Annotated in this window: 51 protein-coding genes and 1 pseudogene (1 of these 52 running past the window's edge); 32 read left to right on the top strand and 20 right to left on the bottom strand. The window is 61.9% G+C overall.

Annotation, left to right across the window (positions count from 1 at the left end):
• Positions 1–708: the 5' portion of a LysR family transcriptional regulator gene (locus tag FJ949_RS26850; protein ID WP_140500688.1), read on the bottom strand. Its footprint begins 87 nt before the window's first position; 708 of the gene's 795 nt are visible here — the first part of the coding sequence; its start codon is at positions 706–708; its stop codon lies beyond the left edge, outside the window.
• Positions 709–834: 126 nt separating this feature from the next.
• On the opposite strand from FJ949_RS26850, the gene FJ949_RS26845 reads away from it, so the two are divergent.
• From FJ949_RS26845 to FJ949_RS26825, 5 genes are all read left to right on the top strand, one after another.
• Complete coding sequence (locus tag FJ949_RS26845; protein ID WP_140500737.1) at positions 835–1,917, top strand: amidohydrolase family protein; 1,083 nt, start codon at positions 835–837, stop codon at positions 1,915–1,917.
• Positions 1,918–1,926: 9 nt separating this feature from the next.
• Complete coding sequence (locus FJ949_RS26840) at positions 1,927–2,280, top strand: Rieske (2Fe-2S) protein (RefSeq protein ID WP_140500687.1); 354 nt, start codon at positions 1,927–1,929, stop codon at positions 2,278–2,280.
• 120 nt (positions 2,281–2,400) lie between these two features.
• Positions 2,401–3,414: a glycine betaine ABC transporter substrate-binding protein gene (locus FJ949_RS26835; protein WP_140500686.1), complete on the top strand. Its 1,014-nt coding sequence runs from the start codon at positions 2,401–2,403 to the stop codon at positions 3,412–3,414.
• A 125-nt stretch (positions 3,415–3,539) separates the two neighbouring features.
• Positions 3,540–4,631 carry a betaine/proline/choline family ABC transporter ATP-binding protein gene (locus tag FJ949_RS26830; protein WP_140500736.1) on the top strand — a complete coding sequence of 364 codons (1,092 nt, stop codon included), beginning with the start codon at positions 3,540–3,542 and terminating at the stop codon, positions 4,629–4,631.
• Positions 4,618–6,144, top strand: coding sequence for an ABC transporter permease subunit (locus tag FJ949_RS26825; RefSeq protein WP_210241501.1), 1,527 nt, complete (start codon positions 4,618–4,620; stop codon positions 6,142–6,144). The genes FJ949_RS26830 and FJ949_RS26825 overlap by 14 nt, the downstream gene beginning before the upstream one ends.
• An 80-nt stretch (positions 6,145–6,224) precedes the next feature.
• Here FJ949_RS26825 and FJ949_RS26820 read toward each other — a convergent pair whose 3' ends face one another.
• Genes FJ949_RS26820 through FJ949_RS26810 form a run of 3 tightly spaced genes read right to left on the bottom strand, consistent with a single transcriptional unit; the run spans position 6,225 to position 12,705 of the window.
• Complete coding sequence (locus FJ949_RS26820; RefSeq protein WP_224618847.1) at positions 6,225–7,781, bottom strand: trimethylamine methyltransferase family protein; 1,557 nt, start codon at positions 7,779–7,781, stop codon at positions 6,225–6,227.
• Between the two features lie 14 nt (positions 7,782–7,795).
• Entirely contained in the window at positions 7,796–10,261 is a 2,466-nt protein-coding gene (locus tag FJ949_RS26815) for an FAD-dependent oxidoreductase (protein ID WP_140500685.1), read from the bottom strand.
• Complete coding sequence (locus FJ949_RS26810; RefSeq protein WP_140500684.1) at positions 10,258–12,705, bottom strand: FAD-dependent oxidoreductase; 2,448 nt, start codon at positions 12,703–12,705, stop codon at positions 10,258–10,260. Before FJ949_RS26810 ends, FJ949_RS26815 begins: the two co-directional genes overlap by 4 nt.
• 119 nt (positions 12,706–12,824) lie before the next feature.
• Here FJ949_RS26810 and FJ949_RS26805 point away from each other — a divergent pair, with 119 nt between their 5' ends.
• From FJ949_RS26805 to FJ949_RS26695, 24 genes and pseudogenes are all read left to right on the top strand, one after another.
• Positions 12,825–13,802 carry a LysR family transcriptional regulator gene (locus FJ949_RS26805; RefSeq protein ID WP_140500683.1) on the top strand — a complete coding sequence of 326 codons (978 nt, stop codon included), beginning with the start codon at positions 12,825–12,827 and terminating at the stop codon, positions 13,800–13,802.
• Positions 13,803–13,899: 97 nt separating this feature from the next.
• Positions 13,900–15,231 carry an aspartate aminotransferase family protein gene (locus FJ949_RS26800; protein ID WP_140500682.1) on the top strand — a complete coding sequence of 444 codons (1,332 nt, stop codon included), beginning with the start codon at positions 13,900–13,902 and terminating at the stop codon, positions 15,229–15,231.
• A gap of 154 nt (positions 15,232–15,385) precedes the next feature.
• Positions 15,386–15,496: pseudogene (locus FJ949_RS30910) on the top strand (integrase); the annotation flags it as partial.
• Between the two features lie 223 nt (positions 15,497–15,719).
• Positions 15,720–17,201, top strand: coding sequence for a PLP-dependent aminotransferase family protein (locus FJ949_RS26795; RefSeq protein ID WP_140500681.1), 1,482 nt, complete (start codon positions 15,720–15,722; stop codon positions 17,199–17,201).
• Between the two features lie 129 nt (positions 17,202–17,330).
• On the top strand, positions 17,331–18,095 hold the full coding sequence (locus tag FJ949_RS26790) for an ATP-binding cassette domain-containing protein (RefSeq protein ID WP_140500680.1): 765 nt from the start codon (positions 17,331–17,333) through the stop codon (positions 18,093–18,095).
• Between the two features lie 25 nt (positions 18,096–18,120).
• Positions 18,121–18,912, top strand: a complete 792-nt coding sequence (locus FJ949_RS26785; protein ID WP_181172169.1) for a transporter substrate-binding domain-containing protein — start codon at positions 18,121–18,123, stop codon at positions 18,910–18,912.
• 77 nt (positions 18,913–18,989) lie between these two features.
• Positions 18,990–19,688, top strand: a complete 699-nt coding sequence (locus FJ949_RS26780) for an ABC transporter permease subunit (protein WP_140500678.1) — start codon at positions 18,990–18,992, stop codon at positions 19,686–19,688.
• Entirely contained in the window at positions 19,685–20,419 is a 735-nt protein-coding gene (locus tag FJ949_RS26775) for an ABC transporter permease (protein ID WP_140500677.1), read from the top strand. The genes FJ949_RS26780 and FJ949_RS26775 overlap by 4 nt, the downstream gene beginning before the upstream one ends.
• Positions 20,406–21,215 (top strand): histidinol-phosphatase, encoded by an 810-nt coding sequence (gene hisN / locus FJ949_RS26770; protein WP_140500676.1) that lies wholly within the window; start codon positions 20,406–20,408, stop codon positions 21,213–21,215. Before FJ949_RS26775 ends, hisN begins: the two co-directional genes overlap by 14 nt.
• Before the next feature lie 20 nt (positions 21,216–21,235).
• A complete protein-coding gene (locus FJ949_RS26765) occupies positions 21,236–22,360 on the top strand; it encodes an aminotransferase class I/II-fold pyridoxal phosphate-dependent enzyme (protein ID WP_140500675.1) in 1,125 nt (374 codons plus the stop codon).
• Positions 22,361–22,371: 11 nt separating this feature from the next.
• Entirely contained in the window at positions 22,372–23,358 is a 987-nt protein-coding gene (locus tag FJ949_RS26760) for an ornithine cyclodeaminase family protein (RefSeq protein ID WP_140500674.1), read from the top strand.
• A gap of 14 nt (positions 23,359–23,372) precedes the next feature.
• Entirely contained in the window at positions 23,373–24,362 is a 990-nt protein-coding gene (locus FJ949_RS26755; RefSeq protein WP_140500673.1) for a pyridoxal-phosphate dependent enzyme, read from the top strand.
• 11 nt (positions 24,363–24,373) lie between these two features.
• Complete coding sequence (locus FJ949_RS26750; protein ID WP_140500672.1) at positions 24,374–25,633, top strand: cysteine desulfurase-like protein; 1,260 nt, start codon at positions 24,374–24,376, stop codon at positions 25,631–25,633.
• An 11-nt stretch (positions 25,634–25,644) separates the two neighbouring features.
• Positions 25,645–26,766 (top strand): aminotransferase class I/II-fold pyridoxal phosphate-dependent enzyme, encoded by a 1,122-nt coding sequence (locus tag FJ949_RS26745; RefSeq protein ID WP_140500671.1) that lies wholly within the window; start codon positions 25,645–25,647, stop codon positions 26,764–26,766.
• A gap of 76 nt (positions 26,767–26,842) precedes the next feature.
• The gene (locus FJ949_RS30905) at positions 26,843–27,142 is read left to right on the top strand and encodes a hypothetical protein (protein WP_181172171.1); all 300 of its coding nucleotides are present in this window, start codon (positions 26,843–26,845) and stop codon (positions 27,140–27,142) included.
• 597 nt (positions 27,143–27,739) lie between these two features.
• Entirely contained in the window at positions 27,740–28,885 is a 1,146-nt protein-coding gene (locus tag FJ949_RS26735; RefSeq protein ID WP_181173163.1) for a glycosyltransferase family A protein, read from the top strand.
• On the top strand, positions 28,882–29,898 hold the full coding sequence (locus FJ949_RS26730; RefSeq protein ID WP_140500669.1) for a glycosyltransferase: 1,017 nt from the start codon (positions 28,882–28,884) through the stop codon (positions 29,896–29,898). Before FJ949_RS26735 ends, FJ949_RS26730 begins: the two co-directional genes overlap by 4 nt.
• On the top strand, positions 29,895–30,887 hold the full coding sequence (locus tag FJ949_RS26725) for a glycosyltransferase (RefSeq protein ID WP_140500668.1): 993 nt from the start codon (positions 29,895–29,897) through the stop codon (positions 30,885–30,887). Before FJ949_RS26730 ends, FJ949_RS26725 begins: the two co-directional genes overlap by 4 nt.
• The gene (locus FJ949_RS26720; RefSeq protein ID WP_181167229.1) at positions 30,871–31,974 is read left to right on the top strand and encodes a Gfo/Idh/MocA family oxidoreductase; all 1,104 of its coding nucleotides are present in this window, start codon (positions 30,871–30,873) and stop codon (positions 31,972–31,974) included. The genes FJ949_RS26725 and FJ949_RS26720 overlap by 17 nt, the downstream gene beginning before the upstream one ends.
• Positions 31,971–33,065, top strand: coding sequence for an NAD-dependent epimerase/dehydratase family protein (locus tag FJ949_RS26715; protein ID WP_181173161.1), 1,095 nt, complete (start codon positions 31,971–31,973; stop codon positions 33,063–33,065). Before FJ949_RS26720 ends, FJ949_RS26715 begins: the two co-directional genes overlap by 4 nt.
• Entirely contained in the window at positions 33,062–34,633 is a 1,572-nt protein-coding gene (locus FJ949_RS26710; protein WP_140500665.1) for a glycosyltransferase, read from the top strand. The genes FJ949_RS26715 and FJ949_RS26710 overlap by 4 nt, the downstream gene beginning before the upstream one ends.
• A gap of 41 nt (positions 34,634–34,674) precedes the next feature.
• Entirely contained in the window at positions 34,675–35,619 is a 945-nt protein-coding gene (locus FJ949_RS26705; protein WP_181165251.1) for a polysaccharide deacetylase family protein, read from the top strand.
• Complete coding sequence (locus FJ949_RS26700) at positions 35,612–36,490, top strand: glycosyltransferase (protein WP_140500663.1); 879 nt, start codon at positions 35,612–35,614, stop codon at positions 36,488–36,490. The genes FJ949_RS26705 and FJ949_RS26700 overlap by 8 nt, the downstream gene beginning before the upstream one ends.
• A complete protein-coding gene (locus FJ949_RS26695) occupies positions 36,487–37,425 on the top strand; it encodes a glycosyltransferase (RefSeq protein WP_181172167.1) in 939 nt (312 codons plus the stop codon). The genes FJ949_RS26700 and FJ949_RS26695 overlap by 4 nt, the downstream gene beginning before the upstream one ends.
• Before the next feature lie 9 nt (positions 37,426–37,434).
• On the opposite strand, the gene FJ949_RS26690 is transcribed toward FJ949_RS26695, so the two are convergent.
• Positions 37,435–38,664 (bottom strand): ABC transporter ATP-binding protein, encoded by a 1,230-nt coding sequence (locus tag FJ949_RS26690; protein ID WP_140500661.1) that lies wholly within the window; start codon positions 38,662–38,664, stop codon positions 37,435–37,437.
• 3 nt (positions 38,665–38,667) lie between these two features.
• Positions 38,668–39,510 carry an ABC transporter permease gene (locus FJ949_RS26685; protein ID WP_181172166.1) on the bottom strand — a complete coding sequence of 281 codons (843 nt, stop codon included), beginning with the start codon at positions 39,508–39,510 and terminating at the stop codon, positions 38,668–38,670.
• A 605-nt stretch (positions 39,511–40,115) separates the two neighbouring features.
• Between FJ949_RS26685 and FJ949_RS26680 the strand changes: the two genes are divergently transcribed.
• Complete coding sequence (locus FJ949_RS26680; RefSeq protein ID WP_140500659.1) at positions 40,116–41,105, top strand: NAD-dependent epimerase/dehydratase family protein; 990 nt, start codon at positions 40,116–40,118, stop codon at positions 41,103–41,105.
• 696 nt (positions 41,106–41,801) lie between these two features.
• Here FJ949_RS26680 and FJ949_RS26675 read toward each other — a convergent pair.
• The 14 genes from FJ949_RS26675 to cyoA form a co-directional block, all read right to left on the bottom strand.
• Positions 41,802–42,188: a c-type cytochrome gene (locus FJ949_RS26675; RefSeq protein WP_224618831.1), complete on the bottom strand. Its 387-nt coding sequence runs from the start codon at positions 42,186–42,188 to the stop codon at positions 41,802–41,804.
• A gap of 1 nt (position 42,189) precedes the next feature.
• Positions 42,190–43,068, bottom strand: coding sequence for a cytochrome c oxidase assembly protein (locus tag FJ949_RS26670; RefSeq protein ID WP_140500657.1), 879 nt, complete (start codon positions 43,066–43,068; stop codon positions 42,190–42,192).
• Entirely contained in the window at positions 43,065–43,406 is a 342-nt protein-coding gene (locus FJ949_RS26665) for a hypothetical protein (protein WP_140500656.1), read from the bottom strand. The genes FJ949_RS26670 and FJ949_RS26665 overlap by 4 nt, the downstream gene beginning before the upstream one ends.
• A gap of 1 nt (position 43,407) precedes the next feature.
• Positions 43,408–44,013: a cytochrome c oxidase subunit 3 gene (locus tag FJ949_RS26660; protein WP_140500655.1), complete on the bottom strand. Its 606-nt coding sequence runs from the start codon at positions 44,011–44,013 to the stop codon at positions 43,408–43,410.
• A complete protein-coding gene (gene ctaD / locus FJ949_RS26655; protein WP_140500654.1) occupies positions 44,010–45,980 on the bottom strand; it encodes a cytochrome c oxidase subunit I in 1,971 nt (656 codons plus the stop codon). The genes FJ949_RS26660 and ctaD overlap by 4 nt, the downstream gene beginning before the upstream one ends.
• A complete protein-coding gene (coxB, locus tag FJ949_RS26650; protein ID WP_140500653.1) occupies positions 45,977–46,990 on the bottom strand; it encodes a cytochrome c oxidase subunit II in 1,014 nt (337 codons plus the stop codon). The genes ctaD and coxB overlap by 4 nt, the downstream gene beginning before the upstream one ends.
• Positions 46,987–47,520: a c-type cytochrome gene (locus FJ949_RS26645; RefSeq protein WP_140500652.1), complete on the bottom strand. Its 534-nt coding sequence runs from the start codon at positions 47,518–47,520 to the stop codon at positions 46,987–46,989. Before FJ949_RS26645 ends, coxB begins: the two co-directional genes overlap by 4 nt.
• Positions 47,517–48,308 (bottom strand): substrate-binding domain-containing protein, encoded by a 792-nt coding sequence (locus tag FJ949_RS26640; RefSeq protein WP_224647515.1) that lies wholly within the window; start codon positions 48,306–48,308, stop codon positions 47,517–47,519. The genes FJ949_RS26645 and FJ949_RS26640 overlap by 4 nt, the downstream gene beginning before the upstream one ends.
• A gap of 58 nt (positions 48,309–48,366) precedes the next feature.
• Positions 48,367–50,127 carry a methanol/ethanol family PQQ-dependent dehydrogenase gene (locus FJ949_RS26635; protein ID WP_224647516.1) on the bottom strand — a complete coding sequence of 587 codons (1,761 nt, stop codon included), beginning with the start codon at positions 50,125–50,127 and terminating at the stop codon, positions 48,367–48,369.
• 122 nt (positions 50,128–50,249) lie between these two features.
• Positions 50,250–50,972 carry a heme-binding protein gene (locus FJ949_RS26630; RefSeq protein ID WP_224618825.1) on the bottom strand — a complete coding sequence of 241 codons (723 nt, stop codon included), beginning with the start codon at positions 50,970–50,972 and terminating at the stop codon, positions 50,250–50,252.
• A gap of 429 nt (positions 50,973–51,401) precedes the next feature.
• Entirely contained in the window at positions 51,402–51,812 is a 411-nt protein-coding gene (gene cyoD / locus FJ949_RS26625; protein WP_140500648.1) for a cytochrome o ubiquinol oxidase subunit IV, read from the bottom strand.
• Positions 51,809–52,483 carry a cytochrome o ubiquinol oxidase subunit III gene (cyoC, locus tag FJ949_RS26620; RefSeq protein ID WP_140500647.1) on the bottom strand — a complete coding sequence of 225 codons (675 nt, stop codon included), beginning with the start codon at positions 52,481–52,483 and terminating at the stop codon, positions 51,809–51,811. The genes cyoD and cyoC overlap by 4 nt, the downstream gene beginning before the upstream one ends.
• On the bottom strand, positions 52,480–54,483 hold the full coding sequence (gene cyoB, locus FJ949_RS26615) for a cytochrome o ubiquinol oxidase subunit I (protein ID WP_181167678.1): 2,004 nt from the start codon (positions 54,481–54,483) through the stop codon (positions 52,480–52,482). The genes cyoC and cyoB overlap by 4 nt, the downstream gene beginning before the upstream one ends.
• A 2-nt stretch (positions 54,484–54,485) precedes the next feature.
• Entirely contained in the window at positions 54,486–55,433 is a 948-nt protein-coding gene (gene cyoA, locus FJ949_RS26610; RefSeq protein WP_140500645.1) for a ubiquinol oxidase subunit II, read from the bottom strand.
• 520 nt (positions 55,434–55,953) lie between these two features.
• Here cyoA and FJ949_RS26605 point away from each other — a divergent pair.
• Together FJ949_RS26605 and FJ949_RS26600 are read left to right on the top strand one after the other, a co-directional pair.
• Positions 55,954–56,259 (top strand): preprotein translocase subunit YajC, encoded by a 306-nt coding sequence (locus FJ949_RS26605; protein WP_140500644.1) that lies wholly within the window; start codon positions 55,954–55,956, stop codon positions 56,257–56,259.
• 227 nt (positions 56,260–56,486) lie between these two features.
• Entirely contained in the window at positions 56,487–57,482 is a 996-nt protein-coding gene (locus FJ949_RS26600) for a YihY/virulence factor BrkB family protein (protein WP_140500643.1), read from the top strand.
• Positions 57,483–57,671 lie beyond the last annotated feature (189 nt).

Here is a 57,671-nt window from a genome sequence, read left to right as displayed (position 1 = left end):
CGAAGCGACGCGCATCGTCGGCGCGCATGTAGCAGGTGCCGCCTGCGCCCTCAGCATATTGTCGGCCAGCGTTTCGGAGCCCATCGAAAGCCGGCACGCAGTCAGATTTGGCAACGCCTCGGCATGAGCCTTCTCGAGCGCAACGGTGTAACCCGGCCGGATGTAATTGTCCGGGCTTACATCGCTAAGCCGGCGTGCCTTGGTCGAGACCATTGTATATTCCTCGACCATCAGTTGGTCATATGTGATCTCGGGCAGGTAGCGTGGAGCATAAACAACAGCAATATCGAGGTTTCCCAGGCTCAGATCAGATATCATCTGCGGCGAGTAGTCGGATTCGACATGGATCGAGGACCGCGGCAAGACTTGCAGCAGCATTTCCAACCAACCAGGCAGGATCGAGCGGGTCATTCCAACCTGGGCAGCGACCCGAAGGCTGCCTTCGAATCTGTTAAAGGCGCGCACGTCGTGACGGGCCTGGGACCAGGTCGACAGCATTGACCGCGCGTAAACCTCAAACCGCCGCCCTGCCGCGGTCGGCTCGGCACCGGCGCGGCCGCGATGGAAGAGTTCGGACCCCACGGCGGCCTCCAGGTTCTTGACACGGGTGCTGACCGTCGATTGCGTCAGTCCGAGGCGCTCCGCCGACCGGTTGAAGTTTCGCGATTCAATGATGTCGAGAAACGTTTCTATTTGTTCCAACTGCATAGGCGAGCCATCGATTTTTGCGATCGTATCTAGCTGTTCATACGCTTGATCCGTGCACTATCAAAGCGGAAGTTCGGTGCAGAAGCCACGGCGTCAGTGACGGCCGCATCAAAGGAAGAGGGAAAAATGTTCATAGTCGATTGCGATTGCCACAACTATTGGTCCAACGCGACGGTGCTGGAGCCCTACCTGTCCGGTGTCTGGAAAGACATGTTCATCGAGGGCGAGAAGACCGGCCCGGTCGGCGCTTTTCCGCACGGCCATCGCCCCTGGTTTCATCCGCAGGATTTCTCCCGCAAGGATGTGCGACCGAAGGTGGAGGCGGACAACTACCTGATCATGAAGGAGAAGCACCTCGATAAATACAATGTCGGAGTGGCAATCCTAACTGGCGACGAGCCCATCGAAGCGTCGACACTGGCAAATCCCTATTACGCTAGCGCGCTGGTAAGCGCCTACAACGACTACCAGATCAATGAATGGCTGCCGAAAGACAGCCGCTTCATGGGCTCCATCATCATCGCACCGCAAGACCCGCGCCTTGCGGCGGCGGAGATCCGGCGCCTCGGCGAGCATCCCCGGATGGCGCAAGTTCTGGCCTCCCAAGGCTCTGTGCGGCCGTATGGCGACCCGTTCTATCACCCGATCTTCGAGGCCTGTGCCGAGGTCGGTTTGCCGTTCGCCATACATCTTGGTGGACATGGCGGCATCAACTGGAACGCTGTCGCGCCAGCGCCCACCACTTTCTTCTGGGAGACCCATGCGATCCTGCACATGTCGGCCATGTCGCATGTGGCAAGCATGATTGCGCATGGCGTTTTTGAGAAATGGCCGGACCTCTACTTCGTGATCATCGAGTGCGGCGTCGCCTGGGTCCCGTCGGTCCTGTGGCGCCTGGATGCCGACTACAAAGCACTGCGAAAAGAGACGCCATGGCTGAAAATGCTGCCGTCGGAATATTGCCGGCGCAACATCCGCTTTTCCACCCAACCGCTGGAGCAGCCTTCGAATGTCAACCACCTCTGGGCGATCCTGGAGGCCATGGACGGGGAGAACACGCTGCTTTTTGCGTCCGACTACCCCCATTGGGACTACGATGACGTCAACACTTTGCACATCCCGCCGGAATGGCGCCGCAAGGTGCTCGGCCAGAATGCGCTGGACGTTTACAAGCGCATTCCCCGCCCGCAAGCCGCTGCTGCAGCGTGACGACCTGACATGGCTGAGAAGACTTATATTTGTCGCGCCGACGAGATCCAGGTCGGAACGCCGTTCATCGCCAAGGTGCGCAGCCTGTCGATCGGCGTGTTCCGGATCGGCGATAGTTTCCATGCGCTGCTGAATGTATGCCCGCATCGAGGGGCCCCCCTTTGTGAGGGACCGCAATGCGGAACGACTGCTCCCGTCGAGCGAGCCGAATTCATCTATCACCGTGAGAATGAAATCGTTCGCTGTGCCTGGCATGGGTGGGAATTCGACATCAGGTCGGGCGCAGCATTGGTCAACCCGTCCGTTCGCGCGAGGACGTTCCCAGTCTCCGTCGAGGCAGGGAGCATATACGTGACGGCCTGAGCATGGAGACACCCTCTGCCTACAGAGCGGGTATCGGAATCTCAACGACCGCCTTATGCGCTTCATCGTTTTTGCTAATGCGGCACAATTTGGGATGGATTGCCTGCACGTTTCGCTAACTTGACCAATAAGCTGAGAAAAATCAGCGCAACTCAACTGGGGAACGATATGAAAAACCGACTTCTTGCACCATCTCTCGGCGTTCTATTGTTGGCGCCGGTATCGTCGGCGTTCGGTGCAGACGTGACTATGCCGGATCCAAACTATGCTACCGCAACGGCGGTCATGAACGTCATCAAGAACGCGGCCGAACAGGAGCTTGGGCTCGACGTTTCCACCGTCACCACCACCGCAGTCCCAGTCATTTGGGAAGCCATGGATCGCAACAAAGGGGAGGTCGACATCTGGCCAGATGTCTGGCTGCCGAACCAGCAGGGCCTGGTAGACAAATATGTCAAAAGCGCCGGCACGGTGAAACTCGCGCAGAACGGCTACGAAGCCAAGCAAGGCTACTGCGTCACCCAGGTCACGATCGACAAATATGGCATCAAGGATGTCGCGGATCTCACCAATCCGGACAACGCCAAGATCTTCGACACCAATGGCGACGGCAAGGGCGAAATCTGGATCGGCGCGTCAGGCTGGCAGTCGACAAACATCGAAAAGGTGCGGGCCCGCGACTATGGATTCGCCGATTTCTTCGATCTCCAGGTGACCGACGAAGCGGTGGCCGCGGCATCGCTCGACCGGGCCGCGAAGGCAGACAAGCCATGGGTCGGCTACTGCTACGGCCCACACCAGAATTTCGCCCGCTACAAGCTTGCCTTTCTCACAGAACCGAAACACGACCCAGCTAAGTTCGTGATGCTGCAGCCGAGCGAGAATCCTCAATGGTTCGAAAAATCGAAAGTGTCGTCGGCATATGCTGACACCACCGTGCACATCGCCTATGCTGCTTCGCTGGCCCAGCGGCAACCGGAACTGACCGCCGCCCTGGATCGGATTACTTTCAATCCGGACGACATCAGCAAATGGGCCTATGCAATCATCGTCGACAAAAAGCCGGCAGGCGATGTGGCGAAGGAATGGATCAAAGCCCACCCCGACGACGTGGCGAAGTGGTTCGGTCATTGAAGTCCAGGGCCGGCATTGCAGGCTCTGAACCGGCCTGCACTGTTGCCCGGCCGCTCAAATCCGTGATCGGACGGGAGCGGTAGACGGTGGACACCGCACCGATCATTGCGCCGGGAGGACCCGGCCTGGCGGACCGCGGAGACGCGGCAAGCCACGGTGCCGCCATCATTTTGAAGGGCGTCTGGAAAATCTTTGGCGCCCGCGCGCCAGAGGCGATTGTGGCGGTTTTGCGCGACGGCCTCGACAAGGACGAAGTGGCCAGGCGCTTCGGATGTGTCGTGGGCGTCGCCAACGTCAACATTTCGGTTCGGCCGGGTGAAATCTTCTGCGTCATGGGCCTGTCGGGCAGTGGCAAATCGACATTGATCCGCCATATAAACCGCCTGCTCGAGCCGTCCGCCGGCGAGATTTTCGTCGACGGTGAAAACGTCATGGCCAAGTCGCCCGCTGAGTTGAGGGCATTGCGGTCTCGCAGGATCGCCATGGTGTTCCAGAGCTTCGGTCTGCTTCCGCATCGCACCGTACGCGACAACGTCGCGCTCCCGCTGGAGATCCAAGCCGCGACCAAGCAGCGGAGATTTGACGCGGCCGAGGCGGCACTTGCCAAGGTGAACCTGTCGGGCTGGGGGGATCGCTACTGCCATGAGCTCTCAGGCGGCATGCAGCAGCGCGTCGGCCTCGCCCGCGCTTTGGCTGCCGATCCAGCGATCCTGCTCATGGACGAGCCATTCAGCGCGCTCGATCCCTTGATAAGGCGGCAACTTCAAGACGAGTTCCTGGCCCTCTCGCGCTCGATGGGAAAGACAGTGATCTTCATCACCCATGACCTCGACGAGGCGATCCGGATCGGCGATCGCATCGCGATCATGAAAGATGGCGTCATCGTCCAGACCGACACGCCCGAGGAGATCGTCACATCTCCGAAGCACGACTATGTCGCGAAATTCGTCGCCGACATCTCGCGCCTGAAGGTGATCACCGCCGGGCGCATCATGGAGTCGGTCGAGAGTTTCAAGAGCCGGTCTCATCCGGAATTGGACGTCGAGCGGTTGCGCAGGGTGGATTCTCGAGAATCCCTGGCCGAACTCGTCGAACTCGCGGCACGGGATGCCGCACCGCTTGCTGTGACAGATCCCGGTAGGTCTGTCGTCGGCATCGTCGACAGGCAGATCCTGCTCGACGGTCTGCGAAAGGGCGAAATCCGTGAACGCCCATGATCCTGTCGCTGTGCAATCGATAGAGCACGCCCAACCGGTAGAGGAAGGACTCGTACGAGAATTCGTCCTCCGCAACCCCGATTACTATATCGATGTGTTCGCCCGCATCCGGCGGGCTTCCGGTGCCGTCTGGCCGTTCAACCTGGCGGCCGCGCTGCTTGGACCGGTGTGGGCCGCTGCCCGAGGCATCACACTTCTGTTCTGGCTCATCTTCTTCCTGGAGACGCTTGCGGTGGTTCAGATCGGCGTCGGCGCGGCTGGCAACCTCGGCGCCGGGGAGCAAGCGCGCGCCGAACGCGTCACCAAGCAGGCACAGGTGCGCGCGGAACAGGCAAAGGCCGCCGAGGCAGCGGGGGCGGACAATGCAGCTGGCCTGAAATCATCAGCGGCCGCTCTGGAGAAAGCTGCCAACACGGCCAGAATGCGGGCCGACGCCGCAAAAGCGAAGGCGCCGGTTGTAATTGGGTCCGGCATTGTCACTTTGCTCTTCGCCAGGTTGATCGCCGGTTTCCTCGCCAACCGGATGCTGGAGCGGCGCTTCGCGCGCTGGCGTTCGAACCCGACGCTTCAGCGCGGGCTCAATCATCCGCTGGCGCTATGCGCCCTTGCCTTCTGCATCGCAGCCTATGGGCTTTCGGTCTATCGCTTCGCCGCGCCGACACCAGCCGTCTGGCTGACTGCCGCGCCCTCGAATCGCGAGTGGCAGGCCGCGTTGTCATCGGGTCTGGACAGCCTGATGGGAGCGGTGTCGCATCTCGGGGAGGGCTTTTTCGGCGGCATCACAGGCGCAATATCGTTGGTGCTCGATGCCTTGGCCTATGGACTGACGGGCATGCCCTGGCCAGTGACGATGGCGATCATTCTAGCCCTGGCCTGGCAACTGGCGGGGCCGCGCGTAGCCATCTTCACCGCGGCTGCGCTCGCCTATCTTGCCGTGCTTGGCTTTTGGGAAAAGAGCCTGGAAACAGTCGCCCTGTTGGGCACATCGGCCATTATCTGCCTCGCGATAGGAATTCCGCTTGGGATATGGTGCGGACGCCGACCGCGCGTCTATGCCGCCGTGCGGCCGGTGCTCGACTTCATGCAGACCATGCCGGCATTCGTCTATTTGATCCCGGTGATCGCATTATTCGGCATCGGCAAGCCGCCCGGCGTCATCGCCACGTTGATTTTCGGTACGCCGCCAGTGGTGCGCCTGACCGCGCTCGGCTTGCAGGGCGTCCCGCCGGCCATTAGAGAGGCCGCGCAAGCCTATGGTGCAACAAGATGGTTTCTCCTGACCCGGGTCGATCTCCCGCTAGCGATGCCTTCCATCATGGCCGGCATAAACCAGACCATTTTGATGTGCCTTTCAATGGTGGTCATCGCTTCCCTGATCGGCGCCAAAGGGTTGGGAGAAGATGTCCTCAATGCGCTTCAATACGCAGCTGTCGGGCAGGGACTGCTTGCGGGCTTCGCCATACTTCTCTGCGCCATGATCATCGACCGTATCGTGCAAGGACGAACCAGATAAAGCCGTTTGGGAACGATCTTCTCGCGGAGCTCGGCCGGTCAACATTCCACGAACGGGCCATCAAAGATGCGGTACCGGCTCTAGAAATAAGCCTGGTCCGGCTCGCTGGCCTTGCGGTTGGCGATGAAGGCCTGGAGCGCTTCGTCGATCGCCGGATCGAGCCCCGGATCCTGGTAGTCGTCGAGCAGCCTCTTCCATTGCCGGTTGGCGCGTTGCGCGGCGTCGAGCCGGCCGTCCTCGTTCCATTGCTCGAAGGAATTGTTGTCGCTGCTGGTGGAGCGATAGAAGGCCGAGAGGAAATTGGACTGCGTATGCGCACTGCCCAGGAAATGCGATCCCGGCCCGACCGCTTCGATCGCCTCCATCGCCTGCGCATTGAGCGACAGATCGATGCCTTCGAACAGGCTGGCGACCTTGCCGCAGAGATCGGCGTCGATGACCGTCTTTTCGAAACCGGTGACCAGTCCGCCCTCGAGCCAGCCGGTGGCGTGGTTGATCACGTTGGCGCCGGCAAACATCGACATCAATATGCCCCATGTCGCTTCCTGCTCGGCCTGTGCGTCGGGAAGCTTTGAGGCCGACAGCGAACCGACGGTGTGGAACGGAACGCCGACGCGACGCGCCAACTGCCCGCAGGCGAGCACCATCTTGCCCGCTTCCGGCGTCCCGAAGGTCGGCGCTCCACTCTGCATCGAGATCGTGCTGGCAAAGCTTCCCATCAGGCAGGGCGCGCCGGGGTTGATCAGCTGTACGAGGCTGAGACAGGCGAGCGCCTCGGCCAGCACCTGCGCCAGCGTGCCGGCGACCGTGCACGGGCTCATCGCGCCGGCCAGCGTCCATGGCGTGCAGGCGACCGGCTGGTTGTTGCGGGCGCAGACCTTCAGCGAACCCGACATGTTGGCGTCGAGCACCAGCGGCGCATTGGTGTTGGAGACGTTGTAGAGCACAGCGTTGTTGGCGACGAACTCCTCGCCGAAGACGATCTTGGCCATGTCAACCGCGTCCTGTGCTCGCCTCGAACCGATGAACGCGCCCATGAAGGCACGGTCCGAATGGCGGATGTGGGTGTAGAGCATGTCGAGATGACGCTTGTTGGCCGGCAGGTCGACAGGCTCGCAAACGACGCCGCCCGAATGATGCAGATGCGGGATCATCTGATGGATCTTCACCAGATCGCGGAAGTCCGCGATCGTGGCGTAGCGCCGTCCGCGATCGAGATCGTGGACGAAGGGCGGCCCCCACGACGGACACAGCACGGTGTTGTCGCCGCCGATCACCACCGTGTTGGCCGGGTTGCGGGCGTGCTGCTTGAATTGCGAAGGCGCGGTGGCGCGGACGATCTTGCGGCACATGCCGGGCTCGAAGCGAACCCTGGTGCCCTGCACGTCGGCGCCTGCATCGCGAAAGATGTCGAGGATCTCGGGATCGTCATGGAACTCCATGCCGACCTCCTTGAGCAGCCGGTCGGCATTCGCCTCGATCAGGCTCAGGCCTTCCTCGTCGAGGATATTGAACGTGCCGATCCGCCGGCTGATGTAGGGACGCCGCGGCGCCTGCTGGGCCAGGCGCTGGCCTTGCCTTCCCGCTCGGCCCCCGCTTCGTGGCGCTGGAGCGTCGATCATCGCGTCCTTGTCCATTGTCGTCTCCGTGATCAGGCAGGCATGAAGGCGGCCGGCGCATCGGCCTGAAGGCCGCGCAGCCGCAGATTGTCCGGATCGTAAGGCGCTTTCTTCAGCTCCCGCGCCGTCAGTTCCCTGCCGAGGATCGAGACGGTCAGGCCTTCAGCCGCAACACCGGGTCGCAGATAGGCGAGCGCAACGGTCTTGCCGGTCCGGAAGCCGTGGCTGCCGGAGGAAACGATCCCGACCGGGCGCCCCGCCTGCATCACGGCATGGGCGTAAAACGGCAGTCGCTCGCCGTCGTCGTCGATTTCGAGCAGCACCATGGACCAGGCGTTTTCGCCGATGCGCTCCAGCATCGCCTCACGGCCGACGAACGTCCGGTTGTCAGTCTTGACCAGCGCACCCAGCCCAGCCTCCAGCGGCGTACGTTCGGTGGTCAGGTCGGCGCCCCAAGCACGATAACCTTTTTCCAACCGCATCGCGTTGAGCGCGTAGATGCCGAACGGACGCAGGTCGAACTGCGTTCCGACCTTGGTGATCGCTTCGTAGAGCTTGCCGAACTGCGCCAACTGAACGTGCAGTTCCCATCCGATCTCACCGGCATAAGAGACCCGGAGCGCTGCCGTCTTGATGCCGGCCACGCGGATGATCTGCGCGGAAAGCCAGGGGAATGCAGCATTCGATAGATCGGCTTCGCAGATCTTTCCCAAGAGGTCACGGGCACGCGGCCCCATCACGCCGAGCACGCCGCGCCTCTCGGTGACGTTGTCGATCGTCACACCTGGAAACGCTGCGGCGCGTGAGCGTAGCAGACCTTCGTCATGTCGCTCCGCAAGTGCTGCGCTGGTCAAGTAGAACCCATCGTCGCCGAGTCGGGTCACGGTAAATTCCGACGCCACGCCGCCCTTTGCCGCCAGCGCGTGAATGAGCCCGATGCGGCCGTGACGTTCCGGTGGTCGGTTGGCGCCGAGCGAAGCCATGAAGGCGCTGGCGCCTGGTCCGCCGATCTCGAATTTGGAGAAGGCCGAAAGGTCGATGGCGCCGACGCTGGCCTGCACGTCACGGCACTCGCCGCGCACCGCGTCGAACCAGCCGGGCTTGCGGAAGGTCAGTGGCGGGTCACGGTCGGCGCCGTTGGCAGCGAACCAGTTCGGCCGCTCCCAGCCATAGGCGGCGCCCAGCACTGCCCCCTGGCTTCTCTGAAGTTCGAGCGCCGGCGTCGTGCGGCGCGGGCGGCCGGCCTCGCGTTCCTCGTTGGGATAGTGGATGCCGAATTGCAGGCCGAACCCTTCCACCGCCTTGTCGATGCGATAGTCGCGGTCGGCATAATTGCCGAAGCGGCGTGGGTCGATGGCAAGCGCATCCATTGGCGGTGATCCGTCGACGATCCAGTCGGCGAGAAAGCGACCGGCGCCGCCGCCTTCCATCACGCCCATGCTTGAGCCGGTGAGCAGCCAGGCATTGCCGAGGCCGAATGCCGGACCGACCAGCGGATTGGCATCCGGCGTGAAGGTGATCGGCCCGTTGACCACCGTCTTGATGCCGGCATTGGCGAGTGCCGGGACACGCTCCATCGCCAGCGCGATGATGTGCTCGACCCGATCCAGGTCGGGCGGCAGCAAGTCCATGCCGAATTCTGGTGGCACGCCATCGACCGCCCAGGGGTGAGCCGACTTTTCATAGGGGCCGACGATAAAGCCGTCGCGCTCCTGGCGCAGATACCAGCTTTCTTCCGGATCGCGGATGATCGGCAGTTCCTTGGCGCCGGCGGCGATCCGGTCGGCAATCTCGGGGACGGTATCGGTCACGACATATTGGTGCAGCATCGGCACCACGGGCAGGTCGAGCCCCATCATGGCGCCAATCTCGCGGCACCATGTGCCGGCCGCGTTCACCACATGCTCCGCGACAATGTCACCCTGTTGTGTGCGGACCAGCCACTCGCCCGATGGCTTGCGCTCGATTGCCAGGACCGGATTGTGGCGCACGATCTCGGCGCCGCGCGAGCGCGCGCCGCTGGCCATTGCGTTGGTCGCCAGCGTCGGATCGACATGACCGTCATTGGGCTCGTAGATCGCGCCTATGATGCCGTCGGTATGGCAGAGCGGATAGATCTGCTTGAGCTCATCGGGACTGAGAATGTGGAAGTCATGGCCGACGAACCGGCCAAGCCCCTGCACATGGCGGAATTCGTCCATGCGCTCCGGCGAGCGCGTAATGCGCAATGCGCCGCTTGGGTGGAAACCTGTCGGCAACCCGGTCTCGGCGGTCAGGATTTCGCGATAGAGCCGCACCGAATGCGCGCGCATCTCCATGATCGTCGCATTGTGGGCGAAATGCGTGCAGAGCCCGGCGGCGTGCCAGGTCGAGCCTGCTGTCAGCTCCTGCCTCTCGACGAGCATGACATCGCTCCAGCCGCGCTTGGCCAGGTGATAGAGCAGCGACACGCCCATGGCGCCGCCGCCGATAACGACCACGCGGGCCTGTTGTCTCATGAATTTTCCTCCGCGCTTACGCGCATGCGCGATCCGGTTGGGTCATAGGGTGGCTTGTCGAGTGGGCGCAGCCTGTAGCGCGCACCGGCCACCGCGATCTGGTAGTCGCAGGCAAGCAGCTGCGTTTTCGTCTCGCCTGGATCACAGGCAACGTAGCCCAGGCAAAGGCTGAGCCCCGTGCGAACGCCGAGGCCACCTGACGTCGTCAACCCGGCAAGTTTGCCGTCGCGATAGATCGGTTCGTCATGCAGCAGAAGCGGATTGTCGCCGTCGACGGCGAAATGCATGAGCCGGCGCTTCAGGCCATCGGCCTTCTGCTTCAGCAGGGCATCGCGGCCGATGAAATCATCCCTCTTCCAGGACACCGCGAAGGACAGGCCCGCCTCCAGCGGCGTGTCCTTCGGCCCGATATCATGGCCCCAATGGCGATAGCCCTTTTCCAACCGGCAGCCATCCAGCGCGTAGTGGCCACAAAAGGTCAGGCCATGGGCGCCGCCCGCTGAGACGATCATGGCAAGCAGGCTCTCGCCGTGTTCGACCGGCACATAAAGCTCGAAGCCGAGCTCGCCGACAAAGCTGACTCGGGTCGCCCGCACATTCGCGGTGCCGATGTCGATGCGGCGCGAAGTCGAGAACGGGAAGGCTGCGTCCGAAAGATCGACGTCGGTCAGGCTCTGCAGCAGCGCCCGCGAATTCGGCCCCATGACCCCGAGAACGGCCTCTGCGGACGTGGCGTCGAAGACCGAGACGTTGAGACCAAGATCCTCAGCATGGCGCGCGATCCAGTCAAAATCTTTCTGTCTGGTCGCGGCACCTGAAATAACCCGGAAGCCGTGCTCGTCGACTCGCGTGACCGTCACATCGGCCTCGATGCCGCCGCGTGCGTTGAGCATCTGCGTATAGACGGCGCGGCCTTCGGGCCTGTCGACGTCCCCCGCGCACAGGCTTTGCATCAGCTGGATCGCGTCGCGTCCACGCACATCGATCTTGGTGAAGGGCGAAAGCTCGAACAGGCCAACGCCTTGCGCCATTCGCTCGGCTTCGGCCCTGGCCGGGCTCCACCATTTCTGAGCGCCGACGGAATAGCCGCGCGTCTCCGTGCCGCCGAACCAGAGCGGTCGCTCCCAGCCGGTCGGCGCGCCGAACACAGCACCCGCTTCGGCGAACGTACGGTGAAAGGCGGAACGCCGCACGTCGCGCCCGGCGGCGGCCTGCTTGTAAGGCCAATGCATGCGGAAGAGGTCGGCAACCGCTTCCTCCATCCTGGCGCCGACGAAAGAGCGCGCCGCGGCGGCGCGGTCGAAGCGGGCGATGTCAAGCGCCCACAGATCGAGGCTGGGCTCGCCGTCGACGATCCATTCGGCCATGGCCTTGCCGGCGCCGGCCGACGACATCATGCCTGTCGAGTTGAAGCCGGCGGCGACATAGAAGCCGCGCAGATAGGGCGACTCGCCCATCAGCGGCCGCGTGTCGGGGGTAAAACTCTCCGGGCCATTCATGAAGTGCCTGATGCCGGTCTGCGACAGCGCCGGCAGGAGTTTCAGTCCGGCCGACATGAAAGGCTCGAACTGCTCCCAATCCTCGGGCAGTTCGAGGAATGGCCTGTCGCCAGCCGGTCCGCGAACATCGAAGAGCTTGGCGTTCGGCTCGAAGCCGCCCAACACCAGCTTGCCGGAATCGCCCTTGATGTAGATGCCTTCGTCGAGGTCGCGCAGGATGGGAAACGGATCCTGCAGACCGGCGATCGGCTCCGTCACGACATACATGTGCTCGACGGCCTGCAGCGGCACAGGAACGCCGGCGTGCGCGCCGATATCGCGCGCCCAGGCGCCGGCACAGTTGACGACGGTCTCGCAATCGATGGTGACGCCGGAGGCCAGCTTGACGCCAGCGACCCGGCCGTTGCGGGTCACGATGCCCGAACAGGCTAACCCCTCGAGGATGCGGATACCGGCGGCGCGGGCCCGTTTTGCATAGGCCGCACAGATATCAACTGGATTGGCCTGGCCGTCTTCCTCGACCCACAGCGCGCCCTCGACGCCATCGGTGACGATGCCGCGCACGTGCTCGGCCACGCCCGCCTGATCGACAATCTCAACGGTGAGGCCGCAGACATCGCCCAAATGCGCGATGCGCTTCAGTTCGTCCATGCGCTCCGCACGTCGCGCCAGCCACAGGCCGCCGGTGCGGCGGTAGCCGGACGCCTGGCCCGTCACTTTCTCGAGGCGTGGAAACAGCTCGGTCGCATATTGCGCCAGCCTTGTCAGGTTGAGGCTGGCGCGTAACGGACCGACGATTCCGGCGGCGTGCCAGGATGTGCCGCTGGTCAGTTGGTGGCGCTCCAGAAGGACGACATCGCTCACGCCCAGTTCGGCAAGGTGATAGGCTATGCCGAGGCCAATGACACCGCCGCCAATGATCACGATGCGTGCGCTGCCATTCACCTTGTGGGATACCTTCGCTGGATTGGAACAGCGCGATCTTTTCCCGCTAAACCACTTGCGTTCAACCCAAATTTCGCAACATTAGGAAAACTTATGATGCTTCACGGGCGGAGTTGCGGGTGAAGAGCGGCAGTTTCGATTTCAACCTTTTCCGATCGATCGAGGTTTTCGTCGCCATCGTCGAGACCAGGCACGTCACCCAAGCGGCACAGATGCTGGGCATGACGCAATCGGCCGCTTCGCAGCACCTGAAGAACCTGGAAAGCGCGCTCGGCGTCAGCCTGATCGATCGCAATTTGCGGCCGATCGAGCTCACCAAAGCCGGCATCGCGCTGCATCGCCGCGCCGTTGCCATACTCGCCGAGGTCGAGGGCCTGCGCACCGACGCGCGCCGCGTCAATGCAGCACCGCTGCCGCTGTTGCGCATCGCGCTTCTGGCGTCGATCGCGACCACGCTGGCGCCGGCGCTTTCGGTCCTTGCCCGCAAGGGTTTCGGCATTCCCGAGCTCAGCCTGTTCGCGGGTTTGGCGACCGACCACGTCGCCTTGCTGCGGGCCCGCCGCGCCGACCTCGCCGTCACCTCCGGCGAGCTGTTCGAGATCGAGGGACTGACGCGTTATCCTGTGATGACCGAAAAATTCCTGCTGGTGACGCCAAAGGGTTTTGCCGGCGATGTCGGTGACATCGTCAAGCTCTCCAAGAAGCTCGCCTTCGTGCGCTTCTCGCGCGAGACGCCGGTTGGCCTGCGCGTCGACCAGCATCTGAGCCGCCTGCGCATCGAGATCCCGCGTGCCATGGAAGGTGACCGCTCCAGCGTGGTGATGGCGCCGGTCGCGGCCGGCATGGGCTTTGCGATCCTGACGCCGACCCTGCTCATCGACGGGCTGGCGGAGGGTATGGAGATTGACGTCCATCCCTTGCCGTTCACCGGGCTGTCGCGCAACATCCTTCTGGTCGCGCGCGAGCGGGAGCTCGGAAACCTCCCCGAGGCTTTCGCCACGCGTACCGCGGAAGTGCTGACCAACGCGATCAGCACCCGCCTGCCTGGCCTTCCCGCCGACTGCTATGCCGTCGATCGCCCCTCGTCGCATGACTAATCAACTCCATCAGTTATCCTGATAAGGAGGTTTGGCGGTGTGCGCGCCGCGCATTCCGTGTTTTCAATCCAGGAGTTCGCAACACGGGAGACACGGCATGAACGCTCCGCACGTCCATTCCAACCTGGACATCGACTGGTCGACCGAGGCCATCGTCGATCGGCGGAACCGCTTCTATTCGGCCACGCAGCGCAAGTTCGTTCCTTACAAGGACCCGCTGATCCTCAAGCGCGGCAAGGGCCAGTATGTCTGGGACGAGAAGGATCGTAAATACATCGACCTGCTCGGCATGAACCTTTGCATCTCGGTCGGCCACGCGCATCCGCAGGTGGTCAAGGCGGCCACCGAGCAACTGGCGGAACTGACGCATTGCACGACGATGTTCTACCACCCGGTTCCGGCTCAGTACGCGGAGGAACTGGTGGCAACGATGCCGGCCGGTCACGATTGGGTCGTACATTTCACCAACAGCGGGGCCGAAGCGATCGATCTTGCGCTGCTGATGGCGCGCTCGCATACCGGCAACATCGACATGCTGGCGCTTGCCTCGAGCTATCACGGCGCCACTTTCGGCGCGCAGTCGGTGACCGGGATAGCGGGTTTTCGCCATCCCGTGCCCCAGCTTGGCGGGGTCACTTTCGTGGCCGAGCCCAACCAGTATCGCGGCATTCATGGCGAAGGCTTGCAGCCCTATCTCGACGAGGTCGAGCGCGCCATAGCGAGTTCAACCAGCGGCGGGCTGGCCGGCATGATTATCGAGCCGGTGCAGGGCTATGGCGGCATCGTGCCGATGCCGCCGGGCTACATTGCCGGCGCTGTCGAGCGTGTCCGCGCGGCCGGCGGTCTCTGTATCATTGATGAAGTGCAATCCGGTGTCGCCCGAACCGGCGATGCCTTCTGGGCGTTTGAATCCCATGGCATTGTGCCCGATATCGTCGTCATCGCCAAAGGTGTGGGCAACGGCATCCCGCTCGGCGCGGTCATCGCCAAGCGAGATGTCGCTGAATCCATGGCCGATAAATTTCTGTTCCACACCTATGGCGCCAATCCGGTGGCATGCGCGGCCGGCCGAGCCGTGCTAAAGGTCATAAAAGAGGAACGACTCCAGGAGAACGCCCGGGATGTTGGCGCGGTGCTCAAGGGTCGCCTTAACGACATGAAGGAGCGCTTTCCAATCATCGGCGATATCAGGGGCCGTGGGCTTATGCTTGCGATCGAACTCGTCAAGGACGGCGCGACGAAAGAGCCGGCGCCGGAGGAGACGCTCGCCATTTTCGAGGAAACGCGCCGCAACGGGCTCGTCGCCAGCCGCTCGGGACCGTACCGCAATGTCATCCGCATGTGTCCGCCGCTTTGCTTGGCAATGTCCGATATCGAGGATGTCGTCGACCGCTTCGAAAAAAGCTTTGCGGCATTCAGCGGTCAATAACGGTTCCTGTGCTCGGAGGGGCACAAACCTTTGGCGGCGGCTGAGCAGCAGAGAGAATCATTCGGAAAGGACCGGGCCCGCCCAAACCGGCTCTGTCGACGTGCGGAGGCTGAGCTGTCAGAAACATGCTTGTTGGATTGAGGTCAGTTATCCTCTGGGAGCCATCCAGTCTTTGCTCGGTCATAGCAAGATCGTGAACACGGTCCGCTATCTGGGAGTCGATGTAGAAGATGCTCTCGAACTTGCCGAGGCAACTGAGGTGTGATCAAGAGCGGCTCCACTTCACGAGTGGAGCCGTGAACAATTTGCGCGTGCATCTCGGCCATTTGGTGAACGCTGCCAGTGGCTGAAAGCTGGCATTCGACGCATGCAGAGAAGGCTTTCTGCTCATCGTTCGTCATGTGATAGGGTGATTTCAATTCGATAGGAAGATCATCCTTATGGCTGCGTCGCCGCTCGTGAGGTCCCGCCGTAGCCGGTGAACAGACATGCACGCTTTCAACTATCCGAGCTGGAACAGGATCGTCTTCGACCGCAGCCGTGGCACGCCGTTGAACGAGCAACTTTTCGAGCAGTTACGCCGCTGGATACGGGATGGCATCGTGGCGCCAGGAGCGCGCCTGCCGCCAAGCCGCGTCATGGCCGAGGAACTCGGGCTCTCGCGCAACACCGTTGTCCTCGCCTATGAGCGACTTGCCACGGAGGGCTATGTCGCACGTCGGATCGGCGCCGGCACCTTCGTCGAAACCATGCTGCCGGAAGACAATCACCCCCGAGCCGAGACGGCGGTCATACCGGTGTCAGGTCCAAATGCGCTCCCGGCACCCTCGCGCCGCGGCCAGGCGCTGCTCGACATGAACCTGCCAGCCGAACGCATCGAGACCTACGATCTCAGCGCCGGCGTGCCGGCGCTGAACGAGTTCCCCTATGACGAGTTCGCTCAGATCGCTAGCCGCCGCTGGCGCGAGCACGCCAGCGCCCACACCGGCTATGACTATTCGCGCGGCGCGCCACTGCTGGCCACCCGCATCGCGGGCTATCTGGCGGAGGCTAAAGCGATCAACTGTCGTCCCGAACAGATCATCGTCATCGGCAATACGCTGCAAGCGGCCGCTCTCGCGTCTCATGTTCTGCTCGACCGCGGCGACACCGTTCTGGTCGAGGATCCTTGCCACATGCCCGAGATCGCCACGCTGGAAGCCTTCGGCCTTGTCACCGTTCCCGCCCCGCTCGACAGGCAAGGCTTCGATACAGAAGCCGCCGGCGTGATGGTCCGAGAGGCGCGTATGGCCGTTGTCTCCCCGACCGAGCAATGGCCGTTCGGCTGCACGATGACGTCGGATCGCCGGCAAAAGCTGCTTGATTGGGCGGCGGACCGGCCCGGCTGGATATTCGAGGATGATTCCAATAGCGAGATCCGCTGGTCGGGCGAAGCGCAGACGACGCTCTACGCGCGCGATCCGCGGCGGGTCATCTATGCCGGCTCGTTCAACCGCATGCTGGCGCCCGGCCTGCGGCTCGCCTATTTGATCGCGCCGATGCCGCTGGTCGAGGCGTTCGCCCTCGCCCAGCGTATTTTCTCCTTCTACGCACCGCTACCGGACCAGGCGCTGGTCGCCGACTTCATGGACCAGGGGCGACTCGCCTCGCACCTTCGGCGTATGCGCACCATCTACCGCGATCGCGCCGCCTGCCTGACACAATGCCTGCGCGCAAAGCTGCGAGACGGCTTCGACGTTCCCGACGTTCACGCCGGCCTGCACCTGACCGTCCACGCACGCGAACCGTTTGACGACGTGGCCGTATCGCGAACACTGCTCCAGAAGGGGCTGGACTGCCCACCACTCTCGCGCTACGCACGCCGGGAAACCAAGCCGAGGGGTCTTGTGCTGGGCTTCGGCAACACGTCGGTCCGCCGCATCCCGCGTTGCGTCGACATCCTCGCGCAGACTATCCTCGAACACGGTTGACGACGCATTCACAGCCCACGGGACTGGAATTGGTCCGCTGCCCGTCGGCGAAATTGGCTCTTTGGGCAGCCGCGCTTCCGGGACAATCTCCGTGTCCAGCCGATCGGGAGGCAAGGGCACCAAGTGGACATGGACCAAAACACCGTCCTGCGGGCAAATAACATCCGTAAGAGCTTCGGCGCTCTGGAAGTCTTGAAAGGCGTCGACCTGGTCGCCCATGCCCATGACGTGATCACCATGATCGGCGCCAGCGGGTCGGGCAAGAGCACCTTCCTGCGCTGCATGAATCTTCTGGAAATTCCCGACGCCGGCACGATCGCGGTGGAAGGCGAGGAATTGACGCTGGATCGCAGTTCGGGGCGCGCGAAGCTGAATGCGCGCCAGATCAATCGCATCCGCAGCCGCATCGGCATGGTCTTCCAGAGCTTCAATCTGTGGAGCCAGCGCACCGTGCTCGACAACGTGATGCTTGCACCGATGAAGGTGCTCGGCCTGTCCAAACAGGAGGCCCGGCAGCGAGCCGGGGCCTATCTCGCCAAGGTCGGGCTGTTCGAGAAGCGCGACCACTACCCCGCGCATATTTCCGGCGGCCAGCAGCAGCGCGTCGGCATCGCCCGCGCGCTGGCGATGGAGCCGAAGCTGATGCTGTTCGACGAGCCGACCTCCGCGCTCGACCCGGAACTGGTCGGCGAGGTGCTCTCGGTCATGCGCACGCTCGCCGAAGAAGGACGCACGATGATCGTCGTCACCCATGAAATAGGTTTCGCGCGCGAGATCTCGCGCGAGGTGCTCTTTCTCCACCAGGGCATGGTGGAGGAGCGCGGCCCGCCGGGACAGGTTCTCGGCGATCCGCAATCGGCGCGCTGCCGGGCCTTCCTGCAGCGCGTTCTTTGAACAGGACAAACAACAGGGGAACATGATGAAAAAACTTGTCTTGATGCTTGCGGCCGGCCTCGCCGCCTTCGCCACGCAGGTCTCGGCGCGCGACCTGCGCGTCGGCAGTGAATGCACATACCCGCCGTTCAACTACAAGGACGCGAACGGCGAGTTGCGCGGCTTCGACATCGATGTCGCGAAGGAAGTTGTCAAGCGCCTCGGCGCCGACGCCTCCTTTGTCTGCATGCCTTTCGATTCGCTTATTCCGGGCCTTGTCGCCGGCAAGTTCGATCTTCTCGCCGCGTCGATGTCGATCACCGACGAGCGCAAGAAGAGCATCGACTTTTCGATCCCGTACCGCTCCTCCACCGCCCGGTTCGTCGGTCCGGACGGAAGCGATGCCAAGCCGCTGACGGACGACGGCAAGCCCAACCCCGATGGTCTCAAGGGCAAGACCATCGGGATCGAGCGTGCCTCAACTTACGAGAACTACATGCGAGACAACTTTCCTGAGGCCACGATCCAGCTCTACGACACGGCCGACAACATGCTGCTCGACCTGACCTCCAAGCGGACCGATCTCGTCTTCGCCGGCCCGATCAAGCTCGCCAACGACTTCCTCAACAAGGACCGAGGCAAGGGTTACAAATTCATCGGTCCGGAGATCAAGGACGTGAAGTATTTCGGGCCAGGCGTGGGCATCGGCATGCGCAAGGACGATGCCGGCCTGCGCGACGAGCTCGACAAGGCGATGAAGGCCATGATCGACGACGGCACGTTCAAGACCATCAACGACAAGTACTGGACGTTCAGCGTGCTGCCGGCATCGAACTAGGCCGAGCCGTACGGTTCATCGCCGGCCATTTCACCCGATGGCCGGCGTCTTTCTTCTTGCCACCGCAGGAGCGGCAGATGGACATTTTCCAGGGATGGGGTTTGGAGGTCGCGCGCGGGCTCATGACCACCGTCGAGGTCGCGCTGCTGTCGCTGGCGGTCGGCCTCGTTTGGGGCATTCTCGGCGCGCTGGCACAGCTCTCCTCGAACTGTGTGCTGCGCGCCATCGGCCGGGGCTTCACTCTGGTCGTGCGCGGCACGCCCGAACTCCTCATCATCCTCATCGCCTATTTCGGCGGCACGGTGGCCCTGACCGGCTTGGCGAAGATGATTGACCCCAGCATCCGCTTTCTCGAAGTGCCGGCGATGCCGGCCGGCGTCTTCGCGCTCAGCCTGGTCTTCGGCGGCTACGCGGCCGAGGTGCTGCGCGGCGCCTATCTCGCCATCCCCAAGGGCGAGATCGAGGCGGCAGATGCCTTCGGCATGTCGGCCGCGACCAGCTTCATCCACATCCGCCTGCCGCTGATGTGGCGCTACGCGCTGCCCGGCCTCGGCAACAACTGGATCTCGCTCATCAAGGACACGTCGCTTATCTCCATCGTCGGGCTGGAGGAGCTGATGCGCATCTCCACCATGGCGACGCAGGTCAATGGCGAACCCTTCCGCTTCTACCTCGCCGCGGCGCTGATCTACCTCCTGCTCACCATACTGAACACCTCGATTGTCGACGCGCTGGAACGGCGTGCGACGCGCGGCGAGAGGAAGCTGGCGCGATGAACTTCGAGCTTATGGTCGAGAGCCTGCCGGCGCTGCTATCGGCCACCGTCACGACGATCGAACTGCTCGTCGCCTCACTCTTCTGCGGCATGGCGGTGGCACTTCCCGTCGCCATCCTGCGCGTCAGCGGCCCGGCGCCGGTGCGCCTCCTGCTGCACTGGTACATCTACTTCTTCCGCGGCACGCCGCTCCTGGTCCAGATCTTCCTTGTCTATTACGGTCTCGCCCAGCTCGAGGTCGTTCGCGACAGCTTTCTGTGGCCATATCTGCGCCAGGCCTGGGTCTGCGCCATTCTGACCTTCAGCCTGAACACGGCCGCCTACACCGCCTACATCCTGCGCGGCGCCATCGAGGCGGTGCCAGCCGGTGAGATCGAGGCGGCGCGTGCCTGCGGCATGTCGACGGCGTTGACCTACCGCACGATCATCCTGCCGGGCGCCTTCCGCATCGCCCTGCCGGCTTACGGCAACGAGGTGGTCAGCATGCTGAAATCCACATCACTCGCCTCGACCATCACCGTCATGGAGCTGACCGGCGCCGCCAACACGATCGTCGCCCGCACCTTCGCGCCCTATGAGCTCTTCATCACCGCGGCGCTTATCTACCTCACCATTACCTACGTGCTCACCACGGCGTTGCGCGCCCTCGAATACAGGCTTTCACGACACACGCGTCCTCTGGACGAACCCGCAACCCCACTCATAGAGGGAGCCGACAATGCCGGCATCTGACCCCAAGACCTTTACGGCTTTCGCCGGTTCGCTGGCAGACGTCAGCCGGGCGACAATCCAGGAAGCGCTCAGCGAGCAACACGGCTTCGTTTCCAAGGGCGATGCAAGCCCTGTCACCGCGGTAGACCGGGAGGTCGAGGAGAGGCTGCGCGCGCGCATCCAGGAGGCGTATCCCGACCACGGCATCCTCGGCGAGGAATTTGGGTCCGTCGGCCTCGACGCGGAATGGGTCTGGGTCATCGATCCGATCGACGGCACCAAAGCCTTCATCACCGGCATTCCGACCTTCGGCACGCTGATCGCGTTGGCCCGCAACGGCGTTCCCATGCTCGGGGTCATCGACAATCCCGTCACCAACGAGCGCTGGCTGGGCGCCGACGGTTCGCCGACCACCCTCAACGGCAAGCCCGTACGCACGCGCGCCTGCCAGGACCTTAGCGAGGCCCTTGTCGGCAACGGCAACCCGGAATCCTTCGACGACAAGGATACGGCCGCCTACAAGAGGCTGCGCCGCCAGGTGCGCTGGAGCGTCTATGGCGGCGGTTGCCATGCCTATGGCCGCGTCGCCGACGGCGCGCTGGACATCAATGTGGACGGGGGGCTGGACGCCTTCGATTATTGCGCACTGATCCCGATCGTGCGTAACGCCGGTGGCGTCATGACCGACTGGCAGGGCGGCGAGCTGACGATCCGTTCCGGCCGCCGTTCCGTCGTGGCCAGCGCCACACCTGAGTTGCACAGAACTGTGCTAGGCATCCTGGCCAACGCGACCTCACCGGCCCGCGCGGCTTCCTGAAGAAGAGGAATCGTACACACATGCAGATCGAAGAATTCACCCTCGAACGCATCCAGTCGCTCTACGAGAACATCGTCGAGTACAACCTCTCCGATAGCGGGGTACACCCCTATTCGCTCAACGAACTGCTGAGCCCGGAGGAACGCGAAAAGGTGCTTGCCGCCGAACTCGGTTACGGCTGGACGAACGGTGCCGTCGTCCTTCGCGAGGCGATCGCGGCCACATACAAGAATCGTACGGCCGACGAGGTGATGGTCACCAACGGCTCGGCCGAAGCCAATTTTCTGATGGCGATGACGCTGCTGGAGCCGGGCGACGAGATCATCGTCGTCGTCCCCAACTACCTGCAGATCAGGGGATGGGCGAAGGCGCTCGGCGCGGTGGTACGTGATGTGCCGCTGCGCGAGGAACTGGGCTGGCTGCCCGATCCGGCCGACATCCGCGCGGCGATTTCGCCCCGCACCAAGGTCATCACGCTCTGCACGCCCAACAATCCGACCGGACGCGTGGTGCCGGCGGACCTGCTCGGGGAAATTGTGGCCATCGCACGCACCAACGGCATCTGGCTACATACGGACGAGGTCTACAAGGGAGCCGAATACGGTACCCTCGAGCCGCCGAGCAGCGTCGACCTTTATGAGAAAGCCATCGTCACCAGCGGCTTGTCGAAGGCGATGGCGATGCCGGGCCTGCGCATCGGCTGGCTGGTCGGCCCCGCTGCCGAGATCTATGCCTCCTGGCAGCGCAAGGACTATACCTCCATCACTACCGGCGCGGTCAGCGAACTGGTCGCGTCGATGGTGTTGCAGCCGGCGCGCCGCAAGGCGATCCTCGACCGCAGCCGGGACCTCCTGTCACGCAATGTCGACATGATGGTGCGCTGGGTCCGCGCCAACGAGGGGCTGGTCTCGCTGGCGCCGCCGCAGGCAGGCGGCATGGCATTCGTGCGCTATCACTTGCCGATAAATTCGACCGAGCTGGCGCATCGCGTCAAGGACGAGCAGGGCGTGCTTGTCGCGCCGGGCGACGTCTACGGCATGGACGGCTATTTCCGCGTCGGCATCGGCGCGCCGGCGCATGTCCTGGAAGGCGGGTTGGAACGTGTGCAGCTCTTCCTGCGCGGCCTTGCCCGCTCGGCGGCCTGAACGGAACGACCATGGCTAGGCCAGCCGCAAACATGCCGCTCATCCTCGACCGGGCGGAGATCCTGCGGCGGCTCGACCACGCCGCCGGTATTGCGGCCGTTCGCGAAAGCCTCGTCGCCTACAGCGCCGGGGCAGTCCAGCAGCCGCCCGTCGTCCACATGGGATTCGCGGCGGCGAACGGCGATTGCCATGTGAAATGCGCCCATGTATCGGGCGCGTCGATCTTCGTCGTCAAAGTCGCGACTGGGTTCTACGACAATCCGACCAAGGGCCTTCCAAGCGGCAACGGCATGATGGTGGCGCTGTCGGCCATGACAGGCGAACCGGTAGCACTGCTGTTCGACCAAGGCATGCTGACCGACTGGCGCACTGGCTATGCCGGCGCGCTGGCGACCCGGCTGTGCTGGCCTAAGGGCGCGACGCGCCTCGGCATCGTCGGCACCGGAACCCAGGCACGCATGCAGTTACGCGCGCTGCGAGCGCTGGCTCACGGCGAGCCGCTTTCGGTCGCGGTATGGGGCCGCTCGCCAGCGGCGGCGGGACGCTTCGCCGCCGACGTGGCCGACCTTGGCCTCCAGGTATCGCCAGTCGGCTCGCTCGCCGACCTTTGTTCCGATTCACAAGTGATTGTCACCACGACGCCCGCGACCGCGCCGCTGGTGCGCGCTGAATGGATCGCGCCCGGCACGCACATTACAGCCATCGGAGCCGATGCGCCCGGCAAACAGGAATTGGAGAATACGCTGGTCGCGCGCGCCAACACGTTGCTCGCCGATTCGGCCCTGCAGAGCATCGACCATGGCGAGTTCGCTCATGCCATCGCGGCCGGCCTCGTCGAGCCAGAGCGGATCGGTGAGATCGGCGTATCGCTGCGGACTGGCTCATTGACGCGCAAGCCTGGTGACATCAGCATCGCCGACCTGACCGGCCTCGGCGCAGAGGACGCGGCAATCGCCAGCGCCATCCTCGCGAGCGCCGGCACAGCCGCAAACTCTTGACCCAGGACAGAACCATGTCGAACGAAGGTGACATCGCCGCCGCTGCCGCGCGTTCCGTGCGGGCGCATGCCCGCATCCGCGGCCACATCGCGAAGACGCCGCTGCTGGGCGCGTCCGCCGTCGGCGACGCGATCGGTAGCACCGTTTTGTTCAAATACGAAAATTTCCAGTTCACCAACTCCTTCAAGGCGCGAGGCGCCTTCTCGAAGCTGACCGCGATGGACGATGCGACCGGGGGCCGGCCGTTCGTCACCGCCTCGTCCGGCAACCACGGCATAGCCTCCAGCTTTGCGGCGTCGCGCCTGTTCCGAAAATTGTCGGTCGTGCTTCCGCACAATGTCACGAAGGCCAAACTGGCGCGCATACGGTCCTTTGGCGTCGACGTGATCCTGCATGGCGACGAAAGCGGCCAGTCCGAGGCGCACGCGCGCCGCCTGGGCGAGGAGAAGGGACTCGTCTACGTATCTCCGTACAACGATCCCGACGTTGTTGCTGGCCAGGGCACGATCGGGCTCGAACTGCTGGAAGAGCATTCGCGTATCGACAATGTCTTCATCGCCATGGGCGGCGGCGGGTTGATCGGCGGCATCGGCGCCGTGATGAAGGCCTTCAGTCCGCGCACGCGGATCATCGGCTGCGCGGCCGCCAACAGCATGGCGCTGGCAGCGTCGATGGAAGCGGGCAAGGTGATCGATGTCGAGCACTTGCCGACGTTGGCCGACGGCGTCGCCGGCGGCATGGATGAGGATTCAGTCACGCTCGGCCTCGCCCGGTCGGTCGTTGACAATGTGGTCATCTGTTCCGAAGCCGAGTTCGCCGGCGCGCTCGCCCGTCTCGCGATCGAAGAGCATCTATTGGTCGAGGGTGCAGCCGGCCTAGCGATGGCAGGGCTGATGAAGCACCCGGAACGGTACCGCGGCCAAGTCAATGCGATCGTGCTGTGCGGCGGGAATTTCGACTACGACGAACTGACGGCCGCGATCGCGGCGGTGCGACCGACCTGAAAGGGAATTCCATGACGACTGGACGATGGGACATCGAGGCGGTGCGCGGGGCCTTCCCGGCGCTGGCGATCACCGACGACGGCAAGCCACGTATCTATCTCGACGCGCCGGGCGGCTCGCAAGTACCGGCACGCGTGGTCGAGCGCATGAGCGAGGTGATGCTGCGAAGCTGCGCCAACGAGGGCGGTGCCTTCCACACCTCGCGTGATAGCGACCGCATCTTGGTGGGAGCGCATGCAGCGGCGGCCGCCTTGCTCGGTGCACAGCCGGACGAGATCGTCTTCGGCCTCAACAGCACCTCGCTGATCTTCCATTTTTCGCGCATGGTGGCACGCGACTGGAAACCGGGCGACGAGATCGTGCTTACCCGCATGGACCATGATGGCAATGTCGGCCCGTGGATCATCGCAGCCGAGGAACGTGGCGTCACCGTCCGCTGGCTCGAGTTCGATACCGAAACCTTCGAATATCGCTACGACATGCTGGACGAACTGATCGGCCCGCGCACGCGTCTGGTTGCCTGCAATCACGCGAGCAACATCTTTGGCACCGTCAACGACGTTGCCCGTATCGTGGCTGCTGGTAAAGCTGCCGGCGCCGTCACCATGGTCGATGCCGTGCAGTCGGCGCCGCATTTGGCCCTCGACGTGTCGGCGATCGGCTGCGACCTGCTCGCATGCTCTGCCTACAAGTTCTTCGGTCCGCACGCCGGGGTCATGTATATACGGCCGGAGCTGCGCGACCGGCTCACGCCGCTCAAGGTGCGGCCCGCCTCCTTCGACATGCCGTGGCGCCACACCCCCGGCACTCCCTCCTTCGAGGCGCAGGCCGGCACGCAGGCGGCGATCGAGCACATCGCTTGGCTCGGCGAGCAGTGCGCCGGCGTCGACGTTGCCGCGCCGCTGCGCCAGCGCATCGTGGCGGGATTGGAGGCGGCGACCGACTACGAAGCCGGACTGATGGACCGGTTCCTGGCGGGTGTTGCCGGCATTCCCGGTTTCAAGCTCTGCGGCATCGCCAGCCGCAACCGGCTGGACGCCCGTGTGCCCACCTTCAGCTTCCGGCTGGCCAAGAGGTCGCCGCAGGAGATCGCAGCCGCGCTGGCGGGCGAAAACATCTTCGGCTGGGCCGGCGATTTCTACGCTTATGAAGCCTCCGGCCTGCTCGGCCTGCGCGAGCAAGGCGGCGTCGCTCGGCTCGGCCTATCGCATTACACCACAGCAGACGAGGTCGACCAGGCCGTTTTGGCCGTCGCCCGGCTGGCAGCCTGACGGGGGAAAGCATGGACTACGCACGCATGGTGATCGAGAAGGAATCACCGGAGGAATACGGCTATGACCGCATTCGCTTCAACCTGTCGGAAAGCTCCGTACGAGACCGTAAGCTGTCCGATTTCCATCTCTCCGTCCCTGACCTGCTGCTGCCCTATGGCGAGCATCGCGGCGACCCTGAGCTTCGGGCGTTGGTAGCCGCGCAGGGCAAGGGCCTCGGCCCCAACAACGTTTTGGTGGCCGCCGGCGCCGCTGGCGCGCTGTTCATCATCGCCACCACGCTTCTATCGCGCGACGACCATCTTGTCGTGGTGCGGCCGAACTATGCCACTAACATCGAGACGCCGCGCGCCATCGGCTGCGGCATCACCTTTATCGACCTCAAATTCGACGATCGGTTCGGCCTCGACATCGATGCCGTCGCCAGCGCTCTGCGCCCGAACACCCGCTATATCAGCATCACCTGCCCGCATAACCCAACCGGCACGATGATCGGCCGCCCTCAACTGGACGCGCTGATCGCCTTGGTCGAAAAGGCGGGATGCAGGCTACTGGTGGACGAAACCTACCGCGACCTGACCCATGGCGAGATGCTGCCCCCCGCTGCCTCGCTCAGCCCCGCCGCGATCAGTGTGGCTTCGCTGTCCAAGGCTTACGGCGCGCCGGGCATCCGCGTGGGCTGGATCATGACGCGCGACGTGCACTTGATGGAGCGCTTCCTGGCGGCGAAGGAGCAGATCGGCATCTGCGGCAGCGTCGTCGACGAGTGGATCGGCGCCCGCATCCTGGAAGGCCGCGACGCCTTCCTCGCCGCGCAGGCGCCAGTGCTGGCCGGACGCCTTGCCATCATGCGCGATTGGATTGAGAGCGACGAGCTGATCGAATGGGTCGAGCCCCAGGGCGGCGTGGTCTGCTTCCCCCGTTTCCGTCATGGTCCGGGATTCGATTTCGACGACTTTTACGCCGACCTGCTGGAAAGCTATGGCACCTATGTCGGTCCGGGCCACTGGTTCGAGATGCCGCGCAACCACATGCGTGTCGGCTTCCTCTATCCTCTTGAGGACGAACTGCGGGGTGGCCTGGCGGCGATCTCCGCAGCGATTCGCAAGCATTCTTCCCGGCAAAGGTCGTGACATATACGGCGATGTCCTGCCGCCGAAGGCGGCCGTTGCCGGGGCACCGGGTGAGGCCGACGCGCGCCCTTCGACGATGGCAGTAAGGTCTATCTGGAAATTCCTGTGCCGCATCGATCAGGGCGAGGCATCCCCGCTCTTCATCATCGGGCGGGCGGAGGCAGCCAGCGACAAAGCGGCGCCTGATCCTGGGCTGCAGATCACGCTCGCGCATCAACCGCCTGACCTTCTTGGGGCTGACGACGATGCCGCGCTGCCGCAGCGCCGCCTGCATGCGGCGATAGCCGTAAGCTTCGAAGCTGTCGGAGATTTGACCCATCGTCTCGACGAGCGCTGTGTCATCCACGGCGGTGCCGGGCTGATCGTAGTAGGTTGATCGCGCGCCATCAGCCGGCAATCCTGCTTGTTCAATTTGTCCGGTCCCAGGGGCGAACTCCAGATGGAAGGCGAATTTCCGCAGTCTTGGGTGCGATTCAGTCAGCTCGTGACATTCGTGAACGCGCGCAGCAAAGAGACCGTTTATTCTCGCGGCATCCCGAAACGGTCGCGAATTTTCCTTAACGGGTACCGCTTTTGACGATCTATCTACTCGCCATCCAGGGGCCTAGATTGCAGGAAACAGCAGATACTCTCGGATCCGCCACTCTGCGTGGGCGGCTCTACGCACGGGCGAGATCATTTTGGGTCACTTAGTCAGGGTGCAGCGTGGGCTATTGCGTGAGTTTTCGAACCCCAAGTCGGCCAGGGGCGAAAGGAAAATACGCTATGGGCTGTGGCACAAAGAGAATGGATCGGCCACCTAAGAAGGCCGCGCGAGGGCCGTCCAGTGTGCGTGGCCCCAAATGTTAGTGAGCCGGACAGCGGCCGTTTAGCAGTACATGCAGAGCTCAGAGGCCGGGTGACAGTGAAGGGAAGTGGCCGCACCAAGGGGAGTTGTTCTACGAGCAACTCACAATGTCCTACTCACGCATTCGTGGCTGTCATTATCCCTGCCTACAACGCAGAACAATTTATCGAACGCACCTTGGCGTCGGTGATAAACCAGACCTACAGAAACATCGAAATAATAGTCGTTGATGACGGTTCGACTGATGAAACTGCATCAATCGTCCGCCGACTATCCAATGACGACCCGCGTATCAAGCTGCTCCAACAGAAGAACAGTGGCGTCGCGTCGGCGCGGAATACGGGGATACGTGCAAGCAAGGGCATCTATATAGCACCTATAGACGCCGACGATCTCTGGCACCCAACCAAACTCGAAAAGCAGCTGCGTGTTTTCGCTGCAGCAGGCAATGATGTTGGGCTTGTCTATACGCTTTACCGGACGATTGATGCCGATGATAAGGCGATCATTACGCCTAAGCGCATGCACCCGCACGGATGGGTATTCATGCAGCATCTCGGACAGAACTTTATCGGTCACGGAAGTTCGGCAATGTTCCGGCGCGATGTCTTACTCGAAATGGGTGGCTATTCCTCGCGACTGCGCGAAAACGGTGCGGAGGGTTGTGAGGACTTCTTCCTCCAATTGAGTATCGCCTCGAAATACCGATTCGATGTCGTCAAGGAGCACTTGGTCGGATACCGCCGAACGCCAGGAGCCATGTCGCAAGATTTCGTCCGAATGCTCATCTCGCGTCGGATGGTGCTCGAGAGCCTCTTTGCTCGCTGCAGCGAGATGGTGAGCCCGATCCTATCGGATGTGATGTTCCGTAACGATGTCGAGATCGCCAGGCTCGGGCTTAAAAGGCGCCGCTTTGCTGCCGTCGGCATGAACTTCGCCAGAGTGCTCTGGCGATCGCCCTCGCAGTTCGCGAAAGTCGTCGGTGCGACGCTTGTCATTTTCCGGCGCAAGGCGAAACAAGGAACCAAACTGGAACGCGAAGGCCGCAGCTCGGGGATCGGGAAACCGTTCTGGGACTACGCTGTCGATGAGCTTTTCGATCGCGGCGAGAATACCGATTACCGTGCCTTGCTCAACAATCTGGCTGCAATGGACAGCAAACTTGGACCCTGCGGAGGCTATTTGGCGCAGCATCCCGAACGAGGAACCTTTGCAATGCCCCAAGAGGGCAGCGGCTCAGACAGCCCGTTTCTCCTTAGAGGCTTGGAATGAAGAAGCTGCTGCTGTCGGAAGAGCAGATGTCGTCGGGCCGCAATTTGGCTCAGAGGGCAGAATGCACTTTTGAGCGGACAGTGAATGAACCGACGGTCAGTGTGACCGTGCTCATTGTCACCTACAATCACGCTCGCTACGTAGCGGCAGCGATCGACAGCGTTCTCATGCAAGATACGGAATCCGGTGTCGAGATCCTGATCAGCGAAGATTTTTCGACGGACGGTACCCGGGAGATCGTGGAGCGGTATGTATCCGATTATCCCGAAAGACTATCGGCGATCTATTCTGGCAGCAATTTGAGATCCAACGAGGTCGTTGCGAGAGGACTCCGGGTTGCGCGCGGGCGCTATGTCTCGATCCTTGATGGCGACGACCTGTGGACATCCAAGACCAAGCTGCGAGATCAGGTGGCCCATCTTGACGCGCATCCTGAGCTCTCGGCCATATTTTACAATGCGCTCGTGGCGCACGGCGACGAGATCACGTCGCGGCGGTGGACGCCACGGGATCAGAAGCCCTTAATCACACAAAGGGAAATTTGGGAAGGCAATCCCTTCGCCACTTGCGGCAGTATGATGCGAACCGCGTGCGTTCGGGATGTACCGTCTTGGTATGCAGATTTCTTTCCGATTACTGATTGGCCGCTGTATGTGCATTGCGCAAAGACAGCAGACCTCGCCTTTGTCGACGAGGTGGCAGGTATCTATCGTCTGCACCCGGGTGGGCTTGTATCGGCGCTGCCAAGCCCGCTCAGGCTTGATGCGATCGAGGGATTCTACCGGCGAATGGCGAATGTCATGGATGCCCGTGGGGCACAGTTTGCCCGTGGCGGCTGTTCCCGCTACTTTTACGAATGGTCGAAGCAGTATCTGAACGGAGGTGACTTGCCGTCGGCCAGATCGTGCTTCCTACGATTGCTGCGAAGCGGCACTGGCGGAAACAACGTGCCGAAACGCGATATCGCGCGGTTGGCACTGCTCCTGCTGAAATCCTCGGTGCTCGGGAGATGACGGCTTTCCGCAACTTCGAGAATCGCGATCCGGTCCCGTCATTGCCACAGGCGGCTGTTCGTCCGAAGTGGTCGGTGATGATCCCCGTCTATAATAGCGCCCGCTTTCTTGCCTCAACGCTGCAAAGCGTGCTCGCGCAAGCCCCTGACCCGGCTCATATGCAGATCGAAGTGGTTGACGATTGTTCGTCCGACGATCCGCAAAAAGTCGTGAACGAAATCGGGGGAAGGCGTGTCGGCTTTTTCCGCCAGCCGCAAAACCTCGGCCACATCGGCAACTTCCATACCTGTCTGAGCCGAGCCCACGGGGAACTTGTCCATCTCCTGCACGGCGACGATGCCGTCCGACCAGAATTTTACGAATTGCTCGGTCGGGGTTTCGATGCGGATCCGAGAGTAGGAGCGGCGTTCTGCCGGACGGTCTTCATGGACGCCCACGGACAGGAGTTGTCGATCGAACCTGCAATGCAGTCAATCTCCGGAAGGCTTGAGAATGCGGTGGTCCGATTGGCGCTCGAACAGCGCATCATGACGCCGTCCATCGCGGTCCGACGCGCGGTCTACGAAGAACTCGGCGGCTTCGACCGGCGGCTGAAATGCAGCGAAGACTGGGAGATGTGGATACGCATCGCTTCTCGTTTTCCCGTCTGGTACGAACCGCAAGCCCTTGCGCTTTATCGGATGCACCCGCAATCGAATACAGGACGCCATATCCGGAGTGCCGCGGACATGGCCTACACGCGAATGGCGATTGATATTTTCAAGAGCTATCTTCCAAGCGAACTCGCGGACGATGTCGCCGCATCGGCTCGGCGGACCTATTCGCAAAGCGCTCTCGAAACCGGGCGGCGGTTGCTTGGCTCTGGTGATTGGGCTGGATGCCTCGCGCAAATGAGTGAAGCCTTCCAACTCGATCCGTCGCTCAAGACAATTGGACGTATGCTGCGGCTCGTTGCGAAGCAGGGAGGCGAGATTGTCCGCCCAAATTGAAACTGTGCAACGGCAGCCGGCACGGCTGCGGCAAGGTGAGCCTGTCCGTCTCGTTTTGGCCGGATGTGGCGCCGTCACGAAGCTCTACTATGCGGAAGCGCTGTCGCGCCTTCAAGGCAGAGGCCAGATCGCAGTCGCAGCCATCTTTGATCCCGAAGCGAAATCCGCCGCGGTCGTACAGGCGCGGCTGCCCGGAGCGAAGGTTGCAGCCAGTTTCGACGGCCTTCTGGCTGTGGGCGCCGATGTGGCGATCATCGCTTCCCCGCCTCGATACCATCTTGATCAGTCGATGCAGGCGTTGCGGGCCGGCATGCATGTTCTATGCGAGAAGCCGATGGCCACGAGCAGCTCCGACGCGGACCTTATCCTCGCGGTAGCGGCAGCCAACAATCTGCATGTGGCAACAGGCCTCGTCAGAAGGCAGTTCCCTGCCACCCGATCGATAAAGGCCATGGTCGAGGGCGGATTGATCGGAAAAATTCAAGGTGTCTGTTGTTTTGAGGGTGGCCCTTTCCAGTGGCCTGTCGCTTCGACGAGCTATTTCAGCCGCGCGGAATCCGGCGGTGGCGTGCTTCAGGACATAGGCACGCATTGCCTTGACCTCCTGACCTGGTGGTTCGGAGAGCCCCATGAAATCCACTACGCCGATGACGCAATGGGCGGCGTCGAGGCGAACTGCCTTGTCCGGTTAGGTTTTGGCGGCTTCGAGGCAACGGTCCGGCTGAGCCGTGATTGGGCTCGTCCCAACCTTTACCGTCTTGAGGGCGAACGTGGCTCGATTTCTTGGGCAGTCAATGAGACTGAGCTTGTAGAGATCGCCTTGAAAGGATGCCGCACGGCAGCCACCGCCTCCTTCACCGACACCGACGACCGGTCGCGCGATTTCGTCGACGCGTTCTGCGATCAGATTTCGGACTTGGTCGACACGGTCCGAAATGGAACCCTCCTTTCCGGGTCAGCCACAGCGGGGCGCAACGTGCTCAAGCGAATCGAGGAATGCTATGCCAGACGGAAACGGCTGGACATGCCTTGGCTCGGAGCAGAAGACTTTCGCCACGTCATTGCTTCCGCCGAGACCAGACAATGACCGGCACTGTTGCCGTGCTTGGCGCCAACGGCTTCATAGGTTGCCGGACAGTGGAGTTGCTGCATCTTTCCGGCTGGGCTGAGGTGAGGCCGATCGTTCGCAGGCCGAGTGCTTTCGCCAGCCTGTCCCGCTTTGCGATCGATGGAAGGGTGGCGGACGCGCATGACGTTCCGGCTCTTACTGCGGCCCTTCTTGGCTGTCAGTCCGTTGTTCATGCAGTTGCCGGTGATAGTCGCACGATCGTCGATGCCGTCGAGCCTGTCTATCGTGCCGCCGCCGCTGCGGGCGTCGTTCGCCTGGTCTACCTCAGTAGCGCATCCGTTCATGGCCAATCGCCGCCGCCCGGAACGGACGAAACGAGCGCGCTGCACGACGGCCAGACGGTCGAGTACAACAATGCCAAGGTTCGTGCTGAACGTCGTCTCGGGGAATTGTCACGGGACGGTGCAGTCCAGGTGGTGGTGCTGCGGCCCGGAATTGTCTTTGGCCCGCGCTCCAGCTGGACGGGGGGCTTCGCCAACGATCTCCTCGACGGCTCTGCCTATCTGGTGGATGGCGGCCATGGCATCTGCAACAGCGCTTATGTCGACAATGTCGTTCATGCGATCAAGCTTGCCATCGAAGTGCCCGAGGCGGCTGGGCGAACCTATCTGGTCGGGGACCGCGAACGGATAAGTTGGGCAGATCTTTGCCGCCCGATCGCCGAGGCATTGGGCTTCGACCTGGCTGCGATTTCGGTTTCCGCGCCATTGTCATTCGCGCCGAACTGGACACAATGGCTGAGAGATGGCGACCTTTACCGGCGGCTTGTCCGAAGCCTCCCGAGACCCGTTCGTAGAGGACTAAAGGTAGGCTATGCCGAGTGGCGGAAATCAGGGCTCGATCAGAGGCCGCCTATGGCTCCAAAGATCAAGGTATCTGAAGAACGTGCGCTGTTGCACCGGTGTCGGGTGAAACTCCCGTCGGCCAAGGCCGAGCGCGAGCTCGGATACCAGCCGGTGGTCGGCTTCGAGGAGGCATGTCGGCGCTCAGTCGCATGGCTAACCTTTGCCGGGTACCCGACTGCGCGGAGCCAAGTGGGCGAAAGATGACCGTCAGACCCGCCGCAGCTTGTGTCTCGGTTGTCATTACGACCTATAACCATGCTCGATTTCTCGCGGAAGCGATCGACAGTGTCCGGAACCAGAGCGTGCGGCCCGATGAGATCATCGTTGTGGACGATGGTTCGTTGGACAATCCCGAAAATGTTGTTCGCCGGTATGTCGACGTCCACTACATCCGCCAAGGAAACCAGGGTTTAGCCGCTGCCCGCAATACGGGAATGAAGGCAGCACGTGGCGAATTCATCGCGTTCCTGGATGCCGATGACAGGCTGCGCCCGACGGCGCTCGCTACCAATCTTGCTTTGTTCCATGACAGTCCGGATTGCGCCTTGGTCTATGGAGCCTATTGCTACATCGATGAGGCCGGCGCAGTCAGGAATTCAGTTCCGCTGAGGCCGGTGGGAGAGGACCCGTATGCCGGATTCTTGACCGGCAACCTGATTGGAATGCATGCGACAGTGCTCTATCGGCGTAGCACATTGGAGGCTGCTGGCGGATTTGACCGATCCCTGCGGGCTTGCGAGGATTACGACGTCTACCTTCGCCTGTCTCGGGCAAACAAGGCCGCATGCACCCCGGAGTGTCTCGCAGATTACCGCAGGCACGCAACGAATATGTCCAACAGCAATCCGATGATGTTGCGCGCGGCGCTCAAAGTCCTTGGCCGGCAGAGGAATCTTGCGCGGACCAATCCAGACTGGACGGCCGCCTACCATCAGGGCGTCGAAAATTGGAAACGCTATTATGCGCACATGCAACTGGGACAGCTTAGTACAGCGGTTCGATCCCGTTCTTCGCTCGGCGGTCAGCTCCTGAACACCATTGCCGTTTCGCTCGCAGCGCCATTGCAGACCACCATGATGCTGCGGCAGCGTTTCAAGGGCTGGTCAAGTCGGCGCCGATCGGGCGTCCGGTTCGGTGACCTCAGCCGCCCGCTGCCCTTCAGCACAAATTTCGGTTTTGATCGCGGCAAGCCAGTGGACCGCCGCTATGTCGAGACTTTCCTCGCATCATGTTCGCTGAACATATCCGGCAGGGTTCTGGAGATCGGGGACAACGCCTATACGACCCGCTTCGGAGGCAGTCGAGTTGCCAGGAGCGACGTTCTAAACCGATATGAAGGCCACCCGCTGACGACCTTCGTTGGCGATCTGGCCAACGGCGACGACCTGCCGCTCGAGACATTTGACTGCATCGTGCTCACCCAGACCCTGCACCTCCTTTTCAACATGCCTGTCGCGGTTGCAACCCTATGGCGGATGCTGAAACCGGGAGGCGTGCTTCTGGTCACGGTCCCTTGGGTAAGCCCGATTGACCGAGGAGAATGGGGCGAGAGCTGGTTCTGGTCGATAACCCCGGCGGCGCTGGGCCGGCTTCTCTCAGACAGGTTCGGGGTGGAGAATGTCGAAGTCCGCCACTATGGAAACGCCTATTCGGCTACCGGGTTTCTCTATGGCTTGGCGGAGCATGAGCTGAATTCGGCAATGCTCGATGTGCATGACCCATGTTGCCCGGTGATTGTCGCCGCGCGCGCTTTCAGGCGACGAGCGGCGTGACAGTGCGTCAAGCTCTTAGCAAGCTCCTGCGACGGGGCCGATTGCTTGCCGGTTACAACCGGCCGCTCGTGCTGATGTATCATCGCGTCGGAGAACCACGCGTCGATCCTTGGGAACTCTCGGTCTCGCCACAAAATTTCGCACGCCAAATCGAAATCCTGACAAAGGCGCGCGATATTGTTCCCCTGCAATGGCTGGCACAACGGCTTCGGGACGGAAAGCCAGCGAGAAATGCCGCGGCAGTTACCTTTGACGACGGTTATGCGGATGTCGTGCAAAATGCCGTGCCGGTCATGCTACGCATGAACGCTCCTGTGACCGTCTTCGTCACTACCCACGCGCTCAGCGACCCCTCAGTGTTCTGGTGGGATATTCTGTCGCGCATCACTTTGGAAACGCCTGCTCTCCCGGAGAGGCTCGCGATCCAGATCGCAGGCCGAAACTATGATTGGCTCGTGACGGAGGACGCCACGCGCGCGAAATCGAATCTCGTCATCAGCCGCACGGCGCTCCATTTCGGCTTGCACGCACTGCTGAAGCCGTTGAGAGTACACGAACGGAGGAGGGCGCTGCAGCAGCTGGCAAGATGGGCAGGAACCGACGCCAGCCCCCGAAGGCGTGACCGCGCCATGACTCATTCGGAGCTGCGGCATCTCGCCGACACCGATGGCGTTTCGATCGGTGCCCACACCTGCACGCATCCATCCCTGCCGTTGCTGAAACGGGACAGTCTTGAACGCGAGATCTCCGCTAGCCGTCAACAATGCGAAGAGATTACAGGGCGGAGGGTGGCGGGATTCGCATACCCCTTCGGAGACTTCGACGACAGCACCGCCGAAGCGGTAAGATCTGCTGGCATGGACTATGCAGTAACCACCCTGCCGCGTGAAGCTGGGCTCAGGGTCGACCCTTTCCGACTGCCGCGGGTCACGGTCGCTGATTGGGGTGAGATAGAGTTCCGGCGCGCGGTCCTTTGCCATGGCTGACCATGCATGCCGAGAACCGCGCGTCACGGGAATCATCGTCGTGTTCAACGGCGAGAAATATCTCCGAGAAGCTATTGACAGCGTTGTAGGTCAAAGCTTCACCGACTGGGAACTCCTCGTCGTCGACGATGGCTCGACGGACCGGTCATCTGTCATCGTGCGCGACTATGCGCAGCGCTTGCCAGGCAAGGTGCGACTACTCTCCCATCCCGATAACGGCAATCATGGTATCAGCGCGTCGCGCAACCGCGGGCTGGCCGAGGCGCGGGGCGCCTATGTCGCGTTTCTCGATGCAGACGATACATGGCTGCCCGAAAAGCTGTCCGAACAAGTCTGCATCATGGAAAACGATCCGGCGCTCGGTCTAATCTACGGCCGGACGTTGATCTGGCATAGCTGGGCAAAGCTTGCTGGTCGTGCGGACTACTATTACCCGCTCGGAGTCGAACCGAACGCCCGATACGATCCGCCCGTGCTGCTGGAACTGCTGCTGCAGAACCAAGCCCAGACGCCGACAACTTGCAACGCCCTGATGCGTTCAAGTTTGTTGGCAACGCTCGGGGGATTCGAGAACAGCTTTCGCCTGATGTTCGAAGACCAGACATTCTTTGCGAAGGCGCTCGCATTCGCGCCCGTCTACGTGTCCGGCCAGACCTGGGCGAGATACCGCCAGCACGTCGAAAGCTGCTCTGCCGCTTCTGCCAGGGCAGGCGCTGACGAAGCCGCGCGTATCACGTTTCTCAGATGGCTGAATGGGGTGATGGCGGATCAGGGCGCCTCCTTCCGCATTCGTTCCGCAATCTGGAAAGTGCTCGCGCGCGAAACCTGGAAGACGAGCAAGCGAAGCATCGTAAGACGGCTGCAGCGATGACTTCCGTGCCGCGGGTGACGATCATAACCCCCTTCCTCAATGCGGCGTCAAATCTGGGTGAAGCGATCGCCAGCGTCCGGGCCCAGACGATTGCAGATTGGGAGCTCTTGCTGGTTGACGACAATTCGACGGACGACAGTATCAGGATCGCCAATGATGCCGCGGCAATCGATCCTCGAATTAAGGTGCTGCGCAGGCCTCCCGGATCCAAGCGTGGCGCCGCGGCAGCGAGAAACGCCGGAATAGCGGCCAGCTGCGGCGATTTGCTTGCCTTCCTGGATGCAGATGATTTGTACGAGCGGCATATGCTGCAGACGGTCCTGGCGGCAGCCGATGCCAACCCGGATGCCGCAATGATTTTCGGGCCGACCAAATGGTGGTACCCGGATGGAGCGCGCTCCGACTGGGTCGAGCCGACGGATGGACTTGCCGCGCGCTTACATCAGCCTCCCCGGCTTTTGGGTCGGCTGCTGCTGATGCAGGACGGCCACGTTCCGTGTACCTGTTCCGTGCTCTTGCGGAGAAGCGCGGTTAGCACGGTTGGTGGCTTTGAGGAGCACTTTGAGCTCTATGAAGACCAGGCTCTGTGGGCGAAGCTATTCCTGCGATTCCCAGCCTTTATCACTCCTGTAACTCTCGCACGTTACCGGCAGCATTCCAGTTCGGCCTCGGCGATTGCCACTCAGCGAGGGCTCTACGATCGGATGGGGAAACACCCCGCCCGCGCCGCTTTTCTGGACTGGATCGCGGAGTATATGATGGAAAGTGGAACGCGGGATTTCCGCCTCCAATTGGCGCTGCGGCTGGCACGCGCGCCCTATGTCACGCCTGCAACGATCGGAAGCAAAGCCGAACGGCTTGCCCTGAAGATCATGATGTGGACAGCAAAGCAGCGGCGCAGGATTCGGCGACAGCTTGCGCACGTGGCCAGGTGAAAACAGGCGTCACTTCCTGACCACCCATCGATGCGGGAAGCTGACATTGCCAAAGCCAGGCTGGGCGCTGACCGGTCGATCGTCGAGCAAACCGGGCATGACATCGAACACAGCGGCCGTCTCGACATGGTCTTCGACCACCCTGTCGTCCGCCACCAGCGCTACGTCAATCCTGTAGCGCCCTGGTCTCAGCATAAGGCTGTCCACATGTACCGTGTAGACTTCGCCGTGACGGTCATGCAGGGAATGCTCCCGGCTATCAAATGAGGTCACAGGATCCCCGAGATCATCAATAATAGTCACAAGGCACTGCAATGTTTCGCGCGGCCCATCAACCTGAAGCCGAAAAGTTGCCGGCTGCCCGGACGCGACGGGACCCATTTCATTGAAAACTTCGATGCCGACCACACGGAGGCGGCCGCGCCCGGTGCGCGTGGATCGCACACTCAGATCGGTTCCTGCGCGGGCCTCAAGCGTCTGGAGATAATCCCGGACCACGTCCTGAGTCGGACCGTCCGCCTGGATCATCCCGCCGTCGATAAGGATTGCGCGGGTGCAAAGTCGCTGCAGAACCGGCATCTGGTGACTGACGATCAGCACGGTACGGCCTGTCCCGGCGATGCTCGCTGCCTTGGCGATGCATTTCTTCTGGAACGTGGCATCCCCGACGGCCAAGACCTCATCGACCACCAGAATGTCGGGATTGACGTGGGCGGCAATCGCGAAGGCCAGACGCAAGTACATGCCGCTTGAGTATCGTTTGACAGGCGTATCGAGAAACGGCTCGACCCCGGAGAAATCCACGATCTCGTCAAGCTTGGAATTGATCTCGACGCGCCGCATGCCGAGTATGGCCCCGTTGAGATAAATGTTCTCACGGCCGGTCAGTTCGGCATGGAACCCCGTGCCGACCTCCAGCAAAGCTCCCAGCCGTCCATGTATCGTCGCGCGGCCGGAAGTCGGCTCCACGATCTTCGCCAGTATCTTGAGAATGGTGCTCTTTCCTGCACCGTTGGGACCGATCACGGCAAGGACTTCGCCTGCGTGCACCTCGAAGGAGACGTTTTTCAACGCCCAGAACGGCTCGTCCGCACCTTTTCGGTGGCTTGTTTCGGCGTCCCCGCGAAGGCCCCGCCTTTTGCTGGCGAGCGCGTCTCGCAGCGTGGGGAAGCTGTTGTTCGCCACACCAAGTCTATACGCCTTGGAGAGATTGGCAGCCTGGATCACGATGTCGGTCATCACTCAGATCAGGTCCGGAAACGCGCGTTCGGATTTTGAGAAGATAGTCAGTCCGGCAACGAGAAGGGCTAACGAGGAGAGCGTTGATATCGAGATCATGAGCCAGTCCGCAGGCGCGCCCAGTACGCTCCAGCGGATGGCTTCGACTGTCCCAACCATTGGGTTCAGACTATAGAGCGGCCGCCACAATTGAGGGACGAGATTGCTTGGATAGACGATCGGGGTCATGAACAGAAGTGTCTGAAGGCTGAACGGCAAGAGATAGCCCACATCGCGAAAGCGAACGTTGATCGCCGACAATGCCACGCCCACTCCAGTCGCTGACGCAGCCATTACGAGCACGAACAGCGGCAAGAAGACTGCTTGTGGTGCCGGCCAGCTTCCGAATGCCAGCATGGCGGCGAACAAAAGAGCGAAGCCGACGAGCATATCGGTCAGGCATGAGGCCATCGTGGAGATGGGAATGATCAGACGCGGGAAATAGACGCGTTTCACCAGCTCCTGGTTTCTGACGAGGCTGCCCGTCATGCTGGCGACGGCTCGCGAAAAAAAACTCCATGGCACAAGCCCACACAGAACAAATAGCGGGTATGGCGCGCCGTTGGACGAAATGCCTGCGAGCTTGCCGAAGAAGATGCTGAAGACCGACATAGCAACGAGCGGCTGCAGCATTGCCCAAAGGATGCCCAGATAAGTCTGCCGGTATTTGACCTTGAAATCACGCCAGGCCAGGAAGAACACAACTTCCCGATATCGCCAAAGCTCGGAAGGTTCGAACAGTCCTCGCTTGCGGGACGGATCGATGATTGTCACGACAGCTGATTGCGCGCCTGTCTGGTCCGACACGATGATGGCGTCCGCCTCCCTTGACAGCCCCATTGAGGCTTACATTTCCGCGCAGCGCAATCAGCACTTTTGATGGTGCCTGCCGTTCACGAGCCTCACCATTCGAGAGCGCATAGCAGCCGCCCTCAATGCTCGACCAGATCCTCCGGAGGCGCGAGATCGCGCCGCATATCCCCGTTGTTCGATAAGTCCAACCGGACGGAGGGCATTTCTCGCACACGGACTTTACGTTCGATCCGGATGCGAACGAACACCTGCCCGGGCCGTCTGAGTTTCTACCGCTATTCTCCCACCTGTGCTGGGTTGTCGAGGATACATTTCCCTATTGAACTTGTGGTGATGTTATGCCCATCGAAGATAGTCAGGCTACAGAAATCTTTCGTTTTTACAGTGTAGTGTATGCACTGCACCGCTGGTGACAGGGTCCTTAAGATGTGCCATTGTCCAATGGGGTGGTACTATTTGCGCGGATTTGGGTTGTTCGGGCGATGCGCGTTGCGCGAACCATCATTGCGTGGAGGGAGTGACATCTCATTGGCAATTCAGACGGCTTGACGAGTCAGCGTTCATAGCTCCTGAGCAAGCTGCAAAGCTTTGGGTCGGAAATGAAAAGTGTTCTTGTCGCGGGAGCAGCCGGGTTCATCGGATCCCACCTGGTTGATCGACTGTTGTTAAGGCAAGAAATCAATCGAATTGTTGCTGTTGACAATTTCTGGACTGGTACTCGTGCCAATCTGGATCATATCGCCGACCCTCGCTTGGTCGTGGTAGATGTGGCTGTTGAAGATTTTCAGCAGGGGAGCCTTTTTGACGAGATCTATCATCTCGCCTCGCCTGCTTCGCCTCCCTGGTATATGCAAGATCCGGTACGAACCATCTCGGCCAACGTAATAGGAACTATGCGGCTTCTGACCCTTCTTCGCGCCGGGGGCCGTTTCTGTTTCACGTCCACGTCTGAGGTTTACGGCGATCCGCTGGTAACGCCGCAACCGGAAACTTACAGGGGCTCCGTTGATTGCACGGGGCCGCGTTCATCGTATGATGAAGGTAAGCGTTGCGCCGAGGCCCTGCTTTTTGAGAGTAACCGATTGAGCGGGCTCGACATTCGAGTTGCAAGATTGTTCAACGTCTACGGACCTAGGACACGACCTGACGATGGACGTGCAGTATCAAATTTCATCACGAATGCGCTGTTCGGCAAACCTATAATCGTTTTTGGCGACGGCTTGCAGTCGCGGAGTTGGGGATACGTCAGCGATATCGTGGACGGCCTAGAACAATTCTTCTGGGGGGAGGAGCATGGTTATATTGGTCCCCTGAACATCGGAAACGATCGTGAGATTTCCGTTATCGATGTTGCCCGTTACGTCGCAGGCTTGGTGCCAGGCACCAAAATCGTGCATGTTGATCCGATCCCCCAAGATCCGACGAACCGCTGCCCGGACTTAACTCTAGCGCGGAGGATCATCCCCGGCTGGGCCTGTCAAATACCTCTTGAAGAGGGTGTGCGCCTCACCCTGGACTGGTTTCGCCGCCAGCAACAGAACGACTTGTCCAGTGTTTCCTCGGACTCGATGGTTGCCGCATCGGTGTGAGTGGGATCCGCCCCGATAAAATGTGACCGAAAAAGGGGAGAAATGTGCTCGCCGCAATCCGGATTCTTCGACCAACGTCGCGGTATGCTCAACCGGCCAGTTCGATGCTGTGAACGCGCGCTTCCGCGCATCGTTCAGGGCCCACCGAAGGCGACATACAAGTGCGGAAGGCTCCTCCGCGGCAATGCATGCTCCCCCAGCAACTCCTCCAACGCGTGGTCGGCAACCTTATGGGTGTTCGAGCGGCGCGGATGGCCTGCACGCTCTCGCTCGGCGACGATCCGTGATGGTCACTCACATCTTGCGCTGGCAGGTAATAAAGCCCGTACGACCGGACGGCTGGGCGATCAGAGGCAGTGGCATGTCTTGATCAGGAAGATTACTCCCACGGAGTAAGGCAGGGCTAAAAGCCCCAAGGCGATCCAGAAGCCGGGTTCGGCCATTGCGGCGAGATCTGACAGAAGTTGCTTCATGTCGCCTCAGTCCACGCCCCTGATCGCTCCGCATCGATCCACAAGGAAAGAGCCCGCTCTTGAGGGAGGGGGAAGCGGGCTCTTGGCTGGGGCTTATGACCCAGCAGCACGGCGGACTTGAATTTGTACTGCGCCGGCTGCTGTTCAAACCGTAATCGGGCAGCTTTGTTCCCCTGTCGGCTATGGTCCTGGGCACAGCCCGTGATCCCGCCGAGGCGGCGGTCTATCTCAAAGCATAGAGATAGGCGGCGATGTCACGCGCTTGCTGCTCGGTGATGCCGGTGGAGGGCATGGCGGTGTGCGGATTAATGTCCCTTGCTGACCGTATCCAGCGGATCATGTTCTCCGGATTGTTAGCCAGCACACCGCCAACATAGATCCTGTCAGATAGACTGGCGTCCAGGCGTGGGCCGACGTGGCCTACCGCACCGGGTACACCGGTGATGGTGTGGCAGCCGGCGCAGCCATTCGCCAGCATGATCGGTATCGCACGTGCACCGACGCCGCCGGTAGCGGCATCCGCCTCTTGCTGCACCCGACGGGCTCGGTCGGCCCACAATGCGAGCGCGCCGCCCGCGACGACCAGCAGAATGCACACGGCGATGATCAATTTAGATGGGCCAGGGCGCATGCGCGACCTTCCTGGTTCCGCTCGTTGTTATCCAGAGGCCGGCCAGCAATAGCGCTGCCCCGCCATAGATAAGGCCGGCCGGGACCCACATAACGAGCCCGGCAAGCTGCTGGTCCTCGATCGGGCTTAAATTCCACACTGCCGCCCCGGCAGCATTCTCCGGGTACCAGAGCTTCGGCGATAGAAGAAGCAGGACGCCGAGCAGGCCGGTGTGCAGGGAGGTGAAGAAAAGATGCATCACGGCATTTCCATAGGTCTGCTGTTGGCTTGGGCGCGGCAGCAACGCCCACCAGAAGAGCAGGCCTGTGCCGAGGAAGCTCGCATGTTGGGCATAGTGCAGCACGCCATGCTCGAGCGCTGCCTCAAACAGGACCGGAATGTGCCACACCCATATCGCGATCCCGTGAACAATCGTTGCGGTGACAGGCCGGCTCGCAAAGGTCCAGAGCGCTCGCAGCGATTTGCCATGCCCAACCATACCCAGGGCACGCCGAAACGTTACGGGAAATGCCCACAGCAGAGCAGGGGCGGGGCAGGCGATGACCAGCAGCGGCGCCGCCACTGCCATCAGCAACTCGTGCTCGATCATGTGCGCGACAAACAGCCGCTCGCCGAGAGCATGGATCGGACTGACCAACGCTGCCGTCAGTACGCTCCAGCCGGCGGCAAACAGCAGCGCCTGACGCATCCGTAGCGGACGGCCGCGAGTGCTGCGGCGCCACAGCCGCATCGCACCGGCCATGTAGATGAGCGCGACGGCCGTCAGCGGGGCCGTGATGGGAAGCGCAAGTGTCCATCCGGCCTCGGGCGCGCCGGAGCCATAGCAGATCGAGGTGGAGAAGAGAGTGGCCAGGTTCATCGCAGACACTCGTCCAGGATAAGTGCGGCGCTTCCCTGCATGATGATGACCAGTGCAAACAGGAGAGCCGCCAGCATGCCGAGATCGGCGACGAAATGCTCGGTACCGCGCGTGCGTTCTGCTTTGAAAGCAGCGCCGCCTTGCCGCTTTGCCTGCCAGGACAGAGCACCGCCCAGAAGCGAGAACAAGGCCAGCAGCAACGCTAAGGGAAGCACGACCGGCACCTGGTGATTGCATTGCCAGGGAACCAGCGAGTAGTTCAGTTGCGTCGAGACCGCCCAAGCCAACGGGCCCGACAAAAGCCCACCCCAGGAAGTTCCCAACCGGACCGCGCGCATGTCAGCCGAGCCTCGGTACCCAGTAGATCAGCAGATAGATCGGAAGCCAGGTTGCGACCACGAAATCCCAATAGAAAACATTGTCGCCGACGTCGCCGAAGCGTCGCCCGCTATAGCCATGGCGCGTGAACATCAGCACCGTCAGCACGATCGTATCGCCGACATCTGTTATCAGATGCGTGGTGTGGAGCCCGAGCAGCACCCAAAGCATCGAGCCGTAGGCGTTCGTATCCCAGTAAACGTTCAAGGCCGGAAACTCGAACCAGCGCACAAGGAGCGGGGCGAGGCCGAGCAGCGACATGACAACCAGTCCGATCCGCACCGGCACGATGGCGCATTGCTTGGCATAGCGATCGAGGATGTGGTTCGGCACCAGGCTGGCGATCAGCAGCAGCGTGACGATCGTTCCTGGCCAATGGTTCGGCTGCGGTGCACTCAACGGCCATTCAGGCCAAGAGACCGCCAGGTAGAGATAGGCGGCTGCGGCGAGCGCAAAGCCGGTGCCCTCCAGAGCCATGAAAGCGAGCGTGCCCCACCAGGTCGGGCTGCGCGGACCATGCCCAAAGGTGGGGAGACCGGAAACATCTGTGACGGGACGCTCGTTCATTCCTCGTCCTCCAGATCACCTTTTGGCCAGAACCAGCCGATCAAGGTGACGGCGATTGGCAGGGCGCCCCACACGATGGCCCAGGGGGTGAAGATCGAATAGAGAAACGTGCCGCCTACGGCGAACGCTGCAAAGAGCGGCCAGATCGACGGTGTCGCCGATTTCTCGCGAATGTCGGGATGCGCTTCAGCGACTGTCGAGACCAGCAGCTCGCGCGCGTCGACGCGAAGCCCGGTCGCTACGGGAAGAGCGTCGCGCTCGGCCCAGAGTGGCTCCGCGTTGGTGACGACCGGAATGCGCGCGAAATTATAGCTCGGCGGCGGCGAGGGCGTTGCCCATTCCAGGGTGCCGGCCTCCCAGGGATTGTTGCCTGCCGCTGCGCCTTTCAACGCGCCATGCACAAGATTGAAGGTGAACAGGACGAAACTCAGGAAGAAGACCACCGCGCCTGCTGTTATGAACAGGTTGATGTTCCCCCAGCCAAGCTCGGCCGGATAGGTGTAGACCCGTCGCGGCATGCCCCACAGCCCCACGATGTGCATCGGGAAAAAGGCGGCGTTGAAGCCAATGAAGGCCAGCCAGAAATGCAAGCGGCCCAGGCGCTCGCTCATCATGCGGCCGGTGATTTTAGGAAACCAGAAATAGGCCGCACCCAGCAGCGGGAATACCGATCCGCCGATCAGCACATAGTGGAAATGCGCGACGACGAAGTAGGTGTCGTGCACCTGCAGATCCAGCGGCACGGAGGCCAGCATGACGCCGGTGAGACCGCCGATGACGAAGATGAAGAAGAAGCCGAACACGAACAAGATTGGCGCGCGGATCACCGGTCTGCCGTCCCACATCGTTGCCAGCCAGCAGAAGATCTGTACGCCGTTGGGAATAGCGATCATCATGCTGGAAGCGGTGAAGAAGCTGGCGCCGAGCTTGGGCAGGCCTGTCGCGAACATATGGTGGACCCACAGGCCAAAGGACAGGAAGCCGACCGCGATCAACGACAGAACCATGCCGAGATGGCCGAACACCGGTCGGCGGGCGAAAGCCGGGATGATCGAGGAGACCATGCCGGTCGCCGGCAGGAAGATGATGTAGACCTCGGGGTGACCGAAGAACCAGAACAGATGCTGGAACAGCAAGGCATCACCGCCTTCGGCCGGGTTGAAGATGTGTGTGCCGACCAGCCTGTCGAGGATCAGGAATGTCGAGGTGATCATCACCGCCGGCATTGCGAAGACGACGACAAAGGAGGTGACCAGCATCGCCCAGACGTATAGCGGGATCTTGTCCAGCGACATGCCGGGAGCACGCTGCTTCAAGATCGTGACGATCGTCGCCACTGCCACAGCCAGTGAAGACACCTCGGTATAGGTAATCATCTGCGCCCAGACGTCGGCGCGCTTGCCAGGGGCGAATTCGGGACCGGACAGCGGCACATAGGCGAACCAGCCGACGTCCGGCGCCATGTTGAGAGCGAAAGACACCCAGGCGAACAGGCCGCCCGAAACATAGACCCAGTAACTGAACGCATTCAGCCGCGGAAACGCAATGTTGCGGGTGCCGACCATCAGCGGCACGAGATAAATGCCGGTCGCCTGCACGATCGGTACCGCGAACAGGAACATCATCGTGACGCCGTGCATGGTAAACAGCTGGTTGTAGAGGTCCGGCCCGATCAGCCCACGCTGTGGTCCCGAGAGCTGAACACGCATAGCCACTGCGTTGAGCCCGCCCAGACACAGAAAGATAAAGGCAGTGATCAGATAGCGCCTGGCGATCACCTTGTGGTCGACGCTCGAAAGCGCGCCGACGATGCCGGGGGGCGTACGCCAGGTGCGCTCCAGCCGCCGCTGGAGATCGGCTTGCTCCATGCCGGTATCGCGCGGTCCGTCATGCTCGGGAGCGAGATCTCCCTTTGCTTGGGCTTCCGCCCGCAGGTCGCGTCCGCTCGTCAGGTCGGCGCTGGTCATTTCAGCCCCTCGAGGTAGGCAATGATGGCATTGAGCTCGTCGCCATTGAGAGCCGTTACAGGCATGTGGGAGCCGGGCTTGATGCCTTGCGGGTCGGCGATCCAAGCGGCGAGATTGCCGCGGCTCATCGTCAGCGTTCCGGCTGCGAGAGTTTGCCGGCTGGCTATATGGGTAAGATCGGGCGCTACCGTGCCACCTGCGGGTGTGCCGCCGATCCTGTGGCACATCACGCAGGGCCGCTGGAGGAAAAGATCCGCGCCGGCCTTGGCTTCGGCATTGGTCGGAGCGGCGGCAGGCCGCAACTGGTCGTCCAGCCACGCATCGAACTGCGGCCGCGGCTCGGCAATGATGAAGGTGCCCATGTTGGCGTGCTGCGCGCCGCAGAACTCAGCACATTGACCACGATAGACGCCTGGCTTGTCAGCCCTGATGTCCAGCACATTCATATGTCCGGGGATGAGGTCGAGCTTGCCGGCAAGGCTCGGCACCCAGAAGGAGTGGATTACGTCTGTTGAAGTCAAAAGAAGCCGAACCGGCTCGCCGGCCGGAATGTGGATTTCGTTCGCCGTCGTCAGGATGCGGCTTGGCTGGGCATTCTCGTAGCGCACTTCCCACCACCATTGGTGGCCGGTCACGCGGACCGTCAGCGCCTCATCCGAGCCGATCCCGGCAAGCGTCCTGTTGGCGAAAAAGCTCAACAGGGTCAGCCCAATTAGAATCGCCGCAGTCACCCCAACCGCGGTCAAGACCACGCGCATTTTGCGATGTTCGGAGGCGAGGTCGAGCACGAGCGGATCTTTTCCTGTTCGAACTCGCTGGAACAGGGTAGCGACCAGCACGACCATCACCAGCATCCACACGGCCGCGCACAGGGCAGTGAAAAACCAGATCAGCCAGGCGAGCTCGCCCGCGGCGGGGCCTTTCGGATCGAGAGCGGACTGCCAGCCGCTGCAACCTGAAAGCGCCAGGAGGGCGGCTGCGCAACACGCTTTGGGAAAAAGGCGTTTCACGGCGATTTCCCCAGCGTCGCGGCATCGGGGAGGCGATTTTCCGACGGATGGACCATCATGTCGTCGTTACGCTGCGGTGCGGCGGAGGAGGGCGCGTTGCCGCTCAGCGAACGTACGAAGGCTGCAAGCTCCCAAATCTGATCATCGGGAATCTTGTTTCGGAAGCTCGGCATGCCGTTAGGCCGCCCGTCCCGGATCGTTGCGTGGATACTCTCGATCGAGCTGCCGTAAACCCACTTCTCATCCATCAGCGCCGGTCCCATGCCGCCGCCGCCATTGGCATGGCACCCCGAGCAATTGAACCAGCTGAACAGGCGCTTGCCCTCGCTGAGATGAAAGGCGTTGGCCTCGAAGCTGGCCGCCTTGTTGTCGCTCGGGAGCGGCCTTTGGCCGCCTGGCTCCAGCGCAGTCACCGGCGTTGGCTGTTGGCCGGACCCAAGGGCCGATTGCGGACGTGTGTCGCGCTCTTCCCGCTGGCAAGCGGCAAGGGCCAGCATCGCCGACAAGAGCACGGTGAGGTTCCGCCTCATCGGTCCGCGCTCCCGCCGATATCAAGGCGCGGCACACCGTATCGGGCCAGGGTCGCGTCGATCTCAGCCTTGTGCTTGGCAAGGGCTGCATCCACTTCGTCGCGCAGCGCGTCGTCCCCGCGTCGGACGCCCATGGAGATGTCGTAGACCATTGGCAATTGAGGCCCGTCGATTCGAGGTGTCACGGGCGTGATGCGCAGCGGTGTCTTCTGCTTGGCGGCGAAATAACCGGCGAGCGGGCCCCAGACGACGGCAACATCGATCTCGCCGCTGGCCACCGCCTCGACAATGCGCGCGGGCGGGTTGGGAGCCGAATAGTCGCCATAGACTGGATAGCCGACGAGATGACCGACAATGCCGCGGCGGCCGAGTGCCTGGACCGGTGGGGAATTGGCCCCGTCATCGCCGATGAGCTGCACGCCGATGCGCAGAGTGCGCAGGCGTGGATCGTTGAAAGACGTGATCTCGGGACTATCCCGCCGCGTCACGAAGACATAGGTCGAGCGGTAATAGGGAGCGGTGGCGCGGAGAATTTCGAGATTGGCGGGAGTGCCAGGTATGAGATCGCACAGGCCTGCCTTGAGCGTGTTGCGAACGAAACCGCGGCGTTGGGCCCACCAGGTATAGGAAAGTCTTGCATCCAGTTCTTTGGCGATGATCTGGGCAATCTTGTTTTCGAAGCCCTGTCCAGCGGCGTTGGAAAACGGCATGTTATTAGGGTCGGCACATACCTTGAGTTCACGGGCGTCGGCGGCAACCGCGAAGAGCAGCGAGGCAAACGCTACCACCGCTGCTACCAGACCTCCGTTCGCCTCGCGTCTTCGAACTGCCTTCAACTCGAAAGCATCAGGGGAGCCGGAACACATAGAGCGTGCCTCCCGCCGTGGTCGCGTTCTTCAGGTCTTTCATCGCGTTGACGAAGCCGAGCGCGGCGGTAGCGTCGCGCGGGTCGAGGTCGCCCGATACGATCGCGCCGGCCCAACCGCCGACGCCCGACAGGATCGCGACATATTGGTGCCCGTCGGGGCCGCGATAGGTGACCGGCTGGCCGATGATCCCGGACGAGGTCTTGAACTGCCAAAGCAATTCCCCTGTCCTTGCGCTCACAGCTTTGAACCAGCCCTCCATTGTGCCGTAGAACACGACATTGCCGGCGGTGGCGACCGCGCCACTCCACACCGGAAAATTCTCTTTCAGGTTCCAAGCTGGCTTTGCGGCCGCGATGTCCCAGGCGGTGAAGGCACCGCGGTTGCCACCCGGGCCCGGGATCATGCGCACATTCATGCCGACATAGGGAGTGCCGGCGATGTAGTTCACCTCGAGGCCCTCTTCGTCCATGCACAGATTGTTGTGTGGGATGTAGAGCAGTCCTGTCTTCGGCGAGAACGCAGATGGCTGCCAATCCTTGAGCCCGGATGCTGTCGGGCAGATATCCCGGATCACCCTGCCGGTGCCGGTCTTCTTGTCCGGGTTTTCGATCAGGCGCCCGGTTTTCAGATCGACGCCCTTGCTGGAATTGACGGCCCCATAGGGTGTCGCTGACAGGACTTCCCCGGTGGTCCGATCCAGAATGTAGAGATAGCCGTTGCGCTCCGGGCGGACGAGCACTTTGCGCGGCTTACCCTGCCAATTCATATCGAGCAGGATCTGCTCGTTGATGCCGTCGTAGTCGTGCAGGTCGTGCGGGCTCCATTGGTAGAACCATTTCGCGGCTCCGGTATCGGGATCGCGCGCGAAAATCCCAGAGGTCCATTTGTTGTCGCCGGGCCGAAGGTCCGGATTCCACGGCCCTGGATTGCCGGTCCCGTGATAGATCAAGTTGAGGTCCGGATCGTAAGAGATCCAGCCCCACATGTTGCCGCCGCCGATCTTCCAGGCTTCCGGCGGCCATGTGGTCACGCCAAGGTCCTTGCCCTTGTCCATGTCGTAATGCGGCTTGAAATCCGGCCCGATCAGCACGTCCTTGTCCGGTCCGGTGCCGTAAGCCGTCCAGACGACATGTCCGTCGCCCGCGTCCAGCGCCTTGACCCAGCCGCGCACACCCATCTCGCCGCCGGAATTGCCGACCAGCACTTTGCCCTTCACCACAAGCGGCGCCATGGTTATGGTCTCGCCGATGTTGATGTTGCCGACATGCGCGTTCCACACCGGTTGGCCAGTGGCAGCATCCAGCGCGATGGTGTGACCATCCAGCGTGTTGAAGAAGAGGCGCCCGTCGGCGAAGACCGCGCCGCGGTTGACGACGTCGCAGCAGGCAACGCCCTGCGCGGCAGGTTCAGGATTTGGCTCATATTTCCATTTCATCGGCGCGCCCGGCTTGGAAAGATCGAGCGCGTAGACGATGTTTGGAAAAGGGGTCACGATATACATCGTGTTGCCGACCACGAGTGGCGCCGCTTCCTGACCCTTGTTCACTCCGGTCGAAAAAGTGAAGGCAACTTGAAGGTTCCTGACATTGTCCTCGTTAATGTCCGCCAGTTCGCTGTAGCGCGTCGAGGCATAGTTCTTAGCCGGCATTGTCCATTGGCCGTCATCAGGTGGCGCGGCCGCGGCGGGCGGTGCGATGGATGGTGTCACCGCGGACTGCGCGGCCGCGGCGTTCAGCAATGAGCAGCTTGCGGCCAGCACCAGCCACTTCAACGGCCTAAAGTCGAAACCGCGGCCCCTTTCCGCTCCTCGGCCGTCTGGTGTCGCAGATGCGTATTTCCCCGCCACTTTCAGAGATCCCCTCATTTGCGGATCGAACCTCCCACTCCGGCGCCGAGTTCCGCCGCGACGTCCGCCTCGGTTCCCGCGCACAACGGATGACCCCAGCCGGAGGCGCTCTTTCCGCCAGGATCGAGATCGTAGACGATGGCGTCCTTGGCGTTGGGGTTGACGCCCGCCGGAACCTTGTCCAGGCCCAGGGCCGCACGCAGGCGCCAAGCGACATTGTGATCGGCGCAGGAGGAGTCGCCGCTGATGCCAAGCCCGCCGACAATCGTTTTGCCGTCGTAGAGAGCAAGGCCGCCGCCAAATGCCACGACGCCGCCGATCGGCTTGCCAATCAGCGGATCGCTCGCACTCCCAAAGGTCTTGCTGTCGCCGGCATAAGCGGCTGCCTGGTCGACAGGATTGGTAAGCTGCAAGCCGAACAAGGGGCCACCCGGCTGAACAGAAGCATATAGATTCGCCGTCGAGAGAGCCATCTGGGCAACGCTGAGCCCGTTGGCCGTGCTGGCCTTTTCGGCTGCGATCAGCCGGCTGCCGGGCCACTGCGCATCGCTGGTGGGGCCGCTGAAAGCAACGGCGCAAACTGTCCCGTCACGCGTAACGATCGCCGCCCATTCATTGGTCTCGAAGCCGCCATTGGCGGGGCCTCCGCTTGCTTTGACGTTTGCCTTGAGGGCAGCCAGGAGCTTGGCGTGGTCGGCGGGGCAGGGTAGCTGTGCCCAGGCCCTGCTTTGCAGCAATGCACAATTAACGAGTACCAGGAGGCTGAAAGCCAGGGAGGAAAGCTGTGGGCGACCCATGATCCGGAGCATTCGTTGAACACAATGTGGAAAGTGGGAGCGCTCACAGAGCAAGGAATCCTCGCCCGATCCCTTGGCAAACTGAGCTATGTTCCCACGCTTTCAATGGAACTCGGACGAGGCCCCTATGTTCCTAATTCCTGAAATTATGATGGAAGGCACAGACGTTGCGACCATGGGCAGCAGTTCACTCTGCCGCCGACCGTGAGCGGGCCGATATAGACATTGCCGGGCCAAACAGCTCGACTAGTTCCTCACGGCTCTTCGCACCTATGGATTTTCGACGCCTGAAAGTGCGGACGCTATGCGCAAGATAACCGAACCGATGGACAGGCGGTTTTGCGCCCAGGCCACAGACCTGGAACAGCGTTATGGCATCATCTGAGCCTGATGCGCATCCATCGCTCCCATGTTCTGGCTGAGATGGTTCATGATCCACACCGAGCCCAAAACGACCAAGGTCACGATCAGCACACCGAAAGCGAGCGCGAGCACGTTGTTGGTGTTGTCAGGTCCTGTCGTCAGGTGCAGGAAAAAGACGAGATGGACGCCCATTTGTGCGATGGCAAGCACCGTCAGGGCCGAGATCACGGCCGGCTGGTAAATTAGATCGGTTTGTGCCGCAATGAAGGACGCCACTGACAACAGGATTGCCAGGCCAAAGCCCAGCAGATAGCCGGAAAGGCCTCCCGCCACCTCGTGTTCCTCGCTGCGTTCTTCGCCTGGTGCGGAATCGCGGCGGTCAAGCATGTCCTCGTTCCGGCTGTCCATTTCGCTCATGATGACGCTCCCAGCAGATAGACCAGGGTGAAGATGGCGATCCAGATAATGTCCAGCGCGTGCCAGAACAGGCTGAAGCAGTGAAGCCGGCGCAATATGTCGGGACGAAAGCCTTTTATCCAGAGCTGCGCCATCATGGTGCCGAGCCAAAGCAGGCCAAGTCCAACATGGGTTCCGTGGCAGCCCACAAGGGCGAAGAACGCGGACAGGAAGGCGCTGCGTGATGGGCCCGCCTGCTCATTCACCATGGCCGCGAATTCCTGCACCTCCAGGAACAGGAAGGCCGCACCAAGCAGGCCGGTCACCAGCAACCAGAACTGGGTGGCGGCCATTGACCGGCGGTGGGTCGCGAGCATCGCAAGGCCGCCGGTGAAGCTCGAGGTGAGCAGCAGCGCCGTCTGTGCCGCGACGCGCGTCAACTCAAACAGCTCCTTGCCTGTTGGCCCGCCCGCCGCCGAATTGGACAGGACGGCATACGCGGCGAAGAAAGCCGAGAACATTATGATGTCCGACAACAGGAAGATCCAAAAGCCGTAGGCAACCGTGACGAACTTCGAGGCCGGGCCTCCCTCGCCGTGGCCGGTCGCCGAGAACACGTGATGGCCATGCCCTGCGGTGCGGCCCAGCCGGTAGGGATCGCGCGTTGCGGTGCCGGCGGGGATGTCGCTCATGCCACACGCTCGCGTCTACGCATCCAGGCAAGCTGGGCTGCCTTGCGGTCAAGATCGATGCGGCCGACCTCGTCGGCAGGGATCTCGTAATCGCCGTGCTCGCGCCAGGCGAATACAACGAAGGTGGCATAGGCCCCGATGAAGCCGACAACCGCCAACCACCAGATGTGCCAGATGAGCGCGAAGCCAATCAGAGTGCTGAAGAAGGCGGTGACGAAGCCTGTGGGGCTATTGCGCGGCATCTCGATCGCCTCGTAGTCCTCTTCGGTCTCCTGACTCTGCTCGTCCATTGCCCTTTGCTTGATGGTCCAGTAGGGCTCCTCGTTTTCGACATGCGGCAGCCGCGCGTAGTTGAAGACGGGCGGCGGCGAGGATGTCGACCATTCCAGCGAGCGCCCGTCCCAAGGGTCGCCGGTCTCGTCGCGCAACTCGTCGCGATGCCTGATCGAGACGACGAGCTGCGTGATCTGGCATGCGGCGCCGACGATCATCACCACGATTCCGAAGGCCGCCACGACAAGCCACGGCGCCCACATATCCATGTCGATATGCTGAAGGCGGCGGGTCATGCCGAGAAGGCCGACGATATAGAGCGGCACGAACACCAGAATGTAGCCGGCAAGCGTGACCCAGAACGCCGCCTTGCCCCAACCCTCATGCAGCCGGAACCCGAAGGCTTTCGGGAACCAGTAGGTGAAGCCGGCAAAGGCCGCGAACAGCACGCCCGAGATGATGACGTTGTGAAAATGCGCCACGAGAAAGAGCGAATTGTGCAGCATGAAATCGGCCGGCGGAACGGCGAGCAGCACGCCGGTCATGCCGCCGATGATGAAAGTGGTGACAAAGCCTAGCGCCCACAGCATTGGCGTTTCGAAGCGCACGCGCCCGCCATACATGGTGAAGAGCCAGTTGTAGATCTTGACCCCGGTGCCGACGGCGATAACCGAGGTGGCGATGCCGAAAGCCGCATTGACATCAGCGCCGGCGCCCATGGTGAAGAAGTGGTGCAGCCAGACCATGAAGGAGACGATGCAGATGAACATCGTCGCCGCAACCATCGAACGATAGCCGAACAGCGGTTTCGACGAGAAGGTCGAGAAGATCTCCGAATAGATCCCGAAGGCGGGAAGCACGAGGATGTAGACCTCGGGGTGACCCCAGGCCCAGATGAGATTGACGAACATCATCTGGTTACCGCCGGCTTCGTTGGTGAAAAAATGGAAGCCGAGATAGCGGTCGAGGGTTAGCATGGCGAGGGTTGCGGTAAGGATAGGGAATGCGGCGACGATGAGCATGTTGGAGGCAAGCGAGGTCCAGCAGAACATCGGCATGCGCAGATAGCCCATGCCTGGCGCGCGCATCTTGAGGATGGTGGTCGCCAGGTTGACGCCCGTGAGCAGGGTGCCGACGCCGGAGATCTGGATCGACCACAAATAATAATCGACGCCGACGCCTGGCGAGTAGGTCGTCTCCGACAGCGGTGCATAAGGTAGCCACCCGGTGCGCGCGAACTCGCCGACGACGAGCGAAATGTTGACGAGCAGCGCGCCGGTCGCGGTCAGCCAGAAGCTCACTGAGTTCAGCGTCGGGAAGGCGACGTCGCGGATGCCGAGCTGCAGCGGGATGACGAAATTCATCAGCCCAATGACAAAGGGCATCGCGGCGAAGAAGATCATGATCGTGCCGTGGGCCGAAAAGACCTGGTCGTAGTGCTCCGGCGGCAGGTATCCCGGCCCGTGGATGGCGAGCACCTGCTGGGTGCGCATCATGACGGCGTCAACGAAGCCGCGCAGAAGCATCAGCGCCGCCAGCACGATATACATGACGCCGATCCGCTTGTGGTCGACGGAGGTTATCCACTCATGCCAAAGGTAGGGCCAGTAGCCTTTGATCGTGACCCAGATCAGAACGGCGGCGGCGGCCAGGAAGACGATCAGGGCCGCGCCGAGCGGAATAGGCTGGTCAAAGGGAACGGCCGACCAGTCGAGCTTGCCGAGCATCGTCATCCTCCTTCATCGTGCTGGTGAGCCATGGGCGGCGCTCCCGCCTTGGGCTCAGCTTTCGGGCTCACCTGCGGCTCTCCGGCGGCGGTTCCAGCAGGTCCCGGCCCCGGAGGTAGCGTCTGGTGCACGACCGCATCGAACAAGCCCGGCTGCACATGGCCGAACGAGGATGCCGGCGCGTTGATGCTTTGCCTGGCAAGCTGGCGATAGGCGCTGGCGTTGAGCACGCCGCCTCCGCCATGCAAGGAGGAGGCCCAACTGGCGAAGGCGTCAGCCGAGACTGCCCTGACACGGAAATTCATGTCCGAAAAGCCATCGCCACTGAAATGCGCCGACAGGCCGAAGTACTCGCCCTCGCGATCAGCCTGCAGGTTGACCTCGGTCTGCATGCCGTTCATGGCATAGACCATGCTGCCGAGCTGGGGCACAAAGAAGGTGTTCATGACGCTGGCCGAGGTCAGTCTGAAACGCACCGGCATGCCGGTTGGAATAACCAGCTGGTTGACCGTTCCGACACCTTGATCGGGATAGAGGAACAGCCACTTCCAGTCGAGCGCCACCACCTGGATTTCGAGTGGCGGCCGGCTGGTGTCGATCGGCTTGCGAGGATCGAGATGGTACGATCCATAATAGATCAAGCCACCGAGGAAGAGGATGGTCAGCGTCGGAATCGACCAGACGATGAGCTCGATCCGGCCGGAATAGGTGAACTCTGGATCATACCGAGCCCTGCGGTTCGAGGCCCGGAATATCCAGGCGAAGGCAAGCAGCGCGACCAGCGTCGGAATGACGATGACCAGCATCACCGCCAGCGAGTTCAGGAGAATCGTGCGGTTGCCGGCGCCGACCGGTCCCTGCGGGTCGAGCACGCCTCCCGCGCAACCGGACAGGGTTACCGCCGCGAAAATCCAGAAAAGCGATAGGCCTCGACTACAACGGTGTAACACTGGAAAACATCATAGCCAGCCGCCGTCCCCGGGATCAGTACCTGCATAACTGAGGCGCGGGCTGCTTGTTCCGCAAAGGCGCGCTTTCGTCTCCAACGGCGAAGAGCGCTACGTCGAGATGACGGAGCGTCTCGCGCGCCCCACGCTCCGATCTCAACTTGTTCTACGTCAGCGTTACGGCAAGCTAACGTGCTGCAGGCTGGATGCTCTTCCTGCGGAAACGGACAGCAAATGTCCAACTCGGGGATACCTCGGGTGCTACGGCTAACGCCAGCCCTATAAGATGCAACCCAACCTCGGGCGAGACGCCGTTGCGCGCTGGGACGTTTCGCGATCACGCAATATCGGTTGGCTTGGCTCTTAAAGGTTCCGCCCCCGTGTGCTCCTTCCCGGCGAGCTGTTGAGCCCGCGGCTCGCGATCCGCGTCGGCACGTCTCCGATTGCCTGCTATGTAGGTGCGATTTCAGGCAACCAACTCGAGCTGCCAGCATTGATTTGGGATAGTCTCGGGAGAAATGCCATGCTGCAATTCAACCTGCCTCGAGAAGTTGCAATCGGTGATGAAGTTGCCCTGACGAGTACGGTCATGGACATGCTTCCCAGTGGGCGCGCCAGGGTGAGCATCCCCTCCTATGATCGTCCTTATGCGATCGATGCGCCCCCCAGAACTCACGTCGGAGACAAAGTCGTTCTTGTTGGGGACGTCACTCGGGTCGATCCTGAAACCAACAAGCTGAGCGTACGGATTGACTGTGGCGGGGTGGTTACCGTCCACAAATCGGCGATCATAAGGCTCAAGAAAAATTGCGCGGCCCGAAATGGCTGACGCATCACCCCGCGACGCAAAGCTCGCCAACGAGGCCGAGCTCGCGGGATGGGATTATCCGCCACCTCACCGCGCCAGCCTTACCGACAGGCTGCGCTCAATGAAGCTTGACCCCAACCCGCGCGCTGTATTGGCTACGGGAAGCCCTGTGCGACGAGCCGTGACGGGCATGGATCGAGACAGGTCGAGATGCTCCGCGTCCGATATGGCGTGACTGGTGAGGGGAGATGGCACGCTGGGTTCGCGGTACCTGGATTCTCTTGAAGGACGCCGTCACCGGCTTCATCGACGATAATGCGTTGAGCCACGGGGCGGCGGTGGCTTTCTACGCCACGACATCGCTGGCGCCGATCCTTCTGATTGTCGTGGCGATCGCTGGTCTGGCCGTGGGCAAGGATGCGGCCCAACTCGCCCTGTCGGCGGAAATATCCGGTGCCATGGGCGCGCAGAGTGCCGATCTACTCAAGGCGACGATCGAGACGGCTTCGCACAGATGGTCCGGGACGCTTGCGACGCTCATCGGATTGGTGACGCTCTTCTTCACTGCCTCCGGTGTTTTCGGTGAGATGCAACAGTCGTTGAACGAGATCTGGAAGGTAAAAGCCGACGGCCTGTCGCTTTCGCGCCTGGTGCGGGCGCGCGCGGCAAGCCTCGGCCTGGTTGCCGCGTTGGGCTTCATGCTGCTGGTATCGCTGGCGGCAAGCGCAGCGATCACCGCGCTGAGCGATGTCATCAATCACCACCTGCCGTTCGGCGAACTGGTGCTCAGCAGCGTCAACACCGTTGTCTCTTTCTTGCTAATTGGGCTGCTCTTCGCGGCGATCTACAAGGTCTTGCCGGATCGCACGCTCAAATGGCGCGATGTTGCCGTCGGTTCGGTGGTTACTGCGTTGCTGTTCACCATCGGCAAGTCGCTGATCGGCTGGTATATCGGCACCAGCGCGATAGCGACTTCCTACGGAGCGGCAGGCGCGCTTATGGTGGTGCTGCTTTGGGTCTATTATTCAGCGCAGATATTCCTCTTCGGTGCAGAAATTACGCGCGCTTACTCGGTCAGGCGCGGAAGCCGGCCAGACCTTGCGCCGGTAGTGGCGTTGAGCGGCGACAAGATAGACACGCCGCGCCGGCCTGAGGTGCATGACGGCGAGATCGCCGCATGGATTGTGGTAAGCAGCCTGATCACCGCGCTGCTCTCGCATTTGTCGCGGCGAAAGCAGGATTGACGCCGCGCGGGGGCACCGTTGGCATGGAAAGCCGCACCATCCGTGATGCGATCGCGTGCGTCGATGCTGATCAGGCGGGCGGAACGGAACGATCCGGCTGACGTTTGTGCCAAGGATCGGCGCGACAGGAGGACTGCATGGCGGCCCCACGAGCAGTTTGGAAAGGGTTTCTGAAAGTCGGGTCCGTGT

Source organism: Mesorhizobium sp. B2-4-1 (assembly GCF_006442185.1).
Lineage (GTDB): Bacteria > Pseudomonadota > Alphaproteobacteria > Rhizobiales > Rhizobiaceae > Mesorhizobium.
This window is presented reverse-complemented; position numbering and strand designations above follow the sequence as displayed.

Bases quoted from the DNA above. Each gene is read 5' to 3' on its own strand.
- FJ949_RS26845 (WP_140500737.1), top strand. From the start codon at position 835: ATGTTCATAGTCGATTGCGATTGCCACAACTATTGGTCCAACGCGACG.
- FJ949_RS26840 (WP_140500687.1), top strand. From the start codon at position 1,927: ATGGCTGAGAAGACTTATATTTGTCGCGCCGACGAGATCCAGGTCGGA.
- FJ949_RS26820 (WP_224618847.1), bottom strand. From the start codon at position 7,781: ATGGACAAGGACGCGATGATCGACGCTCCAGCGCCACGAAGCGGGGGC.
- FJ949_RS26815 (WP_140500685.1), bottom strand. From the start codon at position 10,261: ATGAGACAACAGGCCCGCGTGGTCGTTATCGGCGGCGGCGCCATGGGC.
- FJ949_RS26800 (WP_140500682.1), top strand. From the start codon at position 13,900: ATGAACGCTCCGCACGTCCATTCCAACCTGGACATCGACTGGTCGACC.
- FJ949_RS26795 (WP_140500681.1), top strand. From the start codon at position 15,720: ATGCACGCTTTCAACTATCCGAGCTGGAACAGGATCGTCTTCGACCGC.
- FJ949_RS26790 (WP_140500680.1), top strand. From the start codon at position 17,331: ATGGACCAAAACACCGTCCTGCGGGCAAATAACATCCGTAAGAGCTTC.
- FJ949_RS26785 (WP_181172169.1), top strand. From the start codon at position 18,121: ATGAAAAAACTTGTCTTGATGCTTGCGGCCGGCCTCGCCGCCTTCGCC.
- FJ949_RS26780 (WP_140500678.1), top strand. From the start codon at position 18,990: ATGGACATTTTCCAGGGATGGGGTTTGGAGGTCGCGCGCGGGCTCATG.
- FJ949_RS26775 (WP_140500677.1), top strand. From the start codon at position 19,685: ATGAACTTCGAGCTTATGGTCGAGAGCCTGCCGGCGCTGCTATCGGCC.
- hisN (WP_140500676.1), top strand. From the start codon at position 20,406: ATGCCGGCATCTGACCCCAAGACCTTTACGGCTTTCGCCGGTTCGCTG.
- FJ949_RS26765 (WP_140500675.1), top strand. From the start codon at position 21,236: ATGCAGATCGAAGAATTCACCCTCGAACGCATCCAGTCGCTCTACGAG.
- FJ949_RS26760 (WP_140500674.1), top strand. From the start codon at position 22,372: ATGGCTAGGCCAGCCGCAAACATGCCGCTCATCCTCGACCGGGCGGAG.
- FJ949_RS26755 (WP_140500673.1), top strand. From the start codon at position 23,373: ATGTCGAACGAAGGTGACATCGCCGCCGCTGCCGCGCGTTCCGTGCGG.
- FJ949_RS26750 (WP_140500672.1), top strand. From the start codon at position 24,374: ATGACGACTGGACGATGGGACATCGAGGCGGTGCGCGGGGCCTTCCCG.
- FJ949_RS26745 (WP_140500671.1), top strand. From the start codon at position 25,645: ATGGACTACGCACGCATGGTGATCGAGAAGGAATCACCGGAGGAATAC.
- FJ949_RS30905 (WP_181172171.1), top strand. From the start codon at position 26,843: ATGGCAGTAAGGTCTATCTGGAAATTCCTGTGCCGCATCGATCAGGGC.
- FJ949_RS26730 (WP_140500669.1), top strand. From the start codon at position 28,882: ATGAAGAAGCTGCTGCTGTCGGAAGAGCAGATGTCGTCGGGCCGCAAT.
- FJ949_RS26725 (WP_140500668.1), top strand. From the start codon at position 29,895: ATGACGGCTTTCCGCAACTTCGAGAATCGCGATCCGGTCCCGTCATTG.
- FJ949_RS26715 (WP_181173161.1), top strand. From the start codon at position 31,971: ATGACCGGCACTGTTGCCGTGCTTGGCGCCAACGGCTTCATAGGTTGC.
- FJ949_RS26710 (WP_140500665.1), top strand. From the start codon at position 33,062: ATGACCGTCAGACCCGCCGCAGCTTGTGTCTCGGTTGTCATTACGACC.
- FJ949_RS26700 (WP_140500663.1), top strand. From the start codon at position 35,612: ATGGCTGACCATGCATGCCGAGAACCGCGCGTCACGGGAATCATCGTC.
- FJ949_RS26695 (WP_181172167.1), top strand. From the start codon at position 36,487: ATGACTTCCGTGCCGCGGGTGACGATCATAACCCCCTTCCTCAATGCG.
- FJ949_RS26690 (WP_140500661.1), bottom strand. From the start codon at position 38,664: ATGACCGACATCGTGATCCAGGCTGCCAATCTCTCCAAGGCGTATAGA.
- FJ949_RS26680 (WP_140500659.1), top strand. From the start codon at position 40,116: ATGAAAAGTGTTCTTGTCGCGGGAGCAGCCGGGTTCATCGGATCCCAC.
- FJ949_RS26670 (WP_140500657.1), bottom strand. From the start codon at position 43,068: ATGAACCTGGCCACTCTCTTCTCCACCTCGATCTGCTATGGCTCCGGC.
- FJ949_RS26665 (WP_140500656.1), bottom strand. From the start codon at position 43,406: ATGCGCGCGGTCCGGTTGGGAACTTCCTGGGGTGGGCTTTTGTCGGGC.
- FJ949_RS26660 (WP_140500655.1), bottom strand. From the start codon at position 44,013: ATGAACGAGCGTCCCGTCACAGATGTTTCCGGTCTCCCCACCTTTGGG.
- ctaD (WP_140500654.1), bottom strand. From the start codon at position 45,980: ATGACCAGCGCCGACCTGACGAGCGGACGCGACCTGCGGGCGGAAGCC.
- FJ949_RS26645 (WP_140500652.1), bottom strand. From the start codon at position 47,520: ATGAGGCGGAACCTCACCGTGCTCTTGTCGGCGATGCTGGCCCTTGCC.
- cyoD (WP_140500648.1), bottom strand. From the start codon at position 51,812: ATGAGCGAAATGGACAGCCGGAACGAGGACATGCTTGACCGCCGCGAT.
- cyoC (WP_140500647.1), bottom strand. From the start codon at position 52,483: ATGAGCGACATCCCCGCCGGCACCGCAACGCGCGATCCCTACCGGCTG.
- cyoB (WP_181167678.1), bottom strand. From the start codon at position 54,483: ATGCTCGGCAAGCTCGACTGGTCGGCCGTTCCCTTTGACCAGCCTATT.
- FJ949_RS26605 (WP_140500644.1), top strand. From the start codon at position 55,954: ATGCTGCAATTCAACCTGCCTCGAGAAGTTGCAATCGGTGATGAAGTT.
- FJ949_RS26600 (WP_140500643.1), top strand. From the start codon at position 56,487: ATGGCACGCTGGGTTCGCGGTACCTGGATTCTCTTGAAGGACGCCGTC.